This is a genomic window from Parashewanella sp. 2210YD4-3, from assembly GCF_056591735.1.
The window spans coordinates 1-52,248 of record NZ_JBWQOG010000017.1; the positions used below are offsets into that span (position 1 = coordinate 1).

Here is a 52,248-nt window from a genome sequence, read left to right on the forward strand (position 1 = left end):
TCTTTGACAATAAATATACCGAGCATGGGGAATATAAAAGCAGCATGCGTTGTTTGCATGCATCATTTCCCATGTGGAGTGGGGCGGAGTGAAGGCGTTTATCAAGCACGGCTTGATGCTTTTATATAGCGCGGAGGGCTTGCCCGAAGCTGACCATTGCCAGACACCAATTTGGGTTTTTACTTTTTAAGAAAAAGTAAAACAAAAAATCGAAAGCCCTAGCAGAAATGCAAGGGCTTTTTTCATTTTAAACTGATTTATTTGGCTTCATATATCAAACCTCTCAGTTTTTACATAAACCACTTCTCATAATGAGTAAGATCATAGATTCTATTAGAACCATTGGTCATAATTTAAGTTTTTAGTTCTCTGTCTTTTTTGAAGCTTAGTTTTCATCATTAGACATGTGCTGATAATGGAATGTATTTATGCGAGCACTGATCCTTGTAAATGTTTTTTTTGCCTTAATTTTAGGGGCATTTTTAGTATTGCCTATTACTTCCAACTGGGCTTGGTTAGGATTAATCACAGCTTGGTGTGTTGGTGAAGGTCTATTAGCAAGAGATAAGAATATTAAGTGGTGGCACTTTGCGTTGCTATTTGGGGTGTTGGGCCTATTAGAGATAGCCTTGATTATTTATGCCAGTGCTTGGCAGCAATATTAACAAAAGCCGATGAGAGCGCATCGGCTATTATGTTCGCTAATGGGTTATTAGAATGAATATCTAACACCGACTATCCAAGTGCCATATCGTTCACGGTCTTTACCACTTCGGCTGTAGCTGTACCCAGTTTGTAAACCCAAATTATCAGTAAGTTCAAAATTGCCTGTGGCCGAGAAATAATTTTCGTCGTTTAAGCGATGATACATGAGATCTAACTCTCCCCATGTGCCTAACCCTGCTTTAAAACCAGCTTCACCATAGAATCGGAGCCTGCTTTCATCTGATTTTGTATCATTTGTAGGAGGATCCATTAACCGAATTGAGGTTGTGAAGTCGTCTTTTACATTGGCGATACCTACAGCGCCGAGTACATCAATGTTATCAGTGACGGGGGCGTACATGCCTACTAGGCCTCCTAAGGTTGTAGAATTGCCATCAACACCATAGGATTGCATTCCATAGTCTTTACTATCATCAATTTTTAAGCGGTCAGCCACACCTTTAAGATATAGTCCTTCATACGGAGAGTATTGAACTGTGATGCCGAATCCTTTGGTAGACAAATCGGGCTTTTGATTTACGTCAGGCGCTTTAAATTCGGTCTTACCGAATAGGCCTGTTACTTCTGCATAGCTATAATTAAATGTTTCAGCACTTGCCATTAGTGATGTGAGGGAGACGCTCAAGCAAGTTGCTACAAGGCAAATTTTGGACAATCTATTCATGCAACATAACCTCTGCTGTGTTGGATTAAATTCAATAAGATATATTGATAACGATCTCAGTCGGTTTAGTTAGTTTAAGCCTGATTGCTTAACTGACACTTACAACAGCGCATAATTTGAAGTTAAACTGCAGAGCTAAAGCATCGCGGCGTTTTATTTGTGCTATTTATGGGGTTTAACTTACTTGCTAGGAACAAAATGTGTTCTGTTATTGACGACTCTATCTTTGACTATTCACTTTAGTTCGCCAGTTTCGTAAACGGTCTCAATTCGCTACAATCAGAGAAAATAACTTAGGAACACTTCCCCAATGTCTGTCACTTTACATAACCCAGATTGGTCTTTGCAGGACACCTTACCAGATTTATTGATCGCTAAATTATCTCACTTAGGCATTATCTCTGGTGAAGGCCAGCAAGCATCAAGCTTTCTTCACGGTCAAGTGACCGCTGATGTCACAGGTTTGTCTCAAGACAATTGGGTGTGGGGCGCACATTGCGATCCAAAAGGAAAAATGCTGGCAAGCTTTAGGTTAGTAAAGGCTAAAGAACAGTTTTTAATGCTAATGCCAAAGAGTACCGTTGCCGCAGATTTACCACAGCTTCAGAAATATGCGGTATTCAGTCAAGTAACCTTAGACGATGCTAGCAATCAGTGGGAAATTTTTGGTGTGGCTGGGGTGAAAGCTGAGGCTTTTGTATCTGAGCGTTTTGGTGAAATTAGCTCAAAAGTCACTGTTGTTAACGATGGCTTAATCATTAAAGATAGTGAAAGGTTCCTTATTTTAGTGCCTACAGGCACGGCTTCGGAGATATTTTCTGAGCAAAAGGTTTATGAATCTAGCAGTTGGCAAGCGCTTGAAATAGCCGGTGGTTACCCTAATGTGTCTGCGAATCACAGTGGTGGGTATATTCCTCAAATGTGTAATTTACAGGCGCTAGGTGGCATAAGCTTTACAAAGGGCTGTTATATGGGGCAGGAAACCGTAGCAAGAATGAAGTATCGTGGCGGGCTTAAACGCGCCTTATTCATTTTAGCGGGCAAGGTTACAAGCCAATTAAATAAAGATGCTTTTTTAGAAGTCGAATTAGAAAGTGGTTTTCGTAAAGCCGGTAATATTATCGAGTATGTACAGCGTGGCAATGAAGTTCGATTGACGGCAGTATTAGCGAATGATACTGAAATGGATGCGCAATTTAGAGTGGCAGGTGATTTAGACAGTGAGTTGACACTATTACCTTTGCCCTATTCATTAGACGACGAGTAATCATAAGTATTGCAGTGGAGGAGAATATGGGTTTATCTACCTCGCAAATTAAGCATTACCAAACGCAAGGCTTTTTGTGTCCTATTGTTGCACTATCGAAACAAGAAAGTCATCGTTTACGTTCATCGTTAGAGGCTATCGAGCAGCAGCAAGGTAACGCATTAACTCGTGGGCAATGCAATAAATCCTATTTACTCTTTGATTGGGCAGATGAAATTGTGCATCACCCTAATATTCTTGATGCCGTTGAGTCGTTGATTGGTCCTGATATTTTATGTTACATGAGTAACTTATTTATCAAAGAGGCACAAAGTGAGGCCTTTGTCTCTATGCATCAAGATGCTCAATATTGGGGGATTGAAGCTGATGATGTGGTAACAGTTTGGTTGGCGTTAAGTCCTGCGACAGAAAAGTCGGGTGCGATGAAAGTATTGCCTGCCAGTCACCACACCTTATTTGATCAAGAAAATACCTATGCTAAAGGTAATTTGCTGTCTCGAGGGCAAACCATTGCCGATAAGCACATCGCGGATCAACAAGCGGTTACATTGGAATTAGAACCCGGGCAGATGTCACTGCATCATTTTAAATTAGTGCATGGTTCAGAGCCCAACTCGTCGAATGACAGAAGAATTGGCTTAGCTATCCGTTATGTGAGCGCGGGAGCTAATAAGCTAGGCTCGCCAGAATCAGCCTTGTTAGTTCGAGGTAAAAACTATGGTAATTTTTTACTTGAAAACCGGATCACAACGCTCTCTGAAAAACAGCGAAATCGTCAACACGCCAGTGCATTAAGAAAGCAAATTCATAATTTGTTTGAACCAAGTATCGAAACAGGGGCAGCAGAGCGTCTACGATTGCAAATTATGAAACGCGCTGCCCTTGGGATCAGTTATTGGTTAACCCTAAAAAATTTAGGGTAAGTTTTGTTCTTTTTTGATTTTTAAGAACTCAATCCACTGTAGCATTTCCGGAGGTAGTTGGGGATGCGTTTCATCGAAGCCTACAGTATCAAGCAACTTATCTAATGGCACTTGCTTTCGCTTATGAATAAACACGCCACGAACATGAGCGATTGCATGTAGCCCTCTACTTGTCATAAAACGCTGCTCTAGATAAAAGTATTTTTCATCCCACCCAACAATTTTTGACTCAATCCAAAAACGTTCTAGCGGTTTAATATCTCGAATGTAAGTAAACTCAGAAGCATTGACGATAGGCATCCATTTTAGTTTGATAAATTTTTTGAGCAGTCCCATTTCCGCCATCATGTATGTTCTAGCCAAATCCATAAAGGCCGCATAACGAGAATTAGTCAGGTGAAAGTTGACATCGCAATCGCTGGGAAGAGCACGAAATTTGATGGTACTGGTATCGAGAAAGCCAATGTTGTTACAGTGTTTTATTCGCCAAATAAACAGCCAAAAAAGTCGAAAATACAGGTTCATGGAGTTCCTAGTGTTATTAAATGAAACTTAATTCCTTTTTAAATAAGAGGTTAGGCTAGCAGAGGTCGTACCAGACGGCAAGATAGCAATGATCAAAAAAAGGCGCTCATCTTGAGCGCCAAAGTGGGAATGGTCCTTTACTTCATGGATTGTTAAGCAGCAATGCCACTGTGACGCAACAATGCATCGATTTTCGGCTCACGCCCTCTAAAGCGTTTGAATAGCTCCATAGGCTCTTCAGAGCCACCCATTTCTAGAATGTTGTGTAAAAAGCTACGTCCTGTGGTCTCGTTGAAAATGCCTTCTTCTTCAAAGCGAGAGAAGGCATCGGCTGACAGGACTTCAGCCCATTTGTAGCTGTAATAGCCAGCGGCGTAGCCGCCTGCGAAAATGTGGGCGAAACTGTGCTGGAAACGGTTAAAGCTGGGAGGAACGACAACAGAGACTTGGCTTCTGACGTTATTCAGTACCTGTTGAATTTGTGCCCCTTGCTCAGGGTTAAATTGCCAATGCAGGGTAAAGTCGAATAATGAGAATTCAAGTTGACGAACCATCATCATTGCCGATTGGAAGTTTTTGGCGGCAAGCATGTTATCTAACATGGTTTTCGGTAATGGCTCACCGGTTTCGAAATGACCCGAAATATGCTCAAGGGCTTCTTGCTCCCAGCACCAGTTTTCTAGGAATTGGCTTGGTAATTCTACGGCATCCCATGGTACGCCATTGATCCCTGCTACATCCGCAACATCTATTTGAGTGAGCATGTGATGAATACCATGACCAAATTCATGGAATAAGGTGACTACTTCATCATGAGTGAATAGGGCTGGCTTACCATCAACTGGAGCATTAAAGTTACAAGTTAAGTAGGCAATAGGGTTTTGCAGTCCTGTGGAAGTCGTTCGGCGAACGCGACAATCGTCCATCCATGCACCGCCACGCTTACCGCTGCGTGCGTATAAGTCTAAATAGAAGCTGCCACGGTACTCACCTTTGTCGTCTAGAATATTGAAAAATCGCACGTCTTTATGCCACGTATCGATATCTGTCTGCTCACTAATGGTGAGTCCGAATAAACGATTTACGGTGTAAAATAAGCCGCTAAGTACTTTGTTTTCAGGAAAGTAAGGACGCAGCATTTCTTGCGATACTTGGTACTTATGTTGCTGTAATTTTTCACCGTAAAAACCAATATCCCAAGCGGCAAGTTCATAAACGTCAAATTCATCTTTGGCAAATTGCTTAAGCTCTGCCAGTTCAGCTTGTGCTTGTGGCTTTGAACGCTCGGCTAATTGGTTGAGAAAGTCCATCACTTGCTCAGGGTTTTGCGCCATTTTAGTCGCTAAAGATTTGTCGGCATAACTGTCGAAACCAAGTAATAAAGAAATTTCATGACGAAGCGCCACGATTTCATCCATTAAGGCTGAGTTATCAAATTCACCAGCATTTGGTCCTTGATCAGAAGCTCGAGTCGAAAATGCACGATAACATTCTTCTCGTAACTCTCGATTTTCGCTGTAGGTCATCACAGGTAGGTAAGACGGGAAATCAAGGGTAAATAACCAACCTTGTTGTTCATTGGCTTCTGCCATGGCTTTAGCGGCGGCAAGTGCAGAGTCAGGTAAGCCGACCAACTCAGACTCATCAGTGATCAGCTTGCTCCATGCGTGAGTTGCATCCAATAGTTGGTTGGAGAATTGACTGGTAAGTTCAGATAAACGCTTTTTGATCTCGCCGTAACGCTGTTTGGCTTCGTCTTTTAGACCAATGCCTGAAAGTTTAAAGTCGCGAATCGCATGTTCAATTACGGCTTTTTTAGACTGCGGGAATGCAGCAAATTCGTCAGAGGCTTGCAGAGCAAGATAAGCATCAAATAATCCCTGATGTTGACCAACAAAAGTACCGTAGTCAGAGAGTAGTGGTAAGCAAGCATCATGTGCCGTGCGGAGTTCATCGGTACTGACTACTGAATTCATGTGTGATACTGGAGACCAAGCTTGACTGAGTTCATCGTCCGCTTGTTCAAGCGGTGCAATTAAGCTGTCCCATGTTGGGGTACCTGCATGAGTGAGTACTTTCTCTATGGTGTCACGGCAGTGCTGAATGGCTTGTTCAATATTAGATTGTATGTGCTCAGGTTGAATATTGGAAAATTGGGGTAAGGTATCACTGGGAATTGCCGTGGTCATATATGCCCTTAATAAAAATCATGATGATAGTTCTTAAGTATGGGTAGCCTGTTAAAAAATCAAGATGTGAATCTGAACAAGAGCTGAATCACAATTTTGAAAACTCATTCTTACAAAAAATCCCGACTGCATTATAGTAGCTGTAATTAGTTTTTTAGTTGGAAATAGTGAATAAGAATGCAACTTAAGCCGTGGTTATTGCTGATTGGGACATTGGCTGTACAACAAACAGGATTTGCACAAGATACATCGTTTTATGTTGAAGGACGTTTGGACAGTCAATATGTGTCAAAAGGGCGATTACTGCTCAACGACGGTGGCGTTGCATGGGCAGAAATGGGAGCCAAAAAAGGCGCATTAAGCGGCTATGTGGCGCTGGGTCGCGGCACAGAAGAAGGCTTTACTGAGTTGGATTTAGGCATTGATTATTTATTTAAGCCTACAAAACATTTTACCGTCAAGCTTGGCTATGATTGGGTTGGAGCCAATGGTGAAAATAATTTGCGTTATCGTGGGCACGAGTTTGATGTAGTCGTGTCATATAAAGGCTTAAAATGGTTGACGCCATCATGGCGCACCATTTACGAAACCAAGTCAGATGGCTATTTCACTTTGGTTGACCTAAAAGGCAACATCGAACTGACGCCAAAATTAACATTACACCCTTATTTTCAAGAAGGTTGGGATTTTGGCTACAGTACCAAAAAACACGATGGACAAAATCATCGTGAATTGGGCTTGAAAGCCAATTATCAGTTAACTCCTCAGCTGGAGGTGAATACCTACATCGCGCATACTTGGGCGTTGGGCGACGTTAAAATGAAATACGGAAATGATGGCCGTGACCATGATGAAACCTTTGGTGGCATAACCTTGCACTATAAGTGGAAGTAATTTCTTTATAATTCGGTCTATTTGTCTTAAATCGTTTGTTAGCTATTGTTTATTCAAGAGATCAGACATAAGGTATTTGGCAAATTGCCATTAGGCCGAGTTACGGAGAAGTTTATGACCCAGCATTTTGATTATATCTGTTTAGGCGCAGGCAGTGGCGGCATTGCCTCTGCCAATCGTGCCGCCATGCGTGGTGCTAAAGTGTTGCTGATTGAAGCGCAGCATGTCGGTGGCACGTGCGTGAATGTGGGCTGTGTACCAAAAAAAGTGATGTGGTATGGCGCGCAGGTGGCAGAAGCGATTCATTTATATGCCAAAGACTACGGCTTTGATGTCAGTGTCGATAACTTTGATTGGAACACGCTGGTTGCGAGCCGCGAAGCTTATATCAAACGCATTCACGGTGCCTATGATCGCGGTCTTGAGTCTAATGGCGTGACCTTGGTTCGAGGTTATGGTCGTTTTGTCGATAGCAACACTATCGAAGTCAATGGTGAGCAATACAGTGCCGATCATATTCTAATTGCAACCGGCGGCGCACCGATGATCCCTAGTATTCCAGGCGCTGAACATGGCATCGATTCAAACGGCTTTTTCGCACTGCGTGAACAGCCAAAGCGTGTAGCCGTGGTTGGTGCAGGTTACATTGCGGTTGAGCTCGCTGGCGTTATGCAAGGGCTTGGCAGCGATACTAACCTATTTGTTCGTAAACATGCACCGCTGCGTAACTTTGACCCTATGCTTTCAGAAGCGTTAGTGGATGCCATGGGAGAAAGTGGTTTACAACTTCACACCAATAGCACACCTGAATCGGTCATCAAAAATGATGATGGTAGCTTAACGTTAAAACTCACTAATGGTGAAAGCTATGATGTGGACTGCTTAGTATGGGCGATCGGTCGTCGTCCATCGACCGATACCATTGGGCTTGAGCATACACAAGTGCAGCGAGATGAGCGTGGTTACATCATTACCGATGAGCAGCAAAATACCACTCAGCAAGGCATTTATTGTGTGGGTGATATTATGCAAGGTGGTGTTGAGTTAACCCCTGTAGCAGTCAAAGCAGGGCGTTTGCTTTCTGAGCGTTTATTTAATGGCATGGACGATGCCAAAATGGATTATACCCATATCCCTACAGTGGTATTCAGTCATCCACCTATCGGCACGATGGGTGTAACCGAGCCAGAAGCCGTGGCCGAATATGGCGCTGAGAATGTCAAAGTTTATACCTCTGGTTTTACTTCAATGTATACCGCTGTGACGGCTCATCGTCAGGCGTGTAAGATGAAATTGATCTGTGCGGGTGAAGATGGAAAGGTTGTTGGTATTCACGGCATTGGTTTTGGTATGGATGAGATCCTCCAAGGCTTTGGGGTGGCGATGAAAATGGGCGCCACCAAAGCGGATTTTGATGCGGTTGTGGCGATTCACCCAACTGGGGCTGAGGAATTTGTTACCATGACGGGTTAGTGTAGGAAAAGCAACTTACACAGGTATTTGTCTCTGGAAAATGTATACTGACTGTGCTCTATGTGTAGTCAGTATTTTCTATTTGGCTTGTTTTATTCTGTGTGGTAAATGTGCAGGAGAGTGATAAACCGCATCTTATATATAATGAAATTCACTAAAAATTTAAATATTGATAGCTAAAGTACTACAGCGCTACGAAGGATTGTCAGGATGTCGAGAGATTTCTCAGAAGATACACGAGTTAAAATTCCCACCATACTTCACCTAACTCGTCTTGGTTACAAATATCTATCGCTGAAAGAGCAAACATGGGATCAGGCAACCAATATATTCCCTGAGCTATTTACCAAATCCATATTAAAGATCAATAAAGAAATCAAAGAAGATGAAGTCGAGCGACTTCTATCTGATACAAAGCAGCTATTAGATAACGAAGACTTAGGTAAAGCTTTCTATGAAAGATTAACAGACAGATCCAACACAAAGCTGATCGATTTTGAAAACTTTAAAAACAACAGCTTTCACGTTGTTACCGAATTGACCTGTAAAAATGGTGATGATGAATTCAGACCAGATATCACCTTGCTGATCAACGGTATGCCGCTGGTCTTTATTGAAGTTAAAAAGCCGAATAATCATGAAGGTGTATTGGCAGAAAGAGAGCGGATCAATGTTCGTTCTCAAAATCCTAAGTTTAAGCGCTTTATCAACATCACTCAGCTTATGTTGTTTTCGAATAACATGCCTTACGATGATAACTGCCCTGAACCCATTCAGGGTGCATTTTATGCCAGCCCTTCATACACAAAGCCCATCTTTAATTACTTTCGAGAGGAAGAAACTTTCAATTACACTAAGCTACTAGCGCCACTGGAAGATGCAATCGAAGATGAGGTGCTAAAGGATAATAACTACACCGTTATCAAATACAGCCCCGAATTTATTGAAAACAAAAAGCCAGACGCATACACCAACCAGCTTTGTACTTCCCTGCTCAGTCCAGACAGACTTGCTTTTATGCTGCGCTATGGCATCGCTTACGTTAAAGAAACGACAGGGTTAGAAAAGCATGTAATGCGTTACCCGCAAATCTTTGCAACCAAAGCGATAGAAGAAAAACTGGATCAAGGCATAAAGAAAGGGATCATCTGGCATACACAAGGCAGTGGCAAAACCGCTCTATCTTACTTTAACGTTAAGTTTTTAACCGACTACTATCAAAAGCAAGGTGTGGTTCCTAAATTCTATTTCATTGTGGATAGAATTGACTTGCTGCTCCAAGCTCAAAGAGAGTTTACTAGCCGAGGGTTGATGGTACATGCGGTAAATTCAAAAGAAGAATTTACCAAAAGCATTAAGGCGACCAAAGTCATTCACAACGAATCAGGTAAGCCAGAAATTACCGTTGTGAATATTCAAAAGTTTGAGGATGACCCTAGCGTCATTCAAACCATCGACTATGACGTTAAAATACAGCGTCTCTATTTTCTTGATGAAGTTCACCGCAGTTACAACCCAAAAGGAAGCTTTTTAGCAAACCTGATCCAGTCAGATCCTAATGCCATTAAAATTGGTTTAACGGGTACGCCACTCCTGCTGAATGATTCAGATAAAAATTCGTTAAAAGAACCAAAAAAATTCAGCTCCAAACAAGTCTTTGGTGACTACATCCACAAATACTATTACAACAAATCTATTGCAGATGGTTACACCTTAAGACTTATTCGAGAAGAAATCGCCAGTAACTATGTGCTTGAAATGCAAGAAGCACTTAAAGCTCTGGAAGTGGCGCAAGGCAGTATTAATAAAAAAGATGCCTATGCTCATCACAAATTTGTTGAGCCAATGCTGAACTATATTGTCACCGACTTTGAAACCAGCCGAGCCACGTTTAACGATAACAGCATTGGTGCGATGGTAATTTGTGACAGTACCGCACAGGCTAGAGAGCTGTTTAATCAGTTTAATGCAGTCTATGCCCAAAAAACGTATCTAGCAGCGAAATCCAAAACGTCAGAAAAGCAGCCAGAAGTTGAAGGCATCCATGAACCTAACGCTCATTATTACAGTGAGAAACTTAAAAAAGATAACCAAGTAAAATCAGCTGCACTCATTCTGCATGATTACGGTTCAAAAGATGAGCGTAAGCTTTGGGTGGAGCAATTCAAAGCAGGCGAAATCGATATCATCTTCGTTGAGCGCATGCTACTGACAGGGTTTGATGCCAAACGCCTTAAAAAGCTTTATCTTGGTCGAGTGATAAAACAGCATAACCTCTTGCAAGCGCTCACCCGAGTGAACCGAACTTACAAGAATTTCCGCTATGGCTATGTAGTTGATTTTGCCGATATCAGCAAGGAATTTGATGCAACTAACCGAGCCTACTTTGATGAACTGCAAAGTGAATTAGGCGATGAAGCTGAAAGTTATTCAAATCTATTCAAAAGTGCTGACGAAATTAAGCAAGAAATCGATGACTTAAAAGATAAGCTATTTCAATTTGATACTGAAAATCGTGAAATATTTACCCAACAAATCAGCGAAATTTCAGACAGAAAGCAAATTATCGAGTTAAAGAATGCCCTTGAAAGCGCTAAAGAGTTGTATAATCTGATCCGCCTTCAAGGAGATGCTGAGCAGTTACAAAAGCTCGATATTGCAACCCTAAAAGCACTGTACAACGAAACCAGTGCCCACTTGCAAAACCTAAACCTGAAACTACGAATTGAGAATGAAGACGATACCTCAAATATTCTTAACGCAGCATTAGAAGACGTTATCTTCATGTTCACCAAAGTCGGTGAGCACGAGTTAAAGCTGGCAGATGAGCTTAAAAACACTCTACGGACAACTCGTGAAGCTCTAGCAGGCAATATTGACCAAGCCGATCCTAAGTTCGTCTCACTTAAAGAAGAGTTAGAACGACTCTTTAAAACCAAAAATTTAAGTGAGGTCAGCCAAGAAGAAATGGATAAAAACATTAAAGTGCTGCAAAGCATCCAGCAAAGAGTGAAAGCGCTAAATGCTGAGAATGAGCGTCTGCAAAGAAGGTACTCAGGCGATGCAAAATACGTCCGTGTTCATAAAAGGCTGAATGAAAGTAATGATGATGCTGGGCAAGATATCAAGCTAAGAACAAGTACAAAGCAAGCAAGTGAGCGTAGTATTTTCGAAGCGCTTAACAAAATCAAACAAAGAACCGATGAGCAAGTGCTAAATAGCACGCAAGTGTTACTGAATAATAGCTACTTTGACCGTACTGTTATGAAAAGCACAATACAAGAGTTCAGGGCAGAAGACATTCAACTCAATGTCGATACCGCAAAATACATAAACAACTTGTTGGTTCGAGAATACTTAAACGAATTTAATGGTGATACCCCGTGGTAGAACAAGCATTCCAAACAAAAACCAAAGAACTGATCGATAACCTAAAAGCCATTTGTGCGAGAAACGGACTAGGTAATGATGCCAGTGAGTTCAAAATCATCACGCAAGTTTTCTTGTATAAGTTGCTGAATGATAAATTCAGCTATGAAACCAAACAGATAGAACCCAAGCTAGCCACAGCTGAAAAGTGGGAACCAGCATATCTAGCATTAACTGAGGATGAGCAAGCGTTACTGACTATGCAGTTGCCTGCCAGTGCCGCTAAGCTAGAGCCAGAGCACTTTATCTCGCACCTTTTTAACCAGCAAAGTGAGCCTGATTTCGCCAAGCTCTTTGACGATACCTTACGTGCGATAGCGGTTCTAAACAGTGAAACCTTCTCGGTAATGACGGACTCAGGCGAAAAAGTCTCATTATTCGAACCCATAAGCGAATACGTTACTGTAAACAAGCGAGATGACTTTTGCCGAGCCATTATCAATACCATTGGTGAATTCAGCTTTGAGCGTATTTTTACTCAAAAATACGATTTTTATGCGGTAATTTTTGAATACTTGATCAAAGACTATAATGCTAACTCAGGCGGTAAATACGCTGAATATTATACGCCTCATGCAGTGGCTCGCATTATGGCAAGTATTCTTGTACCAGAAGCAGAGCAAGGAAAAATCAGCAACGTAAGTTGCTATGACCCTTCAGCGGGTTCAGGCACCTTGTTGATGAATGTAGCACATGCTATTGGTGAAGACCGCTGCGCTATCTTTACGCAAGATATCTCCAAAAAGTCGTCAAATCTGCTCAGATTAAATCTGATCTTAAACAACCTTGTGCACTCCATTCCAAATGTGATTGAAGGTGACACCTTACGACACCCACATCATAAAGATGGTAAAGATCTCAAAAAGTTTGATTACATTGTTTCGAATCCACCGTTTAAGTTGGACTTTAGTGAAGTCCGTGAAGAGCTAGACGGTAAAGAGCATCAAAAACGCTTTTTTGCAGGTGTGCCTAAAGTACCAGCAAAAGCCAAAGATAAGATGGCAATTTACCAGCTGTTTTTACAGCACATTATTCACTCGTTGGATGAAAATGGTAAGGCTGCGGTGGTGATCCCAACAGGCTTTATAACTGCACAATCGGGAATTGATAAAAAGATCCGCCAGCATCTTGTTGATAACAAAATGCTAGCAGGTGTGGTTTCTATGCCATCTAATATCTTTGCAACCACAGGCACCAATGTTTCCATTTTGTTTATTGACGCTAACAACGAGGATGACGTTGTACTTATCGATGCTTCGAACCTCGGAACTAAGGTGAAAGAGGGGAAAACTCAAAAGACGGTATTAAGCGCTGAAGAAGAACAGCTAATTATAGATACCTTTAATGCAAAATCTGAGGTTGAAGGTTTATCTGTCGTTGTTAGTTATAAAGATATTGAAGCCAAGAATTACAGCCTTAGTGCGGGTCAATATTTTGAAGTAAAACTTGAATATGTGGATATTACAGCTGAAGAATTTGCTGAAAAAATGGCAAGTTTTGATACTCACTTAAAAAGTTATTTTAAGGAGTCAAAAATTTTAGAGAGTGACATAACAAATCAACTGGCTGGTTTAAAGTATGAATAACACTGTTGCAAAAAGGCTTGGAGACGTTGTGACTTTCAAAAGGGGTTATGACCTTCCAGAAAAAAACAGGGTTTTAGGTGATTTCCCCGTAATTAGCTCAGCAGGGGTTTCTGGTTATCATAATGAATATAAAGTTGATGGTGAAGGCGTTGTAACAGGTCGATATGGTACGTTAGGTAACATGTATTACGTTAACGGAAAGTATTGGCCGCATAATACTGCCTTGTACGTTAAAGACTTTAAAGGTAACGATCCCAAGTACATATATTATTTATTAACTTGTTTAGGCCACATTAAGACATCAGATAAAAGTGCAGTTCCGGGAGTAAATAGAAATGAACTTCATGAAATGTCTATACCGTTTAATGAAGATAAAACCCAGCAAATCCAAATTAGAAATGTTTTAACTTCTTTAGACAAAAAAATCGAACTCAATAACAAAATCAATGCCGAGTTAGAAGCGATGGCGAAAACGCTTTATGACTATTGGTTTGTACAATTTGATTTCCCCGATGAGAACGGTAAACCCTATAAATCATCAGGCGGAAAGATGGTTTATAACAAGCAGCTTAAAAGAGAAATCCCTGAGGGATGGAAAGATGCTTCTTTGGTTGATATTGCAACTTTTACTAATGGAATTGCTTGTCAAAAACATAGACCTCTAGAGCAAGATAGATTTTACAACGTGATCAAAATTAGGGAGTTTAGCTCAGGTTTTGATGAAAAATCAGAGGTTGTAAAACAAGATATCCCAAGCAAAGTGATCGTTAATGATGGTGATGTATTATTTTCATGGTCTGCAACACTTGCTGTAAAACTCTGGTCAGGTGGTACGGGGGTTTTAAACCAGCATATTTTCAAAGTTACATCAGAAAACTACCCCAGAACATTTTACTATTTTGAGGTTCTTAAGTATTTAGAACACTTTAAAATGATGGCTGAGCTAAGAAAAACTACAATGGGGCACATAACAAAAGATCATTTAGTCGGGAGCAGAATTTGCCTACCTCCGATTGAGATTATAGAGCAAATAGACGAATGTATCTCTCCGCTGCTTAATAAGATTGTCAAAGCAAACCAAGAAAACTCAGAATTGATCTCAATTAGGGATTTCCTCCTCCCAATGCTAATGAATGGACAGGTTACCGTTACATGATCAATACCGCATTTAGGTTATTGCTGACCGTAAATGCCACCTTATTACTGGTGATCATTTACATGGTACAGAAAGGAATCACATTAGGAACCATGTTTGCAGGATGCAATTGGCTGTTAGCATTACCGAATGTGGTTTCATATTTATTATATTTTCTCGTGCCTGTAGTGCTTACAGGCTTGAGTTTATTACTGAGTTCAAATCTGGGTAAAGTTGATTTTAAACAAGGTAGTATCACCAGTATCGAGCATGCCAATAATAGCTTTCTTCCAAGCTATCTAGGTTACTTTTTTGTGGCGTTGAGCATCGGTAATTTAGAAACCTTAGCTTTTGTCTATTGCGTACTGTTTATCTTCACCTTTTTATCCCAAGCCTTGTATTTCAATCCGCTATTTTTACTGTTTAGGTATGAGTTCTACAACATCACCACCCAAAATGGCGCTGCAATTTTCTTAATCAGCAAGCGCGAATACAAAACCCCAAGCGAGATTGAGATAGATAAGGCTTATCGCATTAATAACTACACATTTATAGAAAGAGGTTAACGCTACATGGATCATGTACTGGTCAAAGTTAAGGGACTAAGAAAACAACCTTATCGCATCATGCTCTCAGACCACACGCTGTATGAACCAATTGATATTGATTTAAACGCTTGTGTGCCATACGACCCCGACCATAACTTAGATGAAGAGTCTTGGTTTAAAATTGAAAACTTCTCTCAGAAGCCCTTCTGTTTAGAGTTACTAAAAAATGATCTTAATGCCGCAGAGTATGACGTTTTGATAAAAGAACAGTTCGCCAAAATTGGAGTTATTGTTTCTGTTCAAGGCGGTAATTTTCATTTCCAAAAAATCACTAAATCCCTTTTTGTTAAAAAGAAGATGATCGCTTTCGGGGAAGTGGCAGAATTAGAAACCATCCAAGACCGACTTGTAGTGAATGAAGTCCCAGATGCTGTTTACTTCAAAGATGAAGATACGCTTGTATTTTGCAATTTATCATCAATAACCAGTATCTTCTTAGGCATAGATACTCTTTATAAAGAAGCAACCAAAGAACAGGTTGAAGAATTCCTTGACCAGCCGTTTGTTAGCCTTGAAAACGACTATGGGCTGGATAAAGTAAGTAAACCCAACCGTAAGCGCATCTCAATGGCTATGGAAAAGTTTGATCAACTTGATGAAGAACAGAAAGACCTGATGTTCGACTATATTCACGGTTATTGCGATAACATTAATTTTGATGAACAAAACAAGACCTTCAGCATCTCAAGCGATGACGATCTCAAGTACTTACTATACGGCATAGATCAACGCTTTTACACCACACCTCTTAGCCACGAAAAACGCTTAGCGAATTCTGTGCAGAATTTATAGGTAAACTCTTTTTATCAATCCATCCAGCGAACCAGTGCCAACCTAAAATGAAGTAAGAGGTGTATATGGTAATTTTAGAATGGGTAATTTTTATTGCATTACTAGTTTATTTATATCGTTTTTACATTTGGATTAAAAAGCTTTCATCAGAACAAAAAGCGCAAAACGTGGCAAATGATGAATCGCAATCTGAAAAACTGTCATGCGAAACATTATCAAATAAAGAGTCAGAAGTAACAATAAATCGACTTGAGCATCAGGTTGTATCAAAAGATAGAATAATTAAAGATCTACTGCTTAAAACTTCAGAGAGTGAGCATAAACTTGAAGAAAATGAAAAAATAATCAACAGATTAAACAGAAAGTTAGAAGATAGAAATAGAAGAATCGTATATTTGGAAGATCTTACTGATAGACTTGGTCGTGCTCTGTCTGATAGTCAACAATCACATACTGAAGAGAAGACCAGTACTGGGAATACCAAAGCTTTTAGACAAAAAAATTTGAATAAGAAAAGTTCAAGCGAACAATTATTGACAACGTACGAGTTGAAAATGAAAGAGCAGCTAAAGCATCAGTTATTAGATGATGGGCATGTTGAGATTTACGATGCCTTAGAAAATGAAACGACTATGGATTTATGCAGTGAAAAAAAGATGTTGCTAAGAAGGTATGGAGATAAAATTCGTAGAGAACATTTTAGAGACCGTCCAAATATCCAAAATGCATTAGTACAAGTAACTTCATCTGGGTGGGGAAATGAATCAGATGTGACGACTCCCGGTGCGGTAATATCATCCAGTCAGCGTGCATAATGGTAAGTGTAATTTCTCCACTTCAACGATTATGGTCAGTAATTATAAAATATGGATAAAGTAAAAAAATGGACTTATTTCAAAAGCTAAAGTACGTGAAGCCAGAGAGCCATAGGAAAATCATTGATTTAGTTAAAGAAGCTGGCGTTGATATCTCTGATTGGTCGAACTTTAAAGAAGGGACATTCGAGAGCAAAGCCTCAGTGAACCCAAAGTATTGCTACGAGTGGTCATTTGAAAATCATGAGAAAAATATCATTGTTTTGAATCTCTGGTTTGAGAATTGCGAAGTCTACAATGACAAGATAATTCAAAAATTAAACATGCGAAATGTTGCTGAAAAAGAAAGTGGTGTACGCAGCAAACGAGCTACTAAAATGGATTTTTCTTTACAAAAAGCAGCACGATTAAATTGTCCTGTTAGAGTCATTATGTGTGATGACAGTAGTGATTCTAAGCTTAAAAAATCTAAAGCCAATAAGAGATTACTTGATTCTGAGAATTGGTATGTGAAGCAGTATGACTCAGAAGGAAACTGCATTTTACAAAGAGAAGATCCCCCCTTCTTTGTTTATCGATCAGTTTACGTTACATGAAAATGAAACCAATGAAGCTAAGAAAAAAGAGGTAAGCGGTCACGTATACGAGAGAAGCCCCCAAGTTCGAAAGAGCGTATTAGAACGAGCCAAAGGAAGATGTGAATATTGTGGCGCTCAAGGCTTCAAAACTAATTCAGGCTCAATTTATCTTGAAAGTCATCATATCATTCCGTTATCAGAAGGCGGAAAAGACTCAATATCAAATGTAATTGCGTTATGTCCAAACCATCATCGAGAAGCACACTTTTCTATAAATTCAGAGAAAATGAAAGATAAACTCTTTAGTGAGATAAATATTGGTTGATTATTGTTCTGATTGAATTCGGGAGCAGGGAATTAATAAAGAGAATTTTTTTAATTAAAAATAAATGATCGATAAATATTTTTTGTTTTAATTTAATGGCTTATTTAAGTTTTGCTTAAACTGGATTTATTATAACACAATGCAAGTAGTTGATTTTGTTTGGTTTTATTTGTGATTGGTGTTGTAATTTTTTTTGGTGGGTATAAAATTGCTATTAATCGGTTGGGGTGGTCAACCACTGATTTAATTTATTATGGCTTGTTATTCACTTTTTATTTTTTGTTCTTCTTATAGTGGGATATAAAATTCTTTAGTGTTTGATTGGTTGTGTTTTTATTTTTGTAAGTGGCGAATGTTAGGTAATGAATACTAAGAATGCTAAAGAAGAATCTGTAATAACAAAAGTATATCCAACAAAAAAATATATAAATGATCAGGTGGAACTCCTATCTAACTCATTGAATTTAAATTTAATTGAATCTAGGGAGATGATTTCGTACTACCACAATTTTTCTAACTGGAATGAACTCGAATTAAGTGTGGGTAAAAGAAGTAGTGCTGTATGTGATACTAGATGTTCATTAGCTGGTACAGGCGTTTGTCATGACTGTGCAACAAAGCTTAGAAATGAAATCAAAGAGCTTTTAAATTCAAGTTGGAATAGTAATATTGAAAAATTAGAACCATTTTCAAAAGAAAAAAATACAGTTTCACATGCAATATACAACAATAAGCTGGATTGGCTTTTAGATGAAGAGGTTATTCATCTTCATTCCGCAGTTTATGAAAATAATATTCTAGTATCAGATTTATTTGAGTCGTTAGCAACTTACGACAATAACATATCAAACCTTTTTAAAGATGATGTTCAAAGAGGAATGCATTTTATAGATTATCGGCATGGTGTAAAGTTATATTGTATTAAAACAAATGTAGGCGGTGAATTAACTTTCATTATACGAGAGTTTGACTCTTTTTATTATTCTAAGAAAGGCAGGTATAGTGACTTGAAGTTTTTAAATCGAACTTGGGTTGAAAATTACGTGGTAGGCTATTTTTATAAATTATATGAACAATTGAAATCAAAATGTAAAAACGGCAAGTTAGTACTTTGCAAAGTGCAAAATAATTCATTGTTAATAAACAATGAATTGAATACGATGAATGGTATTAATCAGATAGGCAAACGATTAATTTCTGACGGTGCTGATAAATCCATTGAATCGGCGAATGATCGCAGCGGGCTCGTATTAACATTTTGATACTAATTTAATTTAAGTTTTGTCTATGCCATTAAAATTATTATGATTTTAATGGCATAACTTTACTTCGTTTTAAGTTTACAATAGTCTCTTTTAGCTCTGTATTCTCATATTCCAGATCATCAATTCTAGCTAGTGATTGAACCAACTTGTCATTAATATGGTGCTGAGCAGCTGCAAACAAAGCTAGCTGTTCTTTAGCATTGTTATACTTTTTCTTAAAATTATTTTTGATGCGCTTTTGTTCATTGAGCTTTTCACGAATGATCTGAATTTGAGGTTGGGTACACTTACCTTCTTCCTTTGCTTGATCTGCTTTCTTTTGCTTAACCTTGTTAACAAAGTCTGGATAGTAATAACCAGTGCCATTACCAAGTTTTGCTTCTTCTTCCACAGCTCTTACAGTGAGTTTTCTGGTTATTGGAATTCGATTAGGTTTTCTTTGAATGATCCGTTCCAATGCAGCCTCTAATTGCAGTAATGTGTTTTCGCTCTTACTCATAAATTAGTTACCTTTAACTCTGGCTCAAAAGGCGTAAAAGTCATATTAAAATCCCTCATAACATTCTCAGCAGCCCTAATTTGAGTTATATAATGACTTCTATCTGTGACCGATATGTCTTCTCCCAAAGCCATATATGTAGTCAAACTACGATGCTTTTTCTGCCACCATTTCGCTTGCTGTTCGTCAATGATGCTACTTGCAGAGCTGCAATCAACACAGAATTGAGGTGCAACTACACCATCCATGTCGCAATCATATCCACTTTTACAATAGCTATGCAGTGAACCATGAAGCGTTAATTTACCTTCCTTCACTGCCTTATAAATAACATTCCACGAGCTATAAATGGTCGGTACATCACCTCGCATTTTCATAATCGCTTTGCCATGAGAGCCTGATAGAGTTTCATCTGAGTGCCATTGTTTGAAAATTTTATTGGTGGTTATTTCTGCGTTAATATCTTCGAGAGTTTGTTTTATTGTTGTGTTCACCTTTAAACCATTTAGATAGGCAAGCCTGCCGCCATTGGTATACCACTCAGTCATAGAGAGAGATAAATGCTTGAATTGTTGTTTAAGTGCTACTAATGTTCCCAAACGATTCTTCACACAGTAAAACGCCAAGGTACGTCTAAATTGATGGGTAGTCATGTGCCAAGGGCTTCCTACTTTGACATACTTTTTTATACTTTCTAGTGAGCGAGGGTTATACTCAAGGCACTCCTGATAATCCTCTTCAGTGACAATGAAATTAAACTGTTTACAAAAAAGTTGTAATCGGTGATTCCATGTTGTAATAAGTACTGGTGGTTTAGAGCGGAATATTTGATTTACCCATAAGGAATTAGCGTATTTTTTATTTGGATACTTTACCTCTTTTCGCCAACGTTCAGTTAATGTTGCCATTAATTCGATAGCAAGTTTTGAAGATGAAGCTGTTACCCATGTTTCCTTCTTTTCACCTAATTTGAAAGTATAAGATTGCAGCATATGATATTCCCTCCCTTCAAATGTGTCTTTGTAGTAGCTATCAGGAGTTAATTTATCAATTTCAGAATCTCGCATTCCGCTAAATCCACCACAAATAATATAACAGGCAGTGATTAGTTGTCCTAAATAGCGACGAAAATCGTGACCATTTTCAAGTATAATGTTAGGAAAGTATTTAGCTTGTGCTCTAATAATATCTTTAACATCTTTTGGTAGGTTGTCTTTAATTGCTATTGTATATTTACGATTATCAATACTTTCATCTTTATTATTGAAAACATATCTTTTTCCTTGAAGTACTTTCTCATCAAGCTTTCTTTTTCCTTCAAGGTAATTAGTTTGCAGAGCGTTTTCAGTATTAGCTATTAAATTTCTGTGAGGGTGAGCAGTATTCACAAGAGCTATTGCTTTGGCATATATAGCATCACATAAACGTTCGGGAATTATAATAGTTTGCTGTTTGTCTTTATCGCTTATTAGCTTGGCTTCTATTTCTGCTCTAATTGGTATTATACCTAGGTCAAGCTTGTGCCATGAAGCTAATGATATAGCAACGTTAATACTACTAAATATTTTTTGTATTGAGCTTTGTACATAGCCTTTTTCTTGCAAAAAATTTTTAAAGTCAACCCACACCACAGATTTGGATAGCACTTTTATAGATATGTGTTTATTTTTTGCTAAAAATCGAAAAACTACTTTCAAGTTTGTTAAATTGGAAAGAATGCTTGAGAACTTCTGTGCTTTTTTCTTTTGAGGGCTTTTATTAAATAGGAGCCCAAAAGTAATTAGCTTAAGTTCCCTTTGTAACCTAGGATTCGCATTAAACTCATCAAATAAAAGATGATTTTTTTCTTTTTGTAGGTTAAAAGGAAAGCAATTCCATTTGCTTTGACCAAAGGTTGCCGTGACACTTCCATCTTTGTCTTTACAGACAACCACGGCATCTAGTTCTTCAAACCTTCCTTCATGATATAGTTCAGCTATATTTACAACTTTGACTTTGTGCTGTTCAGGGAAGCTAGAGGAGTCGAATAGATAAGCGTCCATTACCGTACCTCGTTAGTTGATTTAGGTATAAGTCCTAGAACTGATTCATCCTCATTCCAAAATGGGTGGTAACCATCATTAACTAACTTAGTTTCGGCCTCTCTTAAAATGCGCTTATCTATATAGGGAATTATCTTTAACTCGATAAACTTTACGATATTTTCAAAATTTTTTCTATAATGCTCGACATCTAAGTGCAGGTATAATGACTCTTCTATACAAGCTTTAAATGAAATCAAGCACCAGATATCAGCAACTGATTGAACTATCACTTGGCTTGGACAACCAAAGCAACCCAAAAGGTCAGCACATGCTAACTGCTCTCCTTTTTTAGCTAGCCCTTTTTTTTGAGCAATATTAGTATATTTCTTAGATTTTTCTCCAAATGGATTAATACAACTGGCTCCATTCGGGGTTCGACTTAAATTCGGAATATTGATTTTATTCTCTGCTTCAACCACTAAAACATTTATCCCTAAACTTTGCTGTGCTTGCTTAACATTTAATCCATTTTTAACTTGCGCCTCTTTAATCGACATCACATCTTGTATCATACCGTTATTGCTGATTTTGTTACCTTTGCTATAGTGACGTTTACGAGTGTTGAATGTATTGTTTAACATAATATTGTTGACTATCTCACCTTGATGATAGGCTGTTATCTGAGCGCCGGTTTCTCGAAACCTGCTTATCATCGGCCGTAAACGCTGTCCTGTTTGATCAATGAAAGTAAAATGTTTTTCCACCCAAATTCTTAAAAAACTTTGTAGCGTTCCATTCGTTAACGGTTGTGCATTTTTAGAGGGGATAGTTTGAAGCAAAGTAGCACTTTCACCTTTGCTAATTAGATATGAAGCATTGAGTAACTTATCAAAAAAACTCATGGCATATTTTGGAACCTCCAACTCATGACTTCCCATCTCAACTTGAATAGTTTTGAAAGCTCTACGTTTAAAGGCTGGCATAATGTACCAGCTTTCACTTAATGAGGTAGATGCATTTTTTGGTTGTGGCAGTTGCAATAAATCACTGCTATTTCCGTAAGTATAATAAGCAAGTAGGTAAGTTGCGGCGCACATCATTTTAGTGATACCACTAAAAAGCTGATAATTTTCCCCCTTCCATTTAAATGTCATAGTCGACTTGTTTTTAAACACATGTTTATGTTTTTCAGGGGCTTCAATAAACTGCTTGTAGGTTTGATTAAATAACTGTCTTAAAAACGGAAGGAGTTGGACTAAATCACCACGAGTATAAGCCTCGAAAGGAGTTGTTTGACTATTATCCATAATGACGACATTATCAAAATAACTATGTGGGCAATCTAGATATCGTACAAAAAGTGTCATCATATAAGAGCGGCTTTTTCTATAAGTGCTGTTTTTTATCTCTCCTAGCATGACTCTCTTTTGTAAGTGCTTCATATGCATTTCCAGCGAACTTTGATTAAAAGCTTGATAATTTTGTTTATCACACCACTTTAAGTACCCCAAAGTCTCAGTAAAGATTGAATAGAGAAAAATATGGCTACTACCTTCTTCACAAGCTTCATCGAACCTCTCTTTTAATTTAGTAATAATGCCTTTACGGCAAGCATCCTCTAATTGAACACTTTGTTTAATCTGCAAAGTAGTAGGAACGCCTTTGAAAATTAAACGGTTAAAGTCTGCAAGGTTTTTATCTTCTGTATTTAATTGGATGCATAGTTCGGGCTTCCAATTACAAAGATAGGTGATATTACTCATCTCCAGCTCCAAGTGCTTCGTGCATGATGCTATCTAAAATCCCGAATTTCACTTTAAACGCCTCTTTACGCTTCAAGTAATGCAAATACTTCCACGTGGTAGATTCATTTCTATGTCCCATCCAGCCCATTAGCAGTGCCATGCTCTCTGCCGGAGGTAAACCAGCCTCAAGTAAATCATTTAATCGGTATGTACCATAGGTTGAACGTAGGTCGTGAAATCGATGTAGAAAAGAGGGGTGGTTATTCTTAATAAACGTTCTAAACTCTGTCCAGCGCGCTCCAATTGACTTTGCGGTAACAGGATTTCCTTGCTCACTTACAAACAGAGGTTCATGACGCTCGCACAACTCAAATCTTTCAATAACATCTTGCTTTAGGAGTTCGGACTTTTCTGATAATAACTCCAACTTGTTGTTGAGTTTGTTTACCCGTTTAATTCTGCGTTCCGAAGTTCGGTATTTATTCAGTGTGGCTAATAGCTCTGATGAGATTTCTACATGCCTTCGTTTTAAATATTTAGTTTGGACTCCTGTCGATTGAGGGCACAGAAGTATCTCGTAACGATGCTCACTTTCAGCGAGTGCAATTGCGGTATCAAGACAGTTTAGTGAAAGTGTTGCCACCTCTTGAATTCGCATTCCGGTATCGATGGATATTAATACTTGTAAACGCAACTCTTCAGATGCACTGAGTAAATACTGAGTGATGATACTTAATGATTCTCGAGGTAATGGAGATAGCGGTCGAATATTGTTACTGCTAGCGTTCTTTGGAACTTTTATTCGTAAATCACTCGTTTTAACTACAAGCTTTGGTGATAAGTGAGCCAACATCCCAGTATTTTGTACTGATACAAACTCCACATTAAATGGTGCTTCTTTCTCATTTTTAACTTTCAAGTAGCTATCACGAATCAACCACTTGTAAAAGTTGACAACCTGATTCATTCGGACGCTTGCTGTACTGTGTGCTAATTCGCCGTTTTTGATTTGTTTTAGCAGGTGAGAACGAAACAGGTAGGTGGGCTTCAATCTTTTGATGGGAGGAAATTGATCCCATTCTAACCCGTTATCTTCAAGGTATTGGTAATATGAATATAAGGCTTGAGCACACGGTAATAGATCTTTAGTTCTCTTTATGGCCTTTTGATAAAAGAAGTAACTATTTGCTTTGAGGTTGAATAAACCATCTTGATTAAACAATGTTGGTAATGAGCCAATACTTTCTTTAGCTTGAAAACATTGCGAAGTCTCATTACTAACAGATAACTCCTTTTGTTTATAAACATTACTTGATTGTATTAAATACATAAACCTCCCTAAACGCTTATAGAAAAGCTTACTCTCTATTTACATTTATATCAAGTAAGTAGTTGTTAAATAAGGGCTTTTGCGGATCGCAGCGGAGCGGGAAATTGCGTTTATATATTTTCTAGCGAATCGCAATGAGGTTTGGAATTAATATTCTGAAATGTTTTTAGTAGGCGAAGAGCTTTTTTATCCAAAAAGCAAACGGTTGTTTGTTGGCCATTATATTTACGGGGTTGATTAAAGAAGATTTGTTCTATAAAGAGAAGAACTACTCGAATAGTGTTTGTTATGATCTGAAGCAGAGACAATTGTTGACTTTTATCCTGAAGGATAGACACCCTTTACGTCTAGCGTGGTTACACCACTTTTTATGAAATATGTTTACCAGTTGGAAATGAATTTTTAATGGTTGGCCGTTTTACTCTCTTGATATGACATTATTTGCCACCCCATTTCGATATTTTTTGGTACGTCAAAATAATCAAACTGGTAAAACGAAATACTTTTTGTGGTGGATTTTCTGGAAAAATGAAGAGTCATTCTTACATTTTTAGAAAAATTCGTATCAAAAGTCGATTTTTCTGGAAAAGTTCGAAATGTCTTTTCCCCTATGACTTTCCAGATTTATTTCAGAATCTACCTGTGTAGGTACGTGTTGACGATGAGGTGATAACAATACCTCTCTGAAAACAAACGCCCTTATGGGCGTTTGTTGTTTTAAGAAGAGCCGTTTTCGCTTCTTTAATTCCACTTATCCATTAAAGCTTTCACATCTGCCACTAACTCTTTATTTTTTACATGGGGAATTTTACCTACCTCGGCTTTCGGCTTGATGATGGCTATGCGTTGCCCTTGAGGGGAAATCAAGGTCATGGAAGCACTGTGATCCACTAAATAATGCTCACCTTCACCGTTAATGGTATATGCCATGCCCAGATTGCGAGTTAACGGGACTAACTGCTTATGCTCCCCCGTAGCAGCGATGAATTTAGGATTAAAAAAATCCATATACTCTTTGAGCTTATTGACCGTGTCACGCTGTGGATCCACCGATAAAAATAAAATTTGAAACGGGTGTTTCTGGCTTAGTTTGGGGTAGGCTGCTGAGAGCTTCCCCATAGTGGTTGGGCAAATATCAGGGCAAGATGTGAAGCCAACAAAAACCAGTGTCCACTTTCCTTGCAATGACTGATTGGTAAAGCTGCTGCCATGTTGATCTGTCAGCATAAAAGGTACAACAGGTTGAGGTGTGGGGAATTCAAAGCTGGTGGCCAACTTCAACGGAGCGGGTGGCTGTTGCAGTTGCCATGCTGTGATTGCACCTAAACTTGTGATAAGCATGGCAATGGCGATAACAATAGGCTTTTTCATGGGCTTACCACCATGCCACAATATAGTGATCTACCAGTAACAGCAAAAACAACACCATTAAGTGATAGATGGAAAACTTAAATACATCCATCGCAAGCCCCGGCTTGTCATGATATTTAAGCTGCCAAGCTTTATAGACAAACATGCTGCTTAGTAAGGTGGAACCGATTAAATAAATGACGCCACTCATACCCACAATAACAGGCAGTAAACAGGCCAAGCCGAGTAATACGGTATAAAGTAAAATACAGGTTTTGGTAAATTCACTGCCATGGGTTACGGGTAGCATGGGAATATCTACTTTGGCATATTCTTTTTGGCGGTGAATGGCCAGCGCCCAAAAGTGTGGTGGTGTCCACGTGAAAATAATAATCACCAATAACATGGCGTAACCGTGAAACTCGTTAGTGACTGCTGTCCAACCTAGTAGTGGCGGCATAGCGCCAGCTAAGCCACCAATGACAATATTTTGCGAGGTAGCACGTTTTAGGTAAGCGGTATACACCAAGGCATAACCAATCAAACTGGCAAAGGTTAACCAAGCGGTGAGTGGGTTGACTAAGGCATACAGCATCACAAAACCAAGCACGCCGATCACCGCGGCAAACGTCAGTGCACTGCTAACCGACACTCGTCCTTTTGGTAGTGGGCGATTATAGGTTCGAGCCATAATGGCGTCGATACGGCGGTCAATTAAGTGATTTAAACTGGCCGCTGAGCCAGCCATTAAACCTATGCCGATCATACCGGCCAACATTTCTTGAATGGGCAAGGCGCCCGGCAAGGCTAAACACATGCCGACTAATACCGTAAGTAGCATCAGTGCCACAACTTTTGGCTTGGTCATTTCCAAGTAATCACGCCAATGGGCAAATAAGTGGTTCGATGATGTTAAGGCGGCTGATTTACTCATAATGAATTCCTTTTTTGTTGTTGCGTCAACGTGTAAACCGCATAATTAATGGTGACCACAGACAGTAATAATAAAGCTGCCACACCGTTGTGAGCAGTGGCTACCGTTAGCGGCAGGTGGAATACCACGTTGCTGATCCCTAAGATGATTTGTAAGGCGAGAAGCCCAAGCATGATGACTGAAGCCTTTCGTATAAAACCGTGACTGTGAATAAGCAGTTTCAGCCCTAACCAGAAGATAAATACGCTAGTGATCATCGCCCAAATTCGATGACTAACATGAATGGTCATGCGAGTCGTCCAGTCTAAAACGCCATATTCAAAGCTGATGTGATCGCCTTGAAACGGTGAGAAGGCTTTTGCCCAATCCAATTGGCTTTGCCAGTTTCCTTCACATAAAGGTAAGCTGGTACAAGCTAGAGCCGCGTAGTTGGCAGAAGTCCAACCGCCAAGCATGATTTGGATGATAAGTGTAATGAGTGCTAGCCATGCTACGAACTGGATTGATGGTGGCAGAGACATTTCGGGTAGCTGTAATGGTTTGACTCGCCAATAAAGCAATAACAGCAAAGAAATAAGCGTAAAGCCACCTAACAAATGTCCCATTACCACAATGGGCATTAACTTCATGGTGACCGTCCACATCCCCAATAGCGCTTGAAAAATCACTAAAACCGCGATAGCTGAAGGTAACTTCTTCGGTGCGCTTGGCTGACGCCAACACAAGATCAAAATGGCTAAAATCATCAGCCCAAGTAATCCTGCTAAATAGCGATGGATCATCTCAAGCCACGCTTTATGACTCTCTACAGTAAGATCTGGATAGAGTAATTTGGCTTTATTCAGTTCATGTGTTTCTGAAGGAACAGCAAGGTGACCGTAGCAGCCCGGCCAATCAGGGCAGCCGAGCCCTGCATCAGAAAGGCGAGTAAATGCCCCCATTAAAATAACGATAAAGGCAAAAATGATGGAAAATTGGATCAGTCTGTTTAATGTCATTAGCCAACCCTCGATAACTTCAGTAATTTTCGAAGATCATTCAACATGGCTTTACTTTGCATCACTTGTTCGTGGGGCTCAGTTTTGAGAGCGTAACGTGTTACCCACTTACCGAGAGGATCAACGGTGATGATTTGTTGATCTGAAAGATAATTTGATGCATAAGAGTTTGTCTCTAGAGTGACAAAATCAAATGATTTTAGTAAGGATTTATCACTGCCATTAGCGACAATTATCACAGGTTGAACTCTATCTTGCTCTTTACCTAAGGCAATATGACTGCGCTGCAATAAATGTAATTGTTGCTTACAGTGCTGTTGGCAATCCTTAGGTAATTGATACAACATTTGCCATTTCCCTGGTATTGGGTTCGTCATCTTCAGACTCTGGTAACTCAGCGAGTTTGGCAATAATTCCCCTTTATTAGTAGAGCCTCCTTGATAAAGATCGAGACTTAAAAACAATTGCGCTGCCACTATAGGTAAGGCAAATACAGTGGCAAGCAATACGAGTTGTTTTCGGCTTGTTGCTTTAGTCGAGGTCATCCTTGCTCCTTATCTTGTTGTTGTGATGTCGAGGAAATACGGCGGGCTTTAAACCAGCGATAAATAACGATGAGTGCCAGTACGGCTGCCATCGCAAACCATTGTAGGGCGTAACCAAGATGCTTTTGTGACGACAATGGAATGGGTTGCCAAGGTTTGTTAAGTGGCTGATTATGAACATCGAAGCTTTGATCATTTGGTTGCAGAGCAACCGAAGCTAAAGGCGTATCTAAATAATGGGATAACTCTGGCAGTTGCAGAGTTTGAATTCGCAGTGCCGAGGTTTGATCTGGCAGTAAACGCTCATTGAATGGGTTAGCTTGTTTAAAATACAAACGTCCAGTTAATACTTGCTTGCCTGTGTATGGGGTGACGTTAGGCAAGATGCTGCGATCTAAAGGAGCAGGAATAAACCCCAGTTCGACCATCAGTCGAGGGCTTGTATGTTCAACACTCATGATTTGATAGACCAAATAACCGACTTTACCTTCAAACACTTGATTATCTAAATAAACTAAAGGGTGAGAAGTTGGTTCAGCTTCTACAGTCAGATTTGATCCGATTAACGACATAGGATCTGGCTTAACAAGCACCTTGTCATAACTAAGAGGGATTTGATCCTGACGTTGCTGTAATGATTGTTCATAAGCCGCTTTGGATTGTGAGCGTTCTAATTGCCAAAAACCTAACTTGATTAATAAGATAAATAACGCCAAAGTAAATACATAACCCAGCAGTTGACGACTAAACCCCAACCAGCGAGGCTTGCCTGTGACTACAATGTTACTGTTCAAAATCGTATTAGTTTGCTTACTACTTTTCATTATTTTTAACCTTGGTCGCGCAATGATCATCATGGTTAAAAGTGATGATTCAGTTCCAATGAGTCGCTATTTAGGACGTCGAGTTTTAGTGTCTGTGCTGGTGGTGATTGCGTTAGTAGTCGCGATAGGGTTAGGTTGGATACATCCCAACCCTACGCCACATTAATGGTGTGTTAGAGAACGTAAACAAACACAAATAAGCATAGCCACACCACATCAACAAAATGCCAATACCAACTACCCGCTTGGAATGCAAAATGGTGTTCAGGGGTAAAATGGCCTTTTAGAATGCGGAAAAATAAGGTAATTAAGAAAATCGTACCTATGGTGACATGCATGCCGTGAAAACCAGTCAGCATGAAGAAGGTATTACCATACACGCCTGATTCTAGAGTTAAGCCAAGCTCGGTATAAGCATGGATATATTCATGAACCTGAAGATATAAAAACGCACATCCGAGTACTATGGTTGCACCTAACCAAAGCTTTAATGCATTTCGTTTACCTTTCTCTAAAGCCACATGCGCGAAATGCAAAGTGACGGAAGAAACCAATAGAATAATGGTGTTATACAGCGGTAATCCATGCCAAGGCATCGCTTGCGTGGTATCGCCTTTCGGCGTTTTCACTAATGGCCATTCAGCCACAAAGTTTGGCCATAAAAACTCGTGGGTCGAAGTTAAGTGAAACTCTCCTCCAAGCCATGGCACCGAAAACATGCGGATGAAAAACAATGCGCCAAAAAAGGCACCGAAAAACATCACTTCAGAGAAAATAAACCAACTCATCCCCTGACGGAACGAGCGATCCATTTGTGATGAATACTTGCCTGACATAGATTCGTTGATCACGGTACGAAACCAGCCAGTGATCATATATAAAATAATGGCAATGCCAGTCAGTAATACATAAATGCCCCAGCCTCCATGGCCGTAGGTATCAATTTGGGCAACATAATGCCCAGCGCCAAAGGCAATTAAAAATAAACCGATTGCACCGACAATGGGCCACCCGCTTTGTGCGGGGACGTAATAATGTTCATGGGTACTCATGGAGTAACTCCTTGTGCTTTGGAACCTGATAACGCCTCGCCTAGCGTCTTCTCTGTAATGTCATACAAAGTATAGGAAAGGGTTAAGGTATGGATGTCCTTGGGTAGTTGTGGGTCAACAAAAAAAACGAGAGGGAAGTCAGCAGGGCTTTGACCATCTACCGGTTGCTGCTGAAAGCAGAAACACTCGGTTTTATGAAAGTACTTTGCCCCTAACCCAGGAGAAATGGAGGGAATGGCTTGTGCCACCATCCGCGTTGCAGTGTTATTTTTTGCAACAAAAGCGGTTTTGATCAGCTCACCAGGATGAACATTAATCACATTGGTGGTGGGGCCAAAATCCCAACTTAATCCAGGTTGGATATGCGCCATAAACTCAATTCTGACGGTGCGACTTTTATCTATCGTTTGTTGATCATAAGTTTGTGCCGTGGTGGCGGTTTTGCCGTTGATACCAAATGCATCACACATGATGTCGTACAAAGGTACTAAGGCAAAACCAAACCCAAACATTCCAAGACAACCGATCACCAAATAGGTGATCAGCTTTTTATTGGATTGGGTTGAATCCGCCATATCACTTTACCTCTGGCGGTGTGGTAAATGAATGATATGGTGCAGGGCTTGGTATCTCCCACTCTAAACCTTCTGCGCCATCCCATGGTTTAGCAGGCGCTTTTTCACCGCCACGACAGCATTTAATCACCAGTGCCAAGAACAGCAGTTGAGATAAACCAAACGCAAAACCACCGATAGAGACAATCTCATTCACGTTAGCAAACTGAATGTTGTAGTCCGGAATACGGCGTGGCATACCAGCCAACCCTAAGAAGTGCATCGGGAAGAACAATACATTCACTGAAATCACAGAGCACCAGAAATGCCATTTAGCCAAGGTCATGGAATACATGTGTCCTGTCCACTTGGGCAGCCAATAATAGGCCGCGGCCATAATGGAGAAAATGGCACCTGTTACCAGAACATAGTGGAAGTGAGCGACCACAAAATAGGTATCATGGTATTGGAAATCAGCAGGCGTCATGGCCAGCATCAAGCCAGAGAAACCGCCAATGGTAAACAACACCACAAAAGCAATGGCGAATAGCATCGGTGGCTCAAATGACAGTGAGCCTTTCCACATCGTGGCTACCCAGTTAAAGACTTTTACCCCTGTTGGTACTGCAATTAACATGGTGCAGTACATGAAGAATAACAACGCCACTTTAGGCATTCCTGTGGTAAACATGTGATGCGCCCATACCACAAAGGATAAAACAGCAATACTGGCAACGGCATACACCATCGAAGAGTAACCAAACAGCTTTTTACGACTGAATGCTGGAATGATGGCCGAGACAATGCCGAAAGCAGGCAAGATCATGATGTAGACTTCGGGGTGACCAAAGAACCAGAAAATATGCTGGAACATCACAGGGTCGCCACCACCTGCGGCATCAAAGAAACTGGTACCAAAGAACTTATCTGTCAGTACCATGGTGACGGCCCCTGCAAGAACAGGCATTACTGCAATCAGCAAGAAAGCGGTCACTAACCAAGTCCAAACGAACAATGGCATCTTCATCCATGTCATGCCCGGTGCACGTAAATTGAAAATGGTCACAATCACGTTAATGGCACCCATGATGGAGCTTATCCCCATAATATGGATGGCAAATACGAACAGCGCAGTGCTGTCGCCACTGTATTTGGTAGACAGTGGTGCATAGAAAGTCCAGCCAAAATCAGGGCCGCCGCCTTCCATGAACAATGAGCTCAGTAAGATAAAAAACGCAAATGGTAAGATCCAAAAGCTCCAGTTATTCATCCGTGGCAACGCCATATCGGGCGCGCCAATCATCATCGGTACTAACCAGTTAGCTAATCCGGTGAATGCTGGCATTACCGCACCGAATACCATGATAAGGCCATGAACTGTGGTCATTTGGTTGAAGAAATGAGGTTCAACTAATTGCAGTCCAGGTTCAAATAATTCGGCTCGAATAACCATCGCCATAGCGCCGCCGATAAAGAACATGGTTAAACTGAACCACAGATATAGGGTTCCGATATCTTTATGGTTGGTGGTTAATAGCCAACGCATAATGCCTTTTGGTGGATGCTCATGATGACCATGATCATCGTGATTCGTCTCAACCGTTTCTTCATGGACGGTTTCGACGGTTTCATTTGTTTGAGGGTTTGCTGTAGTCATTGTTATCCCTTACTTTTGCACTTTTTCGACGTCAGCAGCTTGCACCGCATCACCCACGTTATTGCCCCATGCATTACGTTCATAGGTAATTACAGCTGCAATTTCTTCAGCAGTTAACTGTTTACCAAATGGTGGCATTGCACTTCCCGGCCAACCGAATTTCACAATATGAATGTGTTTTTCTGCAGGACCAAGAACATATTCAGCGCCTTTCAATGCTGGGAAAACACCCGGGATCCCCAAGCCTGTTGGCTGGTGGCAGGCAGCACAGTGAGCAAGAAAGATTTTTTCGCCTTTTTGGTAAAGCTCGTCTTTAGTGAGGGTTTTCGACAGAGCAGCCTTCGCTTTCGCTGCGGCGTCTTGTTGGGCTTGCTTTTGTGACGTCAGCCAAGTATCAAACTCAGCACCTTCAACGGCTTTAACAACAATAGGCATAAAGCCATGATCCTTACCGCAAAGCTCGGTACATTGACCACGATAAGTGCCGGGTTTATCGATTCTTGCCCAAGCTTCATTGATAAAGCCGGGAATGGCATCTTTTTTCACCGCAAACGCAGGCATCCACCATGAGTGGATCACATCGTCTGAGGTCATTAAAAAACGAATTTTACGGTCGGTGGGGAGAACTAATGGCTTGTCGACTTCAAGTAAGTAGTGTTCTTGCTTGGCTTGCTTGTTTTCGATTTGATCTCTTGGAGTGGCAAGGACACTGTAAAAGCCTACGCCTTTATCAAAATAATCGTAATGCCACTTCCATTGTGAACCGGTGATCTTAATGGTGAGATCAGAATTACTTGAATCTTCCATCGCCAATAAGGTTTTGGTTGCAGGAATGGCCATAGCAATCAAAATCACAAATGGAATAATGGTCCATAAGATTTCGACTTTGGTGCTTTCATGAAAATTGGCCGCAACGGCGCCCTTAGATTTACGATGTTTGATCATGGCGTAGAGCATCACACCAAAGACAATCACCCCAATAACACAGCAGATGTAAAAAATAGTCATGTGCAGGTGATAAACTTCTTGGCTTATCCCCGTCACGCCCTGAGTCATGTTTAGGCGCATCGATTCGGCCCAAACAGGCGGCACCATTAGTGCGGCCAATAAACAATACAACACTCGCTTCACTTGACGTCTCCTTTGTTAAACAAAGAAGAGTTACACAGTATCCCTTAGCCCTATGCGAACTCTCCGGTTCCCAAAAGCTTGTTGATATCTAAGAGCGTAGTGGTTTAAGTTCCAATAACTCCGAGGTGAGACGGTATGGCGTGTCTGTTACGGTACGACAATGGTAATGCTACTTTATACGGCTTTTGTGTTTCCACTTTGGCGCTTAACAGCGAATCAAATAGTACGACAGCTTTTTCACTGGGACATTTCAACCTATGCAGCAGAATGAGTTTTCTGCCTTACTTTAAGGAAAGCATCCTTATTGAATTTTGCTAGGTTTTTATGTCTTTCTTTTAATTAAACTTTTTGCACATGATAATAAATTGTTAATTTATTATTGAGATTACCATACTTGGTGCTTACCGATTGATCAAGTTAAGGTTTTTGATATTTTTATTTAATGGGAACGGCAAAAGGTGAAAAACCGAATTGTAGTGGTGATGAGAAGTGAAGCCATGAAAGCTCTTCATCGGTAGATTATAAAAAAGAGACGTGATGTCTTAGGCAAAGGTCATTGACTACAGACCGATGCCGTAATAATTGAAGCGAGCCTCAAGTACTACAGAAAAGTTAGTGAGTGTGAGCCGCTATAGATGATGTTTTAATTGTTGTCGTTGGGACTTCAGTTTCTGTTTCAAAAATAATGCCCATCGCACGTGCGCTTTTAGTGATTAATTGCAAGCGACGTTTGTCTTTCATATCTAGGCTGGATGTCCAGCAAATGGCGGCACTGCTGGTGCCAGAGGTCAATGCTTTTTCCATTGCCCATAAAGTTTCAACTTCATCTTTAGTGTGGACTAACAAAACTTTGTCGATGGCAATTCCTGCTTTAGCCAAAATGGTTTTGAAATTGTTGCTTGGGGGATTGATTAATACTATCCATCGCCCTTGATGGCTCAGTTGAGCCAACTGTGGACTTAGCGTTTGCAGTTCCGTCAATCCATAAGACTGTGTTTGCACAGTGTTAATGGCTTGAGGTTGCCAAACATTGTCACTTTGCCAAAGTCCTGGGTGGTGTTGCGCTCCTATTGTTTGCATACTCATAACCATTCTCCATTGCGTATCACACCAACAGCTAACCCCTCAATTTCACATTGTTCGTAGCTTAAATCGACTTCAATTGGGGCGTAGTCTTCATTTTCAGCATGTAGATAAACCACATTTCCTTTTTGCTCAAAACGTTTAACGGTGACTTCGTCTTCAAGCCGTGCTACCACCACTTGACCATTATTGGCTTGTTGCTGCTTATGTACCGCTAACAAATCACCTTCTAAGATGCCTATATTTTTCATACTGTCACCACGAACACGCAGTAAAAAGTCGGCGGAAGGCTTAAATAAGTGAGCATCGACTTGATAATGTTGTTCAACATGTTCTTGAGCGAGAATAGGTGCGCCAGCGGCAACTTGGCCAATTAACGGTAGACCCGTTTCTTGAGCTGTCACTTCTTGAGTTAAACGAATGCCACGGGAGGTACCGGGCATGATCTCAATGTAGCCTTTTTTGGCTAATGCTTTTAAGTGTTCTTCAGCAGCATTGGCGCTACGAAAACCTAAACGACGAGCAATTTCAGCGCGGGTTGGAGGCATGCCCGTTTCTGAAATATTGCTTTTGATCAATTCTAAAATTTCGGCTTGTCTTGGCGTTAGAGGTCTCATCGCAATACCTGTTTGTTCATACAGTGTTACTGGTATTATATACAGTAATCTATATAGCGCAAGAGTTAACCAAATTTATCTTGAATTGTTGAGTGCCATAAGTTTGAAATTAAACTTCGCCATAAAAGCCTACAGCTATAAGGCACAGTTAGAAAATGAAGGACAAGAGATTAACAATGATTCACTCGTTTAGTAAGTGATTGGATTTTATACTGAGTTTTATTTTAGCGAGTCACATCCAATGGCAGCAGTACATCCAGATATTTTTCCTCCACAGCAAGTTGGTTATGGCAGTGTAGGTGTAGCCGGTAGCGCTTCACTGCCACAGGGCTTATCTAATGGTGAACGGAAGTATCAATGTAATCCAGAGTCTCTCTCTCAAATCAAGGAGTCTTATATTGATCCTGATGAGCATAGAGAGCTTATTCAGCATGAGCCTATGAGGCTACGTATGTTGCTTGCTAAATTTATGAGTGTTGAACCACATAAGATAACAAGAGATAAAGACATGTGTTGCCCATGTTGGCTGCTTTGTTCCTGCTTAGAAACTAAAGCTTGTGATTACTTTTGCTTGTTTTGTTGCTGGCGAGAAGCAAAAGGGAGTGAAGAAAAATAATAAGTTACCGCATTGGATTGACTGGGGTTAATCAACGGTCTAATTGGCACTATCCTCTAACATTTGCCTTTGGGGAGTTTACCTAAATTAAGTCAGTGTTCAGCTTTTAATTTATATAATGAGACTTTTACTTTTATAGAATTGCCAATGGAAGCGATAAGATCTCAAAATCAAAGTGACCCTCCTCCAAGTTATGCGCAAGCCATGAGTAAAAGTGGTGTGGCTCATGCAAAATCCCGAGATGTTGATTCAAATGCGAAGTTAACGCCAATCTCAGGTCAGCACTATGCTTGTATCCCCAATGCGCCAGACACCGTTGCAGATATTTTTGATGTTCGAGTAACAGGGATAAAAGGCTTTTTTCGAAAATTGGCAGGTAAGTCTACTGAGTTCAAAGTGAAAGTGTATTGCTCTGCAATATTAATATTGGATGATACCCCGGAAATTGATTCAGGGAAATATCACCCTTGGCGAGTAGGTCTTGTTGAAAAAGGCGTTGAATCTTCTCTTAGTTTTAGACTCACTACAAAAGGGCATATATACATTGTTTCTACTAATAAAAAACCGCCTTTTTTTCTACGGTTGTTTCATGGGTTCAGCAAAGAAGCCATTGTGGCTAAGGCTCTTGAAAAGCAGCAAAACTCTCAACTGCGAATTCGATTAAACCGTGCTTATCGTGCTACTTACGCCCATGAATATACTTGGGGAATAAGTACTGGAATTGGTAGCGGAAACAAAAACAACTTTGAAGGGTTTGATTTTTGCCAGTTATTGATTCCTCATCGTCATCAATTGGCAAATCTGCTTGGTATCACTGAACAACAAATATTTGAATATCAACAACGATATGGTGACTGTGAATGGCATACGGTTAGCTTTATGCTGAGAGCATTTTTTAGGCACAACTTAGTGACTCATCAAATGTTTTTTGATCTACTGAGTAGCATTCCGAGTATGGAGTTTGAGCCAGAATTTCATCGTATTGCAAGGCGTTATGGCGTTAAGCTACCAGAACATTGGAAGGAGTTACCTGATATTCATTTTTCTCAGCGACCAGTCGTGCCTAATTTTGTTCAGATAGAACCGGATGGCCTGAAATTGTCACATGTCATTATGCCGCATTGTGTGAGCTTAGCGGTTTCGCTAGGGTTTTCATCAAGAGAATTTTTGGACTTACAGCGTGAAGCTACAGATAATGGTACTCGTGCTGATTTTGAATTTAATCGATTACCCTATCTCATGATTGAATATTTTGAGAATAAAGAACCGTTAAATTGGCTGCAGCTTTTTACTCATCTTGATGCCATTCCTTCTTTAAGAGGCACTTTTAAGATCATGGTGCTGGAACACTACTTTAAGATTACTGAGTATCTAGCAGAGCATGAAGATGCCAATTGTGATGGTGTTACAAAAGTTGAAGGCCATGAACAAGTCAAATACAGGAATGTAACATGCTTGAAAGTAGGTAAATGGAAGCCGATAAACTTGCTGACTGAGCTCCATCCTTATTTTTTTGACATCGCTGAGCACTTCGGAATAGCCGTTGATGATGCTATTTTTGGGGATGAGTACTTTGATTTTGATGAGCAGGTGATGATGTGGTTATTTGAGCGGTTGTTTACTCAAAATGAAAAAATGACTTGGAAAGAATTGTTTTCGCAATTGGCCAGCATTCCAGAACTGCGAAGTGAGCATGGCATTCAATACGCAGCGAAGTTTTTGAATAAGCCAGTTAATTAATAGCCGTTAAAAAACGATCTCTTTTTGGTATCTAACCGCAACGTGTGCTTGCAAAATCCTGATCGCTCCCTGTTTTAGTTCTTCATTGTAAAAGCGAAATCCATTAGAGAGGCTGTAAACCAAGGCTTGTAGTGAATGGTAATCACATTTGGCCAGCATAAGATTAAACTCATTAAGGTGATCACACACAAAGGGGTAATCGTTGAAAAGCTTGTCGACAAAATCAAAACGCTGAGCTTTTAAAGGAATAAGCGCTCTCTCTATATCCACTGCTTTTACTGTGTACTGGCTGTGCCCGCTCGTTAATACAATGGCATGGTCGAGGGTGTTCTTAGTGACGAGTACTTGTACCATTTGGTAAATTAGGCGCCCGCTTTTTGAACGGCAAAACAAATCAATATTTTTGTGTGTTAGCAATTGTTCTACATTTTCGATGTTGCTTGCCAGCAAAGCCAAACTTAATGCTGAGTTTCCATCAGAGTCTAATTGATTAATTTTACAGTAAGGAAGCATAGCTCGGATAAGCTGTGGTGAATTACACTTATACGCCGCTAATTGGAGCGCGTTGCCATACGTGCGAGGGCAAAATAGAGAGACTTGCCTAGGGTCGAGCTCGGCGATTTGTATCGCGACTTCAAGTTGCTCGGTGTTGATGGCATAGATCAGAGGAATTGAGGTCGACGGGGTGCCTGTCGAATTATCTTTCACAAGCAAAGGGCGGTTAAGAGGACGGTCTGTGACCTGTCGAACGATCCTTTGCTTAACTAATGGTACTGCTCCGGCTTTTATGGCTTTAACCAATAATAGGCAGTGCCGTTTTTCGGAATAAGTGCGATCAAAACTTTCAATTGGAATTAAAGCGGCTTGACCAAAAAGCCACTCGAGCTCTCTGTTCACAGTCTCGTCATCTTGGTTTTGATTGACGTAGTTAATAATGATGGCGGCTTTCAAACTCTTTACGTTCAATAGTTGAGCGAATTCAAGCCAGTCAGCCAGTTCAGATTTATGAATATTAGGCAGTCGTTGCATAAAGTCCCGAGTTCGCTCGAACGTGCTTTCGGGATTGGCTATCCAATCAGAGTAGCGAACACTCCAAGCCAAATTTTTAAGGTATGCCGGAGCTGATTGCCAGTGAATGGCTCGATGCTTATGGATCTCACTGACTAACTCTTCGGTAGATTCAAAACCTAATGAACGCTGGATGATTTCATGTAAGACATCTAGTTCACCGTTGACATCAACTTTTACCCAGCTACCCTCCCAATTTTCTTCTGGCTTTGGGTTGCTACTTGGGAGTTCGGTTACTTTTTTACCAAATAAAGTACCATCAGACTTAGCCTGTTTTAATCGCTGAGTTAATGCAGTGGTTAACAAGGTTTGGGTTTCATCATCTAAAGCGATATCAAAGTTGCATTTACCTTTGTTGGATAAAGGGAAAAATAAATTAAGAGGGTCTTGTGTTAACAATGCCTTTAAAAAAGGTATGTACTTGCGATTACTTAGCGCTGTTTGTAACAAGGTACCTTTGGAAGTCATCCGGTTTAGCTCTATAAGCTCAGAAGCCAGCAGTGCATTAAATGCATTAAGGTAGTTAGTGAGCATGCAGTAATGCATTAGCGAGCCTTTTTCGGTTTCTTTGTTCAATGCCCATTTAGTTACATTAGTTGGGAATAATTGAAGCGTATCAGTGGTGAACTGAAAATCATCGACTCTAACGGCTTTATCTAATAATTTGCTCGGGCACCAAGTGGCTTGTAATTCGGCATGTGATGATGGGCCTCTAGCATGAACAAAGGCATAAAGTTTACCAATAGATTGACTGTCACGTTGAGTAATTAATAGGTTGAAAATATGCTCTACCGTCTTGGGTGTGAGTTGGCAATTGTTTTGTAATATGAGTTCTAACTTCCCAAGTTGGTATAAATGAAGCACTTGCATTGGGGTGATAAAGAGCCCCCTTCTGGCTTGCTCAATAATGATGCAGACTTCACACAGAAATTCTGAGTTTGTATGGATTGCTTCAAATTCCGACGTTGATAGGTGTTGCCAAGGCATCAATTGATTGTAATCTATAACATCTTTTTGGTCTTGAGCTTGGCTTGAAGCCTGTTGCCAACGCTCAAATTCAGCATTGATGACCTCATTGAAAAAATAAAATACTCGGAATTGAACCAATTTATGGCAACGGGCCTGTTGAATGAGTATTGAATGTTGATTGGACGCCAATAATTTTAGGCACTGTAAGGCTTCTTCAAGTGAGTTTATTTCGAGCGCATCTAAATAGCCGGTTAAGATGGTTTTGTTCGATTCTTTTTCCGCTAACAGCATAATTTGGTATACCGTTAATCCTTTCGCTTCACCATTATGCTCTACCCAAAAGAAGTTGCCCCATGCTTGTTTTACTTCAGGATAGTGCGAAGGGACATGTTGTTCTTCATCTTCATTGGTAGTGGAAACCAAGGTGCATACTTTTTCGCCAATAGGATTAAAGTGGCTTCTATATTGCCTTTGAATAATCCCTATCCAATAACAAGTCAATGGCTCGAAACATATTCCGTCTGAGGTGCCGTCAGAATTTAGCAGTTCGAGAAATGTTATGTTGCTAAGTAAAAACGTATTGATTGGCTCTAATACTAATAGATTGATTTGTTCTAGTATCTCTCCATCGATTTTCGCCAATTCCACTACAGAATCCGTGTCTGATATCAGTCCATTCGTCTCTAATATATTCATCAGCCTGTCAAAATGCTGATTGCAAATGGTCGTAATAATGTTAGAAGCCGTAAGTAATCGGCTTACCTGGTGACTAAACTCTGTGTAATCGCTTTCTCGAAACTTCGATTTATAGTTTTCACCACTTCCATCCATAGGCTCTTCTATGGCAAACATAGCATCAACACTTTTTAGCAAGTGATTGACGATATGTATTTCGTATGTGTTACCCACATTTCTACGGGAAGCTGTAATCTGAAAAAATCGCATTGCATCAGCTTGGGCTATTGCAAAACATAGGTTTTTTAACGCCCCATTAGCTCCCAAATAGGAGTTGTGAAGCTTGCGGAAAGCCGTTGCAATTCGAGACTGAGCGCCTCCTGTACACGTGTCTATCCCATCCGTCATATCACCAATGATTGCTTTTTGTTCAGAAGGTTTCAGTGGTGAATGTTCAATTAAGTTGACGACCCGATGAAACTCTAGCCTCGCTTCGCCGTATAGGTAGCGGCGATAATAGGAAGCTGAGTGGTCAATTATTTTTGCGTCATCAGCTTTTACAAATAAGTTACACCTAAAGGTATCAACTTGTTTGAGTTTGTTCGTGCAGTCTGGGTCATCGAAAAAGTGCTGAATGAGGCTATTGAGTTTGTGAATGTCTTCAGAATATGAACGGCAAAAATCGTCAAAACTGTCTCTACTTCTAAATGCGACATAACAGTCAGTTTGTTGGAAATACTCAACATTTGGATACTTAATTGCTTTACCTGTCTCGGTGACCCTAAACAGTACTTCTGGGCTAGATTCAGACAGTACTTCGTTAGTGGCATGGTAATCATCACTGACATGGATAAGATGTTGCTGTGTAGGCTCAACGGTTATCATAATAGACTGCATACGGATCCGAACCCGACATTATCCACGTATTGACGAAGTTTTCATTTTGGGGAAATAAATGTCTGGTTAATTTTTGTTCACTGAGTCAGGTAGGAGTATCTGGTTATAGCGTTGTCTATGCTTATCGCCATGATTTATCTTGTTGAATAAAACAATTACTTATCCTGACAGCAATATCTTGGTATTCTAAAGAGCATATTCAAAATGAGATTTAGACGTTAAGCTCCTATGCCCAAACATGATTCCTGGTTTTTTAAATCCTTGCGTTTTATTCAAAAGTGGTTCGTTCATACTATCGTCGTACCGCAAGAGCCATTTTCGGATTTAAATATTAAGGCGGATAAGCCTTTGGTTTATGTCATGAAAACGGAATCTGTCAGTGACTTTGCCGCATTAAATGAAATCACCGCTAAATACGGTCTACCCGATCCTTATGAGCCGATAAGCATCAATGGGCAATCCGTTTCTCGAGTCGTGTGCTTACAAGGGGCTAAGCCACTATTTGGCTCAAACCAAAACGATCAAGAGTATTTGAATAATTTCAGCAAGCTACTTGAGTGGCATCATCAAGATCCGCAGTTAGATATTCAATTGATGCCTGTGAGTTTGTATTGGGGACGTACGCCCGGCAAAGAAGATGACACCATGAAGGCGGCGGTGCTGGAGCGAGAAACTCCGACGTGGTTGCGTAAATGTTTGATGATCTTATTTTTAGGGCGTCATAACTTCATTCAATTTTCCAATGCCGTTTCACTACGTTATATGGCGGATGAGCACGGCACTGATGAGCGAATTGCTCATAAGCTCGCTCGTGTGGCTCGCGTTCACTTTGGCCGTCAACGCAAAGTAATGACGGGGCCTACTCTTCCTAAGCGTCAAGCCTTGTTTAATCAATTGTTAGCGTCAGAGCCGATTCAGAATGCAATTGACGAAGAAGCAAAAAGTAAAAAAATCTCCCATGAACAAGCGAAAGTTCGTGCTGAAGAGTATCTGGATGAAATCGCTGCTGCCTATTCTGATAGCTTAGTTAGGGTTTGTGAGCGTCTACTAACATGGCTTTGGAATAAGCTTTACAAAGGCATTAATATCAGAGGGGCGGAGTCAGTGCGCCAGCTGCATCATGATGGTCATGAAATCGTGTATGTGCCGTGTCATCGCAGTCATATGGATTACCTTTTGCTGTCGTACATTTTGTATTACGAAGGAATGGTGCCACCGCATATTGCCGCAGGTATTAACCTCAATTTCTGGCCAGCAGGCCCTATGTTCCGTAAAGGTGGGGCTTTCTTTATTCGTCGCAGCTTTAATGGCAACAAACTGTATACCGCCGTTTTCCGGGCTTATTTAGATCAACTGTTTGATAAAGGCTACAGCGTTGAATACTTCACCGAAGGCGGACGTTCACGTACCGGTCGATTGCTGAATCCGAAAACAGGGATGCTCGCCATGACGGTGAACAGTGTCTTGCGTGGTTCAAAACGTCCAGTGACATTAGTGCCTGTGTATCTGGGGTATGATCACGTAATGGAAGTGTCAACGTATCATAAAGAACTGAGCGGTAAGAAAAAACAAAAAGAATCAGTATGGCAAGTGTTTGGTGCTATTCGTAAGTTGGGTAACTTTGGTCAAGGTTATGTGAATTTTGGTGAGCCCATTCAAGTTCAGCAACACCTTAATGACATTGATCCCAACTGGCGTCAGAAGATGGCGGAAGATCCGAATCAGAAACCGCAATGGTTAACACCAGCGGTCAATACGCTAGCCACCAAAGTCATGAGCAACATCAATGGCGCAGCTGCGGTCAGCTCTGTGACCTTGGTGAGTTTGATTTTATTGTCATCTGAGCAAAAATCATTAGATAAGGCCAGTCTTAAGCGTCAGCTTGCTCTGTACCTGAAACTGCTTAAAGCGGTGCCGTATTCCGAGTTTACCTCTGCGCCAGAAGGCAATGAAGACACCTTACTTGAACAAGCGTTAGAGCTTGAAAAATTCACCATAGAGCCGGATAAATACGGTGACATCGTATCACTTGATGAAACTCAAGCACGCGAAATGACCTATTATCGCAACAACATTGTTCATCTGTTTGTGTTGCCAGCATTAATTGCTAACTGCATTTTGCGTCATGAACATATCAGTCGCGAAGGCATTTTTGAGCATGTCGAGCAATTGTATCCATTAATGCAAGCTGAGCTGTTTTTGAATGTGCCTGAGCTGACGGCTCATGTTGATGCCATTATTGATCACTTTGAAGCGCAAGGGCTGATTCAACAAACCGAAACAGGCTTTAAGCACGTTGAAGCCAATATGTTGTCACTGAATATTCTAGCTCGAACCCTAGATGAAATGCTGCAGCGTTACGGTATTTTATTTAACTTGCTTGAGCAGCAACCAGAGATAGAGCGCGTTGATTTAGAAAGAGAAAGCTTAGCCTTAGCCAAACATTTAGGGACTTTGCATGGCATTGCCGCCCCAGAGTTTTACGATAAGAAATTGTATGCTACTTTGACCGTTAAACTGAAAGAATTAGGGTTTATCGGACAATCGGAGCCAAACATGCCACTTTCGTCACTTGTGTCTCAATTCAACCATTTGCTTGATCCCGCGGTTAAGCAAGTTCTCATTAACAGTGTCAAGCAGTCGCAAACGCAAGAGCTTGATAATTAATGGCGGCACAGGGCGTTACCTCACCCTCTGTGATTGGCGGAGCGATGATTGTCGCTGGTACCGCCGTTGGCGCTGGCATGTTTACTTTGCCGGTCGTTGGCGCAGGCATGTGGTTCAGTTACTCAGTGCTGATGTTACTGGTGGCTTGGTTTTGTATGATGATGGCAGGTTTGTATTTGCTTGAGGTGAATCTACATTACAAAGCTGGCGTTAATTTTGATTCTCTCACTAAGACGATTTTAGGTAACTTTTGGCGAACTGTCAGCGGCATTAGTATCGCGTTTTTAATGTATGTACTGACTTATGCCTATGTCAGTGGCGGCGGTTCCGTCGTTAACCATAGTTTGCAGGCGATTGGTCTTAGCTTGCCGCAAGGCTGGGCGGGGTTAGTGTTTGCGGGTGTGTTGGCAGCCATCGTCATCATTGGAACCAAACACGTCGGACGGATTTCCACCATCATGTTAGGTGGTATGCTGATCACCTTTTTTATGGCAACCGGTAATTTACTCTTAGATGTGGAACCCGCTAAGTTGTGGATGCCAAATGGTGAGTCTCGCTATTCCATGTATATCCTTGGCGCTTTACCCGTTGGCTTAGCCAGTTTTGGCTTCCAGCAAGTAGTGCCCAGTTTGGTGAAATACTATGATAAATCGGCATCGCATGTGCTCAAGGCGATACTCATCGGAACCGTATTGGCTTTGGTGATTTATACCTGCTGGATGATGGTTACCATGGGTCATATTGCCCGCAGTGAGTTCTCTCATATTATTGCTCTGGGTGGCAATATGGGGGCGTTGATCGAAGGCATGTCAAAAGTGGTGTCCAGTGACTGGTTATCTCACTTACTGACCTTATTTGCCAATTTAGCCGTTGCGTCCTCTTTTTTAGGGGTGAGCTTAGCTTTATTTGATTTTATTGCCGATTTATTTGGCTTTGATGACAGTTGGTCAGGTCGAATTAAATCCGGTTTAATGACCTTTGTGCCTCCTACCGTATTGGGTATTTTCTTACCGAACGGCTTTATCATGGCGATTGGCTTTGCCGCGTTAGCTGGGGCAATCTCTGTGGTGATCATCCCGTGCCTGATGGTAATGAAAGTACGAAAACTTTACCCGGAAAGTGGAAGTTTTCGTGTGCCAGGAGGCAGTGGAATGCTAGGCGTGGTGTTCTTGTACGGCATTGCGGTGATGGTATGCCATTTACTCAATATGGCAGGGTTGCTGCCTATGTTTGGGTAGATAAATGGCTGAAACTTAGGAAAGGAACATCTGAGTTTCAGCAACATCATTACTCTGCTTGAGTTATCGAAACGGTATCTGGACAACTTCCTGCATCAATGTCTTTTGCGGCTTGCATCATACTCGTCAGAGATTGAGATGCGCTGACGTCTTTGGGTAGACTGATTTCAATATTGGAAAACGCCCCTTGCTCACAATTAATCATCACCTTATGTTCGGTGTTCGGAAAGCTGGATTCAAAAGCCTTTTTAAGATCATGTAAACTGACCGTTTTGCCCTGATTGGGCTGAATAAACTGCGTCATAAACGCGCTTTGATTTAGTTTTTCGATCAACTGAGTTTCTAACGAAAAATAAGATTCTGGGCTGTTATCTCGACACACTCCGTGTTTCCACCATTCGTGACGTTCTAAGCAAGTGCCAAACTGGTAGCTGGGCATATTTTCCGCCAGTGCTGCAGATGTGGTTGGAGATAATTGCGGTGTGAGTGCAGGGTAATCACAGAAGTTATCCAAATCTTTAGTGGCTTGATCAGGAGCGCAATAACCGTAACTGATCCCACAACTGGCTTTGTCTGGCCATAATCCGTGCAGCGAGAAACGATGCCAGCGAGGGTTACTGGGATCCATTTTCATGTCTTCACATTCGGCCAAAGCATGTGGTTCGCTACCGTGATTTTGGCAAAAAGTGGTTTCCCAATTAACCGCAAACACGTTGGAATCAAATTGCATCGGCGTTGAGCAATCTTCTAAAGCCATTTGAAAGCCATTGGCGTGAGAAGATTGAGCAAGGCTCGAAAAGGATATCAATAATGGAACGACATAAAGTCCTATTTTGATGACTTTCTGCATAGCGAAGCACCTTGAACAGATAGCAAGAGGCGAAACATTACCTCTTGAACCATAGAGCTTGAATATGAATAAATCTGTGATCTAAATCTGAGTTGGTGCCTCAAGTTGTCGCTGATACCATAACCAATAAATCGCAGGTAGAACAAACAGTGATAACAAAGGTGCAGTGATCATGCCGCCAACCATAGGCGCGGCGATGGCTTTAAGTACCTCATTACCGGAACCTGCGCCCCATAATGCAGGTAAGAGTCCAAAGAAGATGGTGGCGACTGTCATGGCTTTAGGGCGAATACGCATCAAGGCACCTTGCATGATGGCGTGGCGTAAATCAGACGTGGTAGATAGTTGCTGTTTGGCTTTTGCATCACTGATGGCATTGTTCAAATACAATAGCATGATGACGCTAAACTCAGCCGCGACGCCAGCCAGCGCAATCATGCCGATGATCACGGCTGTTGAAAACTGGATGCTCATTGCATAAATCAGCCATGTACTGCCCACCAACGCGAACGGCAATGACAGCATCACCATGGTGGCTTGACTGGCTTGCTGAAAGGTCATTAACAGCAGAATGAAAATCACCACCAGTACCACGGGGATCACAACGGATAAGGTGTTTTGTACGCGCTGTAGATATTCATATTGACCAGCAAACTCGTAAAAATAACGCGGTGGCAGCGTAAAAGATTGATCCAAGGCTTTTTGAGCAGCTTGAATATAGTCTCCAAGTGCGACATCTTTGATGTCGATAAATACCCAGCTGATCAATTGTCCGTTTTCACTTTTAAGCATGGCGGCATCAGAGCGTAATCTAATGTCAGCCAGACGCGTCAGTGGGATCATCTGCCCCTGCTTACTGGTGACGGGTAATTGTTTGATGGCTTCAAGGTTATCCCTTAATTCACGAGGGTAGCGTACGATGATGGGATAACGCGCATTGCCTTGAATTGACTCACTGATGGTCATTCCACCAATCGCGAAACGTACTACGTCATGCAGTTGTTGCTGGCTGATCCCATAACGGGCAGCAATATCCAGTTTTGGCTCGATATCTAAGTAACGGCCACTGCTGCTGCGTTCGGCGTATACCGACTGTGTGCCTTCAAGTGGCGCAAGTATGGATTCTATTTGCTGACCAATGCTTTCCAATTCTTTCACATCTTCACCGCTGATCTTGATACCAACAGGGGTTTTGACACCCGTTGACAGCATATCAATGCGGGTTTTGATGGGCTGCACCCAAGCGTTAGTCAGCCCAGGAATTTGAACTTTGGAATCCAGCTCAGCAATGATGCCTTGTAGCGTCATATTCTTACGCCATTGCTCTTTAGGTTTAAGCAAAATGGTGGTTTCCAGCATGGTCAGTGGTGCAGGATCGGTAGCGGTTTGTGCGCGTCCCACCTTACCAAATACCCGTTTCACTTCAGGCACGGTTTTAATGAGCCTATCGGTTTGTTGAAGCAGTTGTCCTGCTTTAGCGGCGCTGATCCCCGGCAAAGTGGTGGGCATATACATTAAATCCCCTTCTTCCAATTCAGGCATAAACTCAGTGCCAGTATGGGCGATGGGATAATAGCTGCTTGCTAAAATAGCGATAGCCGTCACTAACGTCAGTTTTGGATGTTTGAGTACTTGATTAAGCAGAGGACGATAGCTTGCCATCAAGCCACGGTTTAATGGGTTTTGCTGCTCAGAGGGAACTTTGCCTTTGATCAAATAGCCAATGACCACTGGGATCAGTGTGATAGACAGTAACGCAGCGATCGCCATGGTAAAGGTTTTGGTGAACGCCAGCGGGCTGAACAGTCGTCCTTCTTGGGCTTCTAAGGCAAACACAGGCACAAAGCTTAAGGTGATGATAAGTAGAGAGAAAAACAGAGCTGGCCCGACTTCCACGCAACTTTGTTTTATCAGTTGCCAGTGCTCAGTATTACTGGGCGTTCGCTGATGTTGTTGCTCAAAGGCTTCGAGATGTTTATGAGTGTTTTCCACCATCACAATCGCACCATCGACCACGGCACCAATCGCAATAGCAATACCACCCAGACTCATGATATTGGCATTGATCCCAAGGTGATTCATTAAAATGAACGCACCGAGGATCGACAGCGGCAGTACTAAAATGGCCACCAGTGTCGAGCGAGCATGGAATAAAAACAGTAAACACACCAGCGCCACAATCAGCATTTCTTCGCCAATCTTGACGAATAAATTATCGACCGAATTATTGATAAGGTCGGAGCGATCATAGGTAGCGACAACCTCTACGCCTTCAGGCAGTCCTTTTTGTAATTGCTCAAGGCGGGCTTTCACCGTTTCAATCGTGGCTTTGGCGTTATTTTGATAACGCATGACAATAATGCCACCAACGACTTCACCTTGACCATCCAACTCGGCAATACCTCGGCGACTGCTTGGCCCTAAGCGTATGGTTGCGATGTCCTTTAATAGTAAAGGCGTTCCAGAGGGCGATACTTTACCGATAGGCAAGTGTTCAATTTGAGCAATGCTGGTGAGGTAACCTTTGGCGCGGATCATATACTCGGCTTCCGCCATTTCTACCACAGAGCCACCGACTTCACGGTTGTGCATTTTGATGGTGTCGATCACTTGCTTTAGGGTTAAGCCAAAATTTTGCAGCAAACTTGGGTTCACCACGATTTGATAGCTTTGCTTCATGCCGCCAATGGTGGCCACCTCGGCAACGCCTTCAAGACTTTGTAGGGCAGGTTGTAAGTACCAATCTTGTAAACTGGTAAGTTGTGATAAATCGTGATTTCCTGAGCGGTCGACTAACGCATACTCATAAATCCAGCCTACACCTGACGCATCAGGCCCCAATATGGGCTGCACACCTGTGGGTAATAATCTTGAGGCTTGAGATAAAGTTTCTTGTACGCGACTGCGCGCCCAATAACTGTCGGTGTCATCATTAAAAATGACGTAGATGTAGGAATCACCAAATAGCGAGAAACCACGAACGGTTTTTGCGCCGGGAACACTCATTAAAATATTCGACAATGGCGTGGTGATCTGCTGCTCGACCAATTGAGGTGATTGCCCTGGATATTGAGTTTTTACAATCACTTGTACGTCGGATAAATCCGGCAAAGCATCAATGGGCGTGCGCTTGAGTTCGAGTAGACCCCATCCGGTCATCAATAAAGCTAACATGATGACGATTAAGCGCTGCTCCAACGCGAGAGAAATAATACGTGCTAGCATGACTCTCTCCTAGTGCTGGTGGGTGCTAGATAAACGCTCTAGACCACCGCGTAGACTGGATTCAGAGTCCAACAGGAATTGGCCTGATACCACAACGTGTTCGCTTTCTTTTACCCCCGAAAGCACTTCGACCAAGCCTTTTCGTTTTAGCCCTGTAGTGACTTCTCTGGCTTCAAAAGTATTATCCGAGGTTTTAACAATAACGCGATTGTGAGTACCCGTTTGGATCAAAGCGTGTTGTGGAATGGTGAGCACGTGGTGTTTCGCCCCTCCGAGTAGTTCAACATCCACCAAAGCATTATGTTTTAGCGGTACAGAACTCGATTCGAACACAATGCGAACCCGACTGCTTCGAGTGACAGGATCTTGATCAGGGTAAAGATATTCAACCTTACCGACACGCGTCTCGCCTGCTGTTGTTACAGGTTTTACTCTGGCGGAGATGCCTGTGGTTAGCCAAGGTTGATTGGCATCGTAAATATCGGCGACTACCCAAATGTCATTGGTACTGGCGATGGCAAGCACTTCGGTTTTAGGCTCAATGTACATGCCTTCACGAACGTTAAGCGCTTTGATCACGCCTGCTTGTTTGGCGTAAAAATTGACTAAAAATTGGCTTTTTTTCTGTTGTTGTAACTGCTGAATTTGCTTTGGGCTGATCCCAAGCAATAGCAGGCGAGTACGAGACTTTTCTAATAACTCAGCGTACTTACGATTACTTGAGTTTTTCTCGTAAGTACTCAGTGTCAGTAAAAAATCCTCTTGAGCGGTGATCAGCTCAGGTGAGTAGAGTTGAAACAGAAGTTGCCCTTGTTTGATCTGCTCACCAATACTACTGACCGCTAACGTTTCAATCCAACCACTAACGCGGGCGTGCTGGTGATGAATTTTGCGTTCATCGTATTTAGCAATGCCGGTGGTTTTAACATACTGCCATAAGGTTTGGCGCTTAACGGGGGCAACGTTAATCGCAAGTGCTTGTTGCATATCACCAGATACACTGATCGATGGTGTATTGGTGTTATCGCTAGATGCGGATTTCACCAAATTCATGCCACAAATTGGGCAAGTACTGGGATGATCTTTTTTGATATGCGCATGCATAGGGCAGATGTATTGTGCCTTAGTTGCAAGCAATTGGTGCATTGAATGATCGTGATTGGCTGCAAATGCTGATGCCAACGCACCCAGCCAGAGCAGGGCAATAAAGGAATAACGCATAATAATTTCCTATTGGTAATTCAGAAAAATGCCCCGACTGGTGTTGGGACAGAATTAAGCTGAATTAGGCAATAGGGGGGCGCAGGCTCGGATCGGGATGGAATTGGTAGAAAAAGTGGTTATGAAATGTCATTGCAGCAGAAGATCTTGGTAACGAGATTTTTAAGGCACTATAAATCAGGCTGGCACCTGCTACAACGCCACAAGGCTCACAACTGCCTTGGCAATCGTGTTGCTCGGTTTGGCAACAATCATGAGTTATGTTGGAGACTTTGGTTTGCATCATCTTGCTGCCATGATGGCAATGCTCATCCATCGTCATAGATTGACTCATTGGCGCTTGAGAAGAATGAAAGGCAGGCAAAGTCGCTGCCGACACGCTTTGCGTGAGCAGGAAACACATACTGATGAAAACTAATAAAGTGTGCTTCATTATGCCTGATTTAATTCCCATGACCTATCACCGCAGAATCTATCATAGAAAGACCTGCGGGGGAGAGGGTTTGTTACGAACTTTGGTAAAAATACAATCTTGAATCCACTTGTCCAGCTACTTTTTGTTTGAGTAATCGCCAGTTTTTAGGCACGGTTAATTGAGCCGCATCTGATTCTAATTCCACATAAATTAACGATTCATCCGTCAGCCATTGGTTTTTCATTAACAGTTCAATGCAGGGTTCAAGTAAGTTTTTGCGAAAAGGAGGATCAAGAAACACTAAATCAAACGGCTTTTCTGGCGCTTGCTTCAATAACGATAAACTATCACCTTGGCTTACTTTAGCCTTGTCACACTTTAAGGTGTCGAGATTTTGTTGAAGTTGTTTCGCGGCTTTTTTATCGAGCTCAAATAACTGTGCGAACTCGGCATAACGGGATAACGCTTCAAAACTCAAACTGCCGCTGCCAGCAAAACAATCCAATACCCGAGCACCTCGCACATCCGCCATTAACCAATTAAAAACAGTTTCTTTGATTCTATCTGTAGTCGGTCGAAGTCCTTCAACATCATGGATAGGTAATTTTCGTCCGCGCCATTGCCCTGAAATAATACGTACTTGGCTGCTTTGTGACTGTTTCTTCGCCATGATATTCCTGTGTTGTGCTGCAAGAGAAGATGATAAACTCTGGTGTTTTATAGAATTTTAAATGAAATGGCCGCTTGGTTTAAGCAAAATCATGTGGCATGTGCTGATTGCTGGGAAATAAAATGGCAAAGAAAGGTTTTTTCTCTTGGTTCCGTCGAGATAAGTCAAAGGCTAAAGACGAGTCTAAACAAGTAGAAACACAAGAAGAAGTACAAGCGGTTGAAGCTCCAGAAGCTGAGGTTGTTGAGTCGCAGCCAGCAACAGAGAACACACCGGTAGAGGTTGGTCTTGAGTTGTCCGATATTCAAGAGTCAATCGTTAAAGATAGCGAAGAAAAAGTTTTCGAAAATACTTCAGAAACGGTTGTCGAGACGGCGGTAGAGACTGAAAATCTTGCAGAGCCAGAGCCAGAGCCAGAGCCAGAGCCAGAGCCAGAGCCAGAGCCAGAGCCAGAGCCAGA

Annotated in this window: 42 protein-coding genes and 2 pseudogenes; 20 read left to right on the forward strand and 24 right to left on the reverse strand. The window is 41.2% G+C overall.

Annotated elements, in window-relative coordinates; genetic code table 11:
• Nucleotides 1-428 precede the first annotated feature (428 nt).
• The gene (locus tag AC1EU0_RS18470; RefSeq protein ID WP_480304175.1) at nucleotides 429-665 is read left to right on the forward strand and encodes a hypothetical protein; all 237 of its coding nucleotides are present in this window, start codon (nucleotides 429-431) and stop codon (nucleotides 663-665) included.
• Between the two features lie 47 nt (nucleotides 666-712).
• Here the strand turns inward: AC1EU0_RS18470 and AC1EU0_RS18475 are convergent, their stop codons facing one another.
• Nucleotides 713-1,390: a hypothetical protein gene (locus tag AC1EU0_RS18475; RefSeq protein ID WP_480304177.1), complete on the reverse strand. Its 678-nt coding sequence runs from the start codon at nucleotides 1,388-1,390 to the stop codon at nucleotides 713-715.
• A 310-nt stretch (nucleotides 1,391-1,700) separates the two neighbouring features.
• On the opposite strand from AC1EU0_RS18475, the gene ygfZ reads away from it, so the two are divergent.
• Both ygfZ and AC1EU0_RS18485 read left to right on the forward strand, forming a co-directional pair.
• Entirely contained in the window at nucleotides 1,701-2,657 is a 957-nt protein-coding gene (ygfZ, locus tag AC1EU0_RS18480; RefSeq protein ID WP_480304179.1) for a tRNA-modifying protein YgfZ, read from the forward strand.
• A 26-nt stretch (nucleotides 2,658-2,683) separates the two neighbouring features.
• Complete coding sequence (locus AC1EU0_RS18485; protein ID WP_480304181.1) at nucleotides 2,684-3,580, forward strand: phytanoyl-CoA dioxygenase family protein; 897 nt, start codon at nucleotides 2,684-2,686, stop codon at nucleotides 3,578-3,580.
• Here AC1EU0_RS18485 and AC1EU0_RS18490 read toward each other — a convergent pair.
• Nucleotides 3,572-4,105, reverse strand: a complete 534-nt coding sequence (locus tag AC1EU0_RS18490; RefSeq protein WP_480304183.1) for a thioesterase family protein — start codon at nucleotides 4,103-4,105, stop codon at nucleotides 3,572-3,574. The two genes, AC1EU0_RS18485 and AC1EU0_RS18490, sit on opposite strands and share 9 nt — an antisense overlap.
• A gap of 152 nt (nucleotides 4,106-4,257) precedes the next feature.
• Nucleotides 4,258-6,294 carry an oligopeptidase A gene (gene prlC / locus AC1EU0_RS18495; RefSeq protein ID WP_480304185.1) on the reverse strand — a complete coding sequence of 679 codons (2,037 nt, stop codon included), beginning with the start codon at nucleotides 6,292-6,294 and terminating at the stop codon, nucleotides 4,258-4,260.
• 177 nt (nucleotides 6,295-6,471) lie between these two features.
• Between prlC and AC1EU0_RS18500 the strand changes: the two genes are divergently transcribed.
• The 11 genes from AC1EU0_RS18500 (at nucleotide 6,472) to AC1EU0_RS18550 (ending at nucleotide 19,191) form a co-directional block, all read left to right on the forward strand.
• Complete coding sequence (locus tag AC1EU0_RS18500; protein WP_480304186.1) at nucleotides 6,472-7,188, forward strand: hypothetical protein; 717 nt, start codon at nucleotides 6,472-6,474, stop codon at nucleotides 7,186-7,188.
• Between the two features lie 114 nt (nucleotides 7,189-7,302).
• Entirely contained in the window at nucleotides 7,303-8,661 is a 1,359-nt protein-coding gene (gene gorA, locus AC1EU0_RS18505) for a glutathione-disulfide reductase (RefSeq protein ID WP_480304188.1), read from the forward strand.
• Nucleotides 8,662-8,871: 210 nt separating this feature from the next.
• Nucleotides 8,872-12,051, forward strand: coding sequence for a type I restriction endonuclease subunit R (locus AC1EU0_RS18510; RefSeq protein WP_480304190.1), 3,180 nt, complete (start codon nucleotides 8,872-8,874; stop codon nucleotides 12,049-12,051).
• A complete protein-coding gene (locus tag AC1EU0_RS18515) occupies nucleotides 12,045-13,676 on the forward strand; it encodes an HsdM family class I SAM-dependent methyltransferase (RefSeq protein WP_480304192.1) in 1,632 nt (543 codons plus the stop codon). Before AC1EU0_RS18510 ends, AC1EU0_RS18515 begins: the two co-directional genes overlap by 7 nt.
• Nucleotides 13,669-14,832, forward strand: a complete 1,164-nt coding sequence (locus tag AC1EU0_RS18520) for a restriction endonuclease subunit S (protein WP_480304194.1) — start codon at nucleotides 13,669-13,671, stop codon at nucleotides 14,830-14,832. The genes AC1EU0_RS18515 and AC1EU0_RS18520 overlap by 8 nt, the downstream gene beginning before the upstream one ends.
• Nucleotides 14,829-15,377: a hypothetical protein gene (locus tag AC1EU0_RS18525; RefSeq protein WP_480304196.1), complete on the forward strand. Its 549-nt coding sequence runs from the start codon at nucleotides 14,829-14,831 to the stop codon at nucleotides 15,375-15,377. Before AC1EU0_RS18520 ends, AC1EU0_RS18525 begins: the two co-directional genes overlap by 4 nt.
• Nucleotides 15,378-15,383: 6 nt before the next feature.
• Complete coding sequence (locus tag AC1EU0_RS18530; protein WP_480304198.1) at nucleotides 15,384-16,211, forward strand: ATP F0F1 synthase synthase; 828 nt, start codon at nucleotides 15,384-15,386, stop codon at nucleotides 16,209-16,211.
• A gap of 65 nt (nucleotides 16,212-16,276) precedes the next feature.
• Complete coding sequence (locus AC1EU0_RS18535; protein WP_480304200.1) at nucleotides 16,277-17,026, forward strand: hypothetical protein; 750 nt, start codon at nucleotides 16,277-16,279, stop codon at nucleotides 17,024-17,026.
• Nucleotides 17,027-17,094: 68 nt separating this feature from the next.
• Nucleotides 17,095-17,622: a hypothetical protein gene (locus tag AC1EU0_RS18540; RefSeq protein ID WP_480304201.1), complete on the forward strand. Its 528-nt coding sequence runs from the start codon at nucleotides 17,095-17,097 to the stop codon at nucleotides 17,620-17,622.
• Nucleotides 17,594-17,929 (forward strand): HNH endonuclease, encoded by a 336-nt coding sequence (locus tag AC1EU0_RS18545; protein WP_480304203.1) that lies wholly within the window; start codon nucleotides 17,594-17,596, stop codon nucleotides 17,927-17,929. The genes AC1EU0_RS18540 and AC1EU0_RS18545 overlap by 29 nt, the downstream gene beginning before the upstream one ends.
• Before the next feature lie 362 nt (nucleotides 17,930-18,291).
• On the forward strand, nucleotides 18,292-19,191 hold the full coding sequence (locus AC1EU0_RS18550) for a hypothetical protein (RefSeq protein WP_480304205.1): 900 nt from the start codon (nucleotides 18,292-18,294) through the stop codon (nucleotides 19,189-19,191).
• Nucleotides 19,192-19,231: 40 nt separating this feature from the next.
• On the opposite strand, the gene AC1EU0_RS18555 is transcribed toward AC1EU0_RS18550, so the two are convergent.
• The 9 genes from AC1EU0_RS18555 to AC1EU0_RS18595 form a co-directional block, all read right to left on the reverse strand.
• Nucleotides 19,232-19,693, reverse strand: a complete 462-nt coding sequence (locus AC1EU0_RS18555; protein WP_480304207.1) for a hypothetical protein — start codon at nucleotides 19,691-19,693, stop codon at nucleotides 19,232-19,234.
• On the reverse strand, nucleotides 19,690-21,735 hold the full coding sequence (locus AC1EU0_RS18560) for a hypothetical protein (RefSeq protein ID WP_480304209.1): 2,046 nt from the start codon (nucleotides 21,733-21,735) through the stop codon (nucleotides 19,690-19,692). Before AC1EU0_RS18560 ends, AC1EU0_RS18555 begins: the two co-directional genes overlap by 4 nt.
• Nucleotides 21,735-23,480, reverse strand: a complete 1,746-nt coding sequence (locus tag AC1EU0_RS18565) for a hypothetical protein (protein WP_480304211.1) — start codon at nucleotides 23,478-23,480, stop codon at nucleotides 21,735-21,737. The genes AC1EU0_RS18560 and AC1EU0_RS18565 overlap by 1 nt, the downstream gene beginning before the upstream one ends.
• Nucleotides 23,473-24,792 carry a tyrosine-type recombinase/integrase gene (locus tag AC1EU0_RS18570; RefSeq protein ID WP_480304212.1) on the reverse strand — a complete coding sequence of 440 codons (1,320 nt, stop codon included), beginning with the start codon at nucleotides 24,790-24,792 and terminating at the stop codon, nucleotides 23,473-23,475. Before AC1EU0_RS18570 ends, AC1EU0_RS18565 begins: the two co-directional genes overlap by 8 nt.
• A gap of 741 nt (nucleotides 24,793-25,533) precedes the next feature.
• Nucleotides 25,534-26,163, reverse strand: coding sequence for an SCO family protein (locus tag AC1EU0_RS18575; protein ID WP_480304214.1), 630 nt, complete (start codon nucleotides 26,161-26,163; stop codon nucleotides 25,534-25,536).
• 4 nt (nucleotides 26,164-26,167) lie between these two features.
• Complete coding sequence (cyoE, locus tag AC1EU0_RS18580) at nucleotides 26,168-27,076, reverse strand: heme o synthase (RefSeq protein WP_480304216.1); 909 nt, start codon at nucleotides 27,074-27,076, stop codon at nucleotides 26,168-26,170.
• Nucleotides 27,073-28,074 carry a COX15/CtaA family protein gene (locus tag AC1EU0_RS18585; protein WP_480304217.1) on the reverse strand — a complete coding sequence of 334 codons (1,002 nt, stop codon included), beginning with the start codon at nucleotides 28,072-28,074 and terminating at the stop codon, nucleotides 27,073-27,075. Before AC1EU0_RS18585 ends, cyoE begins: the two co-directional genes overlap by 4 nt.
• Nucleotides 28,074-28,619, reverse strand: coding sequence for a hypothetical protein (locus AC1EU0_RS18590; protein WP_480304219.1), 546 nt, complete (start codon nucleotides 28,617-28,619; stop codon nucleotides 28,074-28,076). Before AC1EU0_RS18590 ends, AC1EU0_RS18585 begins: the two co-directional genes overlap by 1 nt.
• Entirely contained in the window at nucleotides 28,616-29,443 is an 828-nt protein-coding gene (locus tag AC1EU0_RS18595) for an SURF1 family protein (protein ID WP_480304221.1), read from the reverse strand. The genes AC1EU0_RS18590 and AC1EU0_RS18595 overlap by 4 nt, the downstream gene beginning before the upstream one ends.
• On the opposite strand from AC1EU0_RS18595, the gene AC1EU0_RS18600 reads away from it, so the two are divergent.
• Entirely contained in the window at nucleotides 29,400-29,609 is a 210-nt protein-coding gene (locus AC1EU0_RS18600; RefSeq protein WP_480304223.1) for a DUF2909 domain-containing protein, read from the forward strand. The genes AC1EU0_RS18595 and AC1EU0_RS18600 overlap by 44 nt on opposite strands.
• 7 nt (nucleotides 29,610-29,616) lie before the next feature.
• Here AC1EU0_RS18600 and AC1EU0_RS18605 read toward each other — a convergent pair whose 3' ends face one another.
• From AC1EU0_RS18605 to lexA, 6 genes and pseudogenes are all read right to left on the reverse strand, one after another.
• The gene (locus AC1EU0_RS18605; protein WP_480304225.1) at nucleotides 29,617-30,495 is read right to left on the reverse strand and encodes a cytochrome c oxidase subunit 3; all 879 of its coding nucleotides are present in this window, start codon (nucleotides 30,493-30,495) and stop codon (nucleotides 29,617-29,619) included.
• On the reverse strand, nucleotides 30,492-31,070 hold the full coding sequence (locus AC1EU0_RS18610) for a cytochrome c oxidase assembly protein (RefSeq protein WP_480304227.1): 579 nt from the start codon (nucleotides 31,068-31,070) through the stop codon (nucleotides 30,492-30,494). The genes AC1EU0_RS18605 and AC1EU0_RS18610 overlap by 4 nt, the downstream gene beginning before the upstream one ends.
• Nucleotide 31,071: 1 nt before the next feature.
• Nucleotides 31,072-32,706 carry a cytochrome c oxidase subunit I gene (ctaD, locus tag AC1EU0_RS18615; RefSeq protein ID WP_480304229.1) on the reverse strand — a complete coding sequence of 545 codons (1,635 nt, stop codon included), beginning with the start codon at nucleotides 32,704-32,706 and terminating at the stop codon, nucleotides 31,072-31,074.
• Between the two features lie 24 nt (nucleotides 32,707-32,730).
• Nucleotides 32,731-33,837 (reverse strand): annotated as a pseudogene (coxB, locus tag AC1EU0_RS18620) (cytochrome c oxidase subunit II); the annotation flags it as partial.
• A 612-nt stretch (nucleotides 33,838-34,449) separates the two neighbouring features.
• Nucleotides 34,450-34,923, reverse strand: a complete 474-nt coding sequence (locus AC1EU0_RS18625) for a cell division inhibitor SulA (protein ID WP_480304231.1) — start codon at nucleotides 34,921-34,923, stop codon at nucleotides 34,450-34,452.
• Nucleotides 34,920-35,537, reverse strand: coding sequence for a transcriptional repressor LexA (lexA, locus tag AC1EU0_RS18630; RefSeq protein WP_480304233.1), 618 nt, complete (start codon nucleotides 35,535-35,537; stop codon nucleotides 34,920-34,922). Before lexA ends, AC1EU0_RS18625 begins: the two co-directional genes overlap by 4 nt.
• Before the next feature lie 241 nt (nucleotides 35,538-35,778).
• On the opposite strand from lexA, the gene AC1EU0_RS18635 reads away from it, so the two are divergent.
• Nucleotides 35,779-36,153 (forward strand): hypothetical protein, encoded by a 375-nt coding sequence (locus AC1EU0_RS18635; protein WP_480304235.1) that lies wholly within the window; start codon nucleotides 35,779-35,781, stop codon nucleotides 36,151-36,153.
• 147 nt (nucleotides 36,154-36,300) lie between these two features.
• Nucleotides 36,301-37,893, forward strand: a complete 1,593-nt coding sequence (locus tag AC1EU0_RS18640) for a hypothetical protein (RefSeq protein WP_480304237.1) — start codon at nucleotides 36,301-36,303, stop codon at nucleotides 37,891-37,893.
• Nucleotides 37,894-37,899: 6 nt separating this feature from the next.
• On the opposite strand, the gene AC1EU0_RS18645 is transcribed toward AC1EU0_RS18640, so the two are convergent.
• Complete coding sequence (locus AC1EU0_RS18645) at nucleotides 37,900-41,502, reverse strand: hypothetical protein (RefSeq protein WP_480304239.1); 3,603 nt, start codon at nucleotides 41,500-41,502, stop codon at nucleotides 37,900-37,902.
• A gap of 228 nt (nucleotides 41,503-41,730) precedes the next feature.
• Between AC1EU0_RS18645 and plsB the strand changes: the two genes are divergently transcribed.
• Nucleotides 41,731-44,169 (forward strand): glycerol-3-phosphate 1-O-acyltransferase PlsB, encoded by a 2,439-nt coding sequence (gene plsB, locus AC1EU0_RS18650; RefSeq protein WP_480304241.1) that lies wholly within the window; start codon nucleotides 41,731-41,733, stop codon nucleotides 44,167-44,169.
• Nucleotides 44,169-45,407 carry an aromatic amino acid transport family protein gene (locus AC1EU0_RS18655; protein ID WP_480304243.1) on the forward strand — a complete coding sequence of 413 codons (1,239 nt, stop codon included), beginning with the start codon at nucleotides 44,169-44,171 and terminating at the stop codon, nucleotides 45,405-45,407. Before plsB ends, AC1EU0_RS18655 begins: the two co-directional genes overlap by 1 nt.
• A 49-nt stretch (nucleotides 45,408-45,456) precedes the next feature.
• On the opposite strand, the gene AC1EU0_RS18660 is transcribed toward AC1EU0_RS18655, so the two are convergent.
• The 5 genes from AC1EU0_RS18660 to rsmD all read right to left on the reverse strand — a co-directional run bounded on the left by AC1EU0_RS18660 (nucleotide 45,457) and on the right by rsmD (nucleotide 51,788).
• Entirely contained in the window at nucleotides 45,457-46,257 is an 801-nt protein-coding gene (locus tag AC1EU0_RS18660; protein ID WP_480304245.1) for a ribonuclease T2 family protein, read from the reverse strand.
• 81 nt (nucleotides 46,258-46,338) lie between these two features.
• Nucleotides 46,339-49,482, reverse strand: a complete 3,144-nt coding sequence (locus AC1EU0_RS18665) for an efflux RND transporter permease subunit (RefSeq protein WP_480304247.1) — start codon at nucleotides 49,480-49,482, stop codon at nucleotides 46,339-46,341.
• A 9-nt stretch (nucleotides 49,483-49,491) separates the two neighbouring features.
• Complete coding sequence (locus AC1EU0_RS18670) at nucleotides 49,492-50,703, reverse strand: heavy metal-binding domain-containing protein (RefSeq protein WP_480304249.1); 1,212 nt, start codon at nucleotides 50,701-50,703, stop codon at nucleotides 49,492-49,494.
• Between the two features lie 64 nt (nucleotides 50,704-50,767).
• Complete coding sequence (locus AC1EU0_RS18675; protein ID WP_480304251.1) at nucleotides 50,768-51,157, reverse strand: hypothetical protein; 390 nt, start codon at nucleotides 51,155-51,157, stop codon at nucleotides 50,768-50,770.
• A gap of 52 nt (nucleotides 51,158-51,209) precedes the next feature.
• Nucleotides 51,210-51,788 carry a 16S rRNA (guanine(966)-N(2))-methyltransferase RsmD gene (rsmD, locus tag AC1EU0_RS18680; RefSeq protein WP_480304253.1) on the reverse strand — a complete coding sequence of 193 codons (579 nt, stop codon included), beginning with the start codon at nucleotides 51,786-51,788 and terminating at the stop codon, nucleotides 51,210-51,212.
• Nucleotides 51,789-51,910: 122 nt separating this feature from the next.
• Between rsmD and AC1EU0_RS18685 the strand changes: the two are divergent.
• Nucleotides 51,911-52,248 (forward strand): annotated as a pseudogene (locus AC1EU0_RS18685) (signal recognition particle-docking protein FtsY); the annotation flags it as partial.

What these genes read in the sequence shown, in the direction of transcription:
- AC1EU0_RS18470 (WP_480304175.1), top strand. Translation starts at nt 429, where the DNA reads ATGCGAGCACTGATCCTTGTAAATGTTTTTTTTGCCTTAATTTTAGGG.
- AC1EU0_RS18475 (WP_480304177.1), bottom strand. Translation starts at nt 1,390, where the DNA reads ATGAATAGATTGTCCAAAATTTGCCTTGTAGCAACTTGCTTGAGCGTC.
- ygfZ (WP_480304179.1), top strand. Translation starts at nt 1,701, where the DNA reads ATGTCTGTCACTTTACATAACCCAGATTGGTCTTTGCAGGACACCTTA.
- AC1EU0_RS18485 (WP_480304181.1), top strand. Translation starts at nt 2,684, where the DNA reads ATGGGTTTATCTACCTCGCAAATTAAGCATTACCAAACGCAAGGCTTT.
- AC1EU0_RS18490 (WP_480304183.1), bottom strand. Translation starts at nt 4,105, where the DNA reads ATGAACCTGTATTTTCGACTTTTTTGGCTGTTTATTTGGCGAATAAAA.
- prlC (WP_480304185.1), bottom strand. Translation starts at nt 6,294, where the DNA reads ATGACCACGGCAATTCCCAGTGATACCTTACCCCAATTTTCCAATATT.
- AC1EU0_RS18500 (WP_480304186.1), top strand. Translation starts at nt 6,472, where the DNA reads ATGCAACTTAAGCCGTGGTTATTGCTGATTGGGACATTGGCTGTACAA.
- gorA (WP_480304188.1), top strand. Translation starts at nt 7,303, where the DNA reads ATGACCCAGCATTTTGATTATATCTGTTTAGGCGCAGGCAGTGGCGGC.
- AC1EU0_RS18510 (WP_480304190.1), top strand. Translation starts at nt 8,872, where the DNA reads ATGTCGAGAGATTTCTCAGAAGATACACGAGTTAAAATTCCCACCATA.
- AC1EU0_RS18520 (WP_480304194.1), top strand. Translation starts at nt 13,669, where the DNA reads ATGAATAACACTGTTGCAAAAAGGCTTGGAGACGTTGTGACTTTCAAA.
- AC1EU0_RS18525 (WP_480304196.1), top strand. Translation starts at nt 14,829, where the DNA reads ATGATCAATACCGCATTTAGGTTATTGCTGACCGTAAATGCCACCTTA.
- AC1EU0_RS18530 (WP_480304198.1), top strand. Translation starts at nt 15,384, where the DNA reads ATGGATCATGTACTGGTCAAAGTTAAGGGACTAAGAAAACAACCTTAT.
- AC1EU0_RS18535 (WP_480304200.1), top strand. Translation starts at nt 16,277, where the DNA reads ATGGTAATTTTAGAATGGGTAATTTTTATTGCATTACTAGTTTATTTA.
- AC1EU0_RS18540 (WP_480304201.1), top strand. Translation starts at nt 17,095, where the DNA reads ATGGACTTATTTCAAAAGCTAAAGTACGTGAAGCCAGAGAGCCATAGG.
- AC1EU0_RS18550 (WP_480304205.1), top strand. Translation starts at nt 18,292, where the DNA reads ATGAATACTAAGAATGCTAAAGAAGAATCTGTAATAACAAAAGTATAT.
- AC1EU0_RS18555 (WP_480304207.1), bottom strand. Translation starts at nt 19,693, where the DNA reads ATGAGTAAGAGCGAAAACACATTACTGCAATTAGAGGCTGCATTGGAA.
- AC1EU0_RS18560 (WP_480304209.1), bottom strand. Translation starts at nt 21,735, where the DNA reads ATGGACGCTTATCTATTCGACTCCTCTAGCTTCCCTGAACAGCACAAA.
- AC1EU0_RS18565 (WP_480304211.1), bottom strand. Translation starts at nt 23,480, where the DNA reads ATGAGTAATATCACCTATCTTTGTAATTGGAAGCCCGAACTATGCATC.
- AC1EU0_RS18570 (WP_480304212.1), bottom strand. Translation starts at nt 24,792, where the DNA reads ATGTATTTAATACAATCAAGTAATGTTTATAAACAAAAGGAGTTATCT.
- AC1EU0_RS18575 (WP_480304214.1), bottom strand. Translation starts at nt 26,163, where the DNA reads ATGAAAAAGCCTATTGTTATCGCCATTGCCATGCTTATCACAAGTTTA.
- cyoE (WP_480304216.1), bottom strand. Translation starts at nt 27,076, where the DNA reads ATGAGTAAATCAGCCGCCTTAACATCATCGAACCACTTATTTGCCCAT.
- AC1EU0_RS18585 (WP_480304217.1), bottom strand. Translation starts at nt 28,074, where the DNA reads ATGACATTAAACAGACTGATCCAATTTTCCATCATTTTTGCCTTTATC.
- AC1EU0_RS18590 (WP_480304219.1), bottom strand. Translation starts at nt 28,619, where the DNA reads ATGACCTCGACTAAAGCAACAAGCCGAAAACAACTCGTATTGCTTGCC.
- AC1EU0_RS18600 (WP_480304223.1), top strand. Translation starts at nt 29,400, where the DNA reads ATGTTACTGTTCAAAATCGTATTAGTTTGCTTACTACTTTTCATTATT.
- AC1EU0_RS18595 (WP_480304221.1), bottom strand. Translation starts at nt 29,443, where the DNA reads ATGAAAAGTAGTAAGCAAACTAATACGATTTTGAACAGTAACATTGTA.
- AC1EU0_RS18605 (WP_480304225.1), bottom strand. Translation starts at nt 30,495, where the DNA reads ATGAGTACCCATGAACATTATTACGTCCCCGCACAAAGCGGGTGGCCC.
- AC1EU0_RS18610 (WP_480304227.1), bottom strand. Translation starts at nt 31,070, where the DNA reads ATGGCGGATTCAACCCAATCCAATAAAAAGCTGATCACCTATTTGGTG.
- ctaD (WP_480304229.1), bottom strand. Translation starts at nt 32,706, where the DNA reads ATGACTACAGCAAACCCTCAAACAAATGAAACCGTCGAAACCGTCCAT.
- AC1EU0_RS18625 (WP_480304231.1), bottom strand. Translation starts at nt 34,923, where the DNA reads ATGAGTATGCAAACAATAGGAGCGCAACACCACCCAGGACTTTGGCAA.
- lexA (WP_480304233.1), bottom strand. Translation starts at nt 35,537, where the DNA reads ATGAGACCTCTAACGCCAAGACAAGCCGAAATTTTAGAATTGATCAAA.
- AC1EU0_RS18635 (WP_480304235.1), top strand. Translation starts at nt 35,779, where the DNA reads ATGGCAGCAGTACATCCAGATATTTTTCCTCCACAGCAAGTTGGTTAT.
- AC1EU0_RS18640 (WP_480304237.1), top strand. Translation starts at nt 36,301, where the DNA reads ATGGAAGCGATAAGATCTCAAAATCAAAGTGACCCTCCTCCAAGTTAT.
- AC1EU0_RS18645 (WP_480304239.1), bottom strand. Translation starts at nt 41,502, where the DNA reads ATGCAGTCTATTATGATAACCGTTGAGCCTACACAGCAACATCTTATC.
- plsB (WP_480304241.1), top strand. Translation starts at nt 41,731, where the DNA reads ATGCCCAAACATGATTCCTGGTTTTTTAAATCCTTGCGTTTTATTCAA.
- AC1EU0_RS18655 (WP_480304243.1), top strand. Translation starts at nt 44,169, where the DNA reads ATGGCGGCACAGGGCGTTACCTCACCCTCTGTGATTGGCGGAGCGATG.
- AC1EU0_RS18660 (WP_480304245.1), bottom strand. Translation starts at nt 46,257, where the DNA reads ATGCAGAAAGTCATCAAAATAGGACTTTATGTCGTTCCATTATTGATA.
- AC1EU0_RS18665 (WP_480304247.1), bottom strand. Translation starts at nt 49,482, where the DNA reads ATGCTAGCACGTATTATTTCTCTCGCGTTGGAGCAGCGCTTAATCGTC.
- AC1EU0_RS18670 (WP_480304249.1), bottom strand. Translation starts at nt 50,703, where the DNA reads ATGCGTTATTCCTTTATTGCCCTGCTCTGGCTGGGTGCGTTGGCATCA.
- AC1EU0_RS18675 (WP_480304251.1), bottom strand. Translation starts at nt 51,157, where the DNA reads ATGGGAATTAAATCAGGCATAATGAAGCACACTTTATTAGTTTTCATC.
- rsmD (WP_480304253.1), bottom strand. Translation starts at nt 51,788, where the DNA reads ATGGCGAAGAAACAGTCACAAAGCAGCCAAGTACGTATTATTTCAGGG.